The following is a 56,291-nucleotide window of genomic DNA, read 5'->3' on the forward strand; positions in this document are numbered from 1 at the left end:
GAAGCGGATCACCTGCACGCGAACCGGCTGGCCGATCTGCAACGCCTCGGACGGGTGGTTGATGCGCTTCCAGGCGATGTCGGTGACATGCAGCAGGCCGTCCACGCCGCCCAGGTCGACGAACGCACCGTAGTCGGTGATGTTCTTGACCACGCCGTCCAGGATCATGCCTTCCTTCAGGCCCTGGATCAGCTCGCTGCGCTGCTCGGCACGCGTCTCTTCCAGCACCGCGCGGCGCGAGACGACGATGTTGCCACGCGCCCGGTCCATCTTCAGGATCTGGAACGGCTGCGGCACGCCCATCAGCGGGGTGACGTCGCGCACGGGGCGGATATCGACCTGGCTGCCCGGCAGGAAAGCCATGGCGCCGCCGAGGTCGACCGTGAAGCCGCCCTTGACGCGGCCATAGATCGTGCCGTTGACGCGCTGGTTGTTCTCGAACGCCTTTTCCAGGTTCGTCCAGGCTTCCTCGCGCCGCGCCTTCTCGCGCGACAGGACGATCGAGCCGTCGCGGTCTTCGTACCGTTCGACGAACAGTTCGATGACGTCACCCGGCTTCACGTCCGGCGACACGCCCGGCGGGCCGAATTCCTTGAGCGCCACGCGCCCTTCGCTCTTGAGGCCGACATCGACGATGGCGAATTCGTCGGTCAGGCGCACGACGCGGCCGGTGACGACCGAACCGTCGAACGCGGTATCGCGGCCGAGGGTCTCGTCCAGCAGGGTCGCGAAATCTTCACCGCCGAAATGGTCGGTGGCAGACTGTAAGGTGGCTGAAGCCATGAGGTACCGTAAATCCTGTCTCCGGCACGGCGGGCGGACCGGATGTCTTGCGCGCCACCGGTCAACGGCGGAACGACTTGCCCGGCTTGGTCCACGACCCTTGTCGCGACACGCCTGACGGCCGATGCATCAGCGCGCCCCAGGGAGGAGCCGCGCGTGGAATGCACAGACACCCTCGCACCCCGGCCTGTCAACACAAACCGGCACAGATCAGCCCCCGCCGCGCGAAATCGGCCTACACGGTGCCGAGAGCCCCGGCCCGCACCACCCGCAGCGCCTCGACCAGCACCTGTTCGGCCGTCAGATGGTCGGTATCGATCACCACCGCGTCGGCGGCGGCCTTCAGCGGCGCCACCGCGCGGCCGGCATCGGCGGCGTCGCGCGCCACCAGCTCCGCCTCGACCCGTGCGATCTGGGCCTCGCGGTCGGGGGCATGGAGATCGGTCGCCAGCTGCTCCCACCGCCGGCGGGCCCGCGCGGCGGGCGAGGCGGTGATGAACAGCTTGACCTGCGCATCGGGGAAAATGACGGTGCCGATATCCCGCCCATCCAGCACGCCGCCCGCCGCGCGGGCGAAATCGCGCTGCACATCGACCAGGATCGCCCGCACCGCCTGCTGGGCGGCGACCAGGCTGGCCGCACGATCCACTTCCGGCACCCGCAGGTCGCCGCGCTTCAGGTCCTCCGGCGTGACCCGCCGCGCCTGTTCGTCGGCCGGGTGGGCCGCCGGGTCCAGCCCGGCATCCAGCATCCGCCGCCCGACCGCGCGATAGAGCAGCCCGGTATCCAGGTACGGCAGGCCCAGCGCGTCGGCCAGCCGGCGGGCCAGCGTGCCCTTGCCGGCCGCCGCCGGGCCGTCGACGGCAATGACCAGCGCGCGGCTCATGCCGCCAGCCCCGCGCCGATGCCGTTCATCAGCGCGATGAAGCCGGGGAAGCTCGTATCGATAAAGGCCGTGTCGTCCACCTGCACCGGTTGGGCCGCGACCAGGCCCAGCACCGTGGCGCTCATGGCCAGGCGGTGATCCATGCGGGTCTCGACCAGCCCGCCGCCAGGTACCGCACCGCCCGTGCCGGCGACCAGCATGTCGTCCCCCACCACGTCCACGCTCACGCCGTTCCGCTGCAACAGCGCCACGGTGGCCGACAGGCGGTCGCTTTCCTTCACGCGCAGCTCCTCCAGCCCCCGGAACCGCGACGGGCCGGTGGCGTGGGCGGCGACAACGGCCAGGATCGGATATTCGTCGATCATCGAGGGCGCGCGCTCGGCCGGCACGTCCACGCCATGCAGCGGGCCCGCCACCGCCGTCAGGTCGCCGACCGGCTCGCCGCCCTCCACCCGCTCGTTCGACAGGCGCAGGTCGGCGCCCATCTCGCGCAGGGTGGTGAACAGGCCGGTGCGCAACGGGTTCAGCCCCACGCCGCGCACCGTCACCGACGATCCGGGCACCAGCAGCGCCGCCACCAGCACGAACGCGGCCGATGACGGGTCGCCCGGCACCGCCACGTCCCGCGCCACCAGTTCCGGCCGGCCCGCCAGGGTGATCACGCGTCCGCCGGCATCCAGCGGAGCGACCGAAACCTCGGCGCCGAAATGGCGCAGCATGTTTTCCGTATGGTCGCGCGTCGCCACCGGCTCCTCGACGCGCGTGGTTCCGGCGGCATTCAGCCCGGCCAGCAGCACGGCCGACTTCACCTGCGCCGAGGCCACCGGCAGGCGGTAGGACAGCGGCGCCGGGTCGGCCACGCCCTCGATCGCCAGCGGCAGCCGCCCGCCCGAACGGGCGGTGAAGCGCGCGCCCGTGGCCGAGAGCGGGTCGATCACCCGCTTCATCGGCCGGCCGCGCAGGCTGCCGTCACCGGTCATGACCGAGAAGATGCCGTGGCTGGCCAGGATGCCGGACAGCAGCCGCGCCGCCGTGCCGGAATTGCCCATGTCCAGCACGTCGTCCGGCTCCCGCAACGCGCCCAGCCCCTGGCCCGTCACCTGCCATGTGCCCGGCGCCACGCGCGTGACGGTGGCGCCGAGCGCCCGCATGGCGGCGGCGGTGCGCAGTACGTCCTCGCCTTCCAGCAGGCCGGTGATCCCGGTCTCGCCGCGCGCCAGCGCCGCGAACATCAGCGCGCGGTGGCTGATCGACTTGTCGCCCGGCACCGCGACGGAGCCGGAAAGAGGAGTCGTCGCCGAACGGACGGTCAGCGGGCGCGCGGCGGGGGCATTCATGCTTTCCATGGGACCAATCCCTTCCGGATTGTTCGCGGCGAAGTCAATGAGCGGCGTGCATCCCGACATCAAAAAACGCCGGAATGTCGCAGAGGCCACGATCGCGGTTTGACATGCGGCGCGCAAGCTGGCATGGGGCTCCGCCCTGAGCAGCCTTCGCCGCGGCTTTTGTCCAACCCACTCCAGGATCGACAGGTTTCAAGCATGGCCCAGCCTAATCTCGGCACCAAGCGCGTCTGTGTCTCCTGCGGCGCCCGTTTCTACGATCTGAGCAAGAGCCCGGTCGTCTGCCCGAAATGCGGCACCGAGCAGCCGGCGGACGTGCCCCGCCCGCGCCGTACCCCCGCCGATGCCGTCCCCGAGAGCCCCAACAAGGCCCAGGACGGTGACATCGATACCGCCGTCGACCTGGATACCGACGACGAGGCCGATGACGACGTGATGGAAGATACGTCGGACCTGGACGACGATGACGACGAGATCAGCGCCGACATCGACGTCAGCACCGACTCCGACGAGCACGATAACTGACGCTCGCCCCCGCCTTCGGGCGGGGGACCTTCCAAAGGCCGTTCGACAACGGCCTCGTCAGTCGGGCTGCCAGCGTTCGATCTCGACGCCCACGGCATCGAGGTCGTCGAAGATGTCCAGCTTCTCGACCCGCACCCGCACCACATGCACCCGCTCGTCGGCCAGCACGCCGACGGCGACTCGCTCGGCCAGCGTCTCGACCAGCCGCACATGGCCCTCGGCGACGATCCGCCGCACCATCAGCACGATCCGCTCATACGACACGGTCCGGCTCAGATCGTCGCGGCCGACCGTCAGCCCCGGCTCGTCCTCCACCCCGAACGAGATATTGACCCGGACACGCTGGGTCACGCCCTGCTCGTGGGGATAGATCCCGATATTGGCCTGAAGCACCATGTCCTTCAGGAACACGCGGCGCAGCGGCGGCCGGACCGGCCAGGCGGCGAAAATGGACATCGAGCGGCTTCCTGTTCTGGTTACTCTTCTTCTGGTTACTCTTCCGGGGTCAGGCCGGACGGGGGCGCCGGCGACCATTGCAGATGCTGCCCGCCATCCAGCGCCAGCATCTGCCCCGTGACCGACGGCAGGCACAGCAGCGACAGCGCGGCCCGCGCGATCTCGTCAGGATCGGTCCCCCGCCCCATCGGCACCGAGGCGCATTGCCGCGCGAACTGTTCCACGCTCTGGCGCGGGCTGGGCAGCGCGGGACCGGGCCCGATGGCATTGACCCGGATGCGCCTTGGCGCCAGCGCCAGTGCCAGGGTGCGCGTCAGCGTCCACAGCGCGGATTTCGAAACCGTATAGCTGACGAAATGCGGCGTCAGCGACCAGACGCGCTCGTCGAGCATGTTCAGCACCATGCCCTCCGCCCCTTCGGACACCTGCCCCGCAAAGGCCTGCGTCAGCACGAAGGGGGCGCGCAGGTTGGGCTCCAGATGCGCATCCCAGCCGGCACGGGTGGCATCGAACCATTCGTCACGCTCGAAGGTGCTGGCATTGTTCACCAGCACGCCGACCGGCCCCAGTTCCGCCCGCACCCGCGCGATCAGCGGCGTCACCTCGGCCTCATGGGCCAGGTCGGCCCGCAGCATGCAGGCACGCCGCCCGCGCGCCACGATATCCCCCACCGTCCGCCGGGCCTCATCGTCCCCCGAACGATAATGAATGGCAACGTCAAAGCCCGCATCCGCCAGCGCCAGCGCAATCGCCCGCCCCAGCCGCACAGCCCCACCCGTCACAAAAGCAACCCGGGGAATCGCCTCGGAAACCGGCCACATCGTCATCCCCCTCTTCACATAGTCTCCAAAAATCTGTTCGAAAACGCAGGCTGGCGAGCGAGAGTGCCGCAAAGCGGCACGCCCGGCGTGTGTTTCCGAGCACCGGAGCGGAGCGGCCTTGTGGGCCGTGAGCACCGGAACACAGGAAACGCGCGTCGGATCGCCGCCAGCCTGCGTTTACGAATAGATTTTTCGGGCCGTCAAAGCGGCGGCGAGCGTCCCATCATCCAGCACGTCCAGCGCGCCCCCCATCGGCACGCCCTGCCCGACGCGGCTGACCGGCACATCATAGGCCGCCAGACGGTCCTGCAACCAGTGCGCCGTCGCGGCCCCCTCGACCGTCGCCCCCAGCGCCAGGATCACCTCGCGCACGCCGCCCGCTTCCAGCCGTGCCAGCAGCGGCGCCACGTTCAGATCGTCCGGTCCGGTGCCCGACAGCGCCGACAGCGTGCCGCCCAGCACCTGATAGACACCGCGATGCACGCAGGCACGTTCCAGCGCCCACAGATCGCCCACCGTCTCGACCACGCAGACCACTGCCCGGTCGCGCACCGGATCGGCGCAGATGCCGCAGGGGTCATGCGTATCCAGATTGCCGCAACTGGAGCAGGTCCGCACCGAGCGCGCCGCCTGCTCCATCGCCTGGGCCAGCGGGAGCATGCGCGTCTGCGGCTGGCGCAGCAGCGCCAGCGCCGCGCGCCGGGCCGAACGCGGCCCCAGTCCCGGCAGACGCGCCAGCAGCGCGATCAGCCGTTCGATGTCCGCTCCACCCATGCGCCCGCCTGACCCGACCCGGTTCTTAGAACGGCAGCTTCAGGCCCGCCGGCAGGTTCAGCCCGCCCGTGACCTTCTTCATTTCCTCGGACGCGCGCTCGTCCAGCAGCTTGCGCGCATCGGCGCAGGCGGCGACGATCAGGTCCTGCAACATTTCCATCTCGTTCGGATCGGCCAGCTTGGGGTCGACCTTGATGGCCTTCATGTCGCCTTTGCCGTTCAGCGTCACCTGCACCATGCCGGCCCCGGCACTGCCCTCGATCGTCATGCCTTCCAGCTTGGACTGCATCTCTTCCATGCGCGCCTGCATCTGGGTGGCCTGCTTCATCAGCCCGGCAAGATTCTTCATCGATTGTCTCTCCTTACCTCTCGTCGCCCGCGTCCAGATCGTCCTCGTCCACCAGCTCGGCATCGAGCGGTGCGAATTCCAGATCCGGCGCCAGCATGACGGATGCCGCCTCTTCGGGCGGCAGCCCGTAATCGTCAAGGGAATGATCGGTCACCGCCCCGAGTACGGCATCGGGAAAGCGTGCGAAGATCGCTCGCACCAGCGGGTGGCTCTCGGCCGCCGCACGATGGAACTGGATGATCTGGGCGCCCTGTTCCGCCAGCGTCGCCTGCCCTTCCTCGGTCGAGGACCGGACCTCCCATTCCTGCCCGGTCTCCCGCCGCAGCAGGGCTTCCAGCCGACGGGCCAGTCCCGGCAGGCCGGCGCGCTGCACCCGGATATCGATGCGCAGCGGCGCAAAGGCGACCAGATGGGTGGAATGCAGCATATGCCCGTGCAGCATGGCATCGCGCCCGGACACGAAGGCCATGACCGCGCGCCACGTCGTCAGCGCGGGCGGGCTATCGGCTTCCGGCACCGGCGCGTCCGGACGTTCGCCTGGAGCTTCCGGCACCACCGGGGCGGCAACCGGGTCGCCCGCCGGGTCGGCAATCCGCACGCCGCCATTGGCCACCATCCGCAGCCCGCCATGGGCCATCACCTGCCCGCCACCCGGCCGCCCGGGGGCCGCCATGCCGGAAGCCGACACCGCCATCCCGCCGCCGCTCGCATCCGGCCCGCCATCGGGTGCCCCGCTCCGTACCGCCGGGCCGGCCGCCGCGGAAGCGCCGCCCTCGGTCAGCCGCCGCACCAGGTCGCCGGGCGGCGGCAGGTCGGCCACATAGCATAGGCGGATCAGCACCATTTCGGCCGCCTGGCGCCGGTCGGCCGCCATCTCGACCTCCGACAGGCCCTTCAGCAGCATCTGCCAGCTCCGCCCGAGCACCGGCACCGAAAGCCGGTCGGCCAGCGCCCCGCCCCGCTCGCGTTCAGCCTCCGGCAGATCGGCGGCCCGGCGCAGCGCCGGCACGGCCTTGAGGCGCGAGACGGTGTGGATCAGCTCCAGCAGGTCGCCCAGCATCACGCCCAGATCGGCGCCACGGGCATGGGCTTCGTCGGTAATGGTCAGCGCCCGGTCCGGCTGGCCCGACAGCACGGCTTCCAGCAGGTCGAACACCCGGCCGCGATCGGCCAGCCCCAGCATGTCCGCGACGCGCTCGGCGCCGATCGGCCCACCATCGGCCTCGCCCCCCCCCTGGGCGATCGCCTGGTCCAGCAGTGACAGACCGTCACGCACCGACCCGTCGGCGGCACGGGCGATCAGCGCCAGCGCGTCTTGCGTGCACGCCGCGCCCTCGGCCCGGGCAATCCGGCCGAAATGGGCCGCCAGTTCGGCCTGCGGCACGCGGCGCAGGTCGAATCGCTGGCAGCGCGACAGCACCGTCACCGGTACCTTGCGCAACTCGGTGGTGGCGAAGACGAACGTGACCTGCGCCGGCGGTTCCTCCAGCGTCTTGAGCAACGCGTTGAACGCGTTGCGCGACAGCATGTGGACCTCGTCGATGATGAAGACCTTCATCCGTCCCTGCATGGGGCGGAAGCGCGTGGCTTCGATGATCTCGCGCACATCGTCCACGCCGGTGCGCGAGGCCGCGTCCATCTCCAGCACGTCGGGGTGGCGATCGGCCAGAATCGCCACGCAATTGGCGCACACCCCGCACGGATCGGCGGTGGGCCCGCCATGACCGTCCGGCCCGACGCAGTTCAGCGCCCGGGCGATGATGCGCGCGGTGGTCGTCTTGCCCACCCCGCGCACGCCCGTCAGCATGAAGGCATGGGCCACGCGCCCCAGCGCAAAGGCATTGCGCAGGATACGGACAGTGGAATCCTGGCCGATCAGGTCATCAAGGGTCGTCGGGCGATATTTGCGCGCCAGCACGCGATAAGGGCCCTGCGTGGGCGCGACCGCCTTGGGAGCGGCGGGTGCGGGAGCATCCCCGAACAGGCCCATGCCCGAATCGGGCGGAAGCGGCAGGTCCGGGTCCCCGGAAACATCCTGGTCCGAAGACACGGTCATCACGATTTCCGGAGAGAGCGCGGCACCGCATCCGGGGCGGCGGCATCATCGAAAACTGAAATCTCAGGGACTACTGAAATCCCGAGGTGGGAGACCGGACAGACGACCCGGGCGAAACTCACTGCGGCTGCTTCCTTCCGGACCTGACCGGGTTGGCAAGGCGCCCGTCCGTTGCCGGTCTCCCATCCCCTTCTTAACACGCAAACGGGTGGCGGGCACAAGGGGGCCAACGGGCCGCCAGGCCGGTTTCAACATGCCACCGGCGCATCCCGGAGATCGGAAATCCACCAACAATTTGATTTTACTACAATAAACTCCAAAGCCCGAATCCCTCGGGCCGATCGCACGACGCAGGCTCGCCCCTATGCGGGCCGAATCGCACGACCAGAAGAAGAAACGCTTCCCGTGCCGGCGGAGCCGCCACGGGACCAGCCTTTACTCCCCGACAGCCGCCCCGCCGGGATGCCGCCGGTCGAAACCGCCGAAATAGCGCGCCGTCCCGACAGGCCGCGCGCCCAGGCGCGGCGCACCGACCAGGATGCCCTCGGCCACGCCCCACGGCGCATGCGGCGCCAGCTTGTATCCTTCCTGCTGCAGCGTCGCCGCCACCGCGTCGGACAGGGCCCCCTGCTCGATCTCGACCGGCTCGGGCTGCCATTGCTCGTGGATGCGCGGCAGGTCCACCGCCTGCTGGATATCCAGCCCATAATCCACCACGCCCAGGATCGCGGACAGCACGATGGTCGGAATGCGCGATCCGCCCGGGCTGCCGATCACCATGACCGGCTTGCCGTTGCGCGACAGGATGGTGGGCGACATCGACGAGAGCGGCGTCTTGCCAGGCGCGATGGCATTGGCGGCGCTGCCGACGATGCCGAACATGTTGGGCACGCCCGGACGGGACGAGAAATCGTCCATCTCGTCATTCAGGAAGATGCCGGTATGCCCGCCGATCACCTTCGCGCCGAACCAGCCGTTCAGCGTATAGGTCACCGAAATCGCCATGCCCTTGTCGTCGGCGACCGAAAACTGGGTCGTCTCGTGCTTCTCGGGCTCGATCTGGCCGGGCGTCAGCGCGGCCGAGGGCACCGCGCGATCGGCGGGAATCGCCGCCCGCACCTGCCGCGCATAGCTCGGGTCGATCAGATGCGTCACCGGATTGTGCACGAAGGCCGGGTCGCCCAGGTCCTGCCGGTCGGCATAGGCACGGCGCATCGCCTCCACCTCGCGCTGCACCGCGGGCGCGCTGTGCAGGCCGAGCTTGTGCATGTCATAGCCCGAGAGAATGTTCAGCATCTCGCACAGCGCCACGCCGCCACCGCTGGGCGGCGGGGCCGTATCGACCTTGTAGCCCCGATAGGAGCAGGTCAGCGTCGGCAGCACGCGCGGCGCGTAGCGGCGGAAATCCTCGGCCTGGAGAATGCCGCCCCCGACCTTGCTGGCCTGGACGATCGCATCGGCGATCGGCCCGCGATAGAAGGCCGCCGCCCCGCTCCGCGCGATCAGCGACAGGCTGTCGGCCAGGTCGGCCTGCACCAGGCGGTCGCCGACCTGCAACGGCGTACCATCCGGCCGCAGGAAGATCCGCCGCGCCTCCGGATCGCGGGCGAAATCGGCGGTCGACGTGTTCAGCAACTGCACATCGCCCTCGGCCAGGACAAAACCGTCCCGCGCCAGCGCGATCGCGGGCGCCATCACCTGCTGGCGCGTCATATGCCCCCAGCGATGCAGGATCATGTCCATGCCCGCCACCGTTCCCGGCACCGCGACGGCCTTCCAGCCCACGATCGACAGGTTGGGCACGACCGTCCCTTTGGCGTCCTGATACATGGTTGCGGTGGCGGCCAGCGGCGCATGCTCGCGGAAATCGATGAAGACGGTATGCCCGTCCGGCGCGCGCAGCGTCATGAACCCGCCGCCGCCGATATTGCCCGCCGCCGGATAGACCACCGCCAGCGCATAGGCCACCGCCACCGCCGCATCCGCCGCGTTGCCGCCCTGCGCCAGGATATGCGCCCCGACCTCCGAGGCCAGATGCTGGGCCGACACGACCATGCCATGCGCCCCCTGCGCCGGCGCCAGCGGCGGCAGGGCGGCCTGCGCCGGGCCGAAGGTCAGCACATCCCCCTGCGGCGCCGGCGCAGCCCCGGCGGGCAGCGCCGCCAGCATCGACCCCGCCAGCATGAGGGACGCACAGCGGACTCGAAACAGGGAAAAGCGCATTACAAACCTTTCAAGGATATGGGATTTCCGTCACGAACGCCCGGCCGCGATCGGATCAGGCCGAGACCGTATAAGGCGGGTGGTCCAGACCGGCGGGCGAAAGCGTAAAGATTTCGCACCCCTCCTCGGTCACGCCCAGCATATGCTCGAACTGGGCCGACAGCGAACGGTCGCGCGTCACCGCCGTCCAGCCGTCATCCAGTACCTTCACGTCCGGCCGGCCGCCATTGAGCATCGGTTCGATGGTGAAGAACATGCCCGGACGCAGCACCAGCCCCTGGCCGGGGCGGCCGTAATGCAGCACATTCGGCGCAGCATGGAAGGTGCGGCCGATGCCATGGCCGCAGAAATCGCGCACCACCGAAAAACGATGCGATTCGGCGAATTCCTGGATCGCGTGCCCGATATCCCCCAGCGTATTGCCCGGACGCACCTGGGCGATGCCCAGCATCAACGCCTCATAGGTCGCCTCGATCAGCTTCTCGGCTTTCCGCGGCACCGCGCCGACCGTGTACATGCGGCTGGTGTCGCCGAACCAGCCGTCCAGAATCACGGTCACGTCGATGTTCAGGATATCGCCATCCTGCAACTGCCGGTCGCCCGGAATCCCATGGCAGACGACGTGATTGAGCGAGATGCAGCTCGATTTCGGATAGCCGCGATAACCCAGCGTCGCCGGCGTGGCCCCGTGCGCGATCATGAAATCATGAATCAGCCGGTCCAGTTCCCCGGTCGTCACGCCCGCGCGAACATGCGGCACGATCATGTCCAGCGTACGCGCCGCCAGTTGGCCCGCCGCCCGCATGCCGACGAAATCCTCCTGCGCATGCAGGATCACGCGCCGCGCGTCTGTATCACCATCCATAACGATGCCCCTCGCTTGTTCATCCGCCGCAGAACGGCACCATCAACTCTCGGGGGATAAATGCGCGGGACAGGGCCGCTAGGCAAGGGCAACGCGCCGCTCGCCCCCTCGCCTCAGCCGTGGCTGCGTCCATGCCGGCGCGTTGCGTGGCCTGCATGGCCCGCCGCGACCATATGCACGGGGACATGGGCGCGCCCATGGTGCGTCCCGGCACGATGATGGAGCGTGCTCGGCAGTTCGGCCACCTGCTCCGGCCCGCCGCTGCCACGCGTCGCGGCGGCCAGCATGATCGCGGCCCGGCGATGGGTCCCACGCGCCAGCACCAGAGGCCGGTGCACATCGGCCACGCCTTCCTGACGGAAACCGTCATCGAGGATACCGGCCATCAGGGCACTGCGCTGCGGATTGCTCCGCGCCCCCAGCACCACGCCGATCAGCCGCACATTCTCGCGCACTGCCGAAGTGACCAGATTGCGCCCGGCCAGCACCGTATAGCCCGTCTTCAGCCCGTCGGCGCCCGGATAGATCCGCAGCATCGGATCATGGTTGGGCACCTGCCGACCATGGAAATAGAAGGAAGGAACCGAGAAATAATGGTAATATTCCGGGAATTCGGTGATGATCTGCCTGGTCAGCACCGCCAGGTCGCGCGCCGAGGTCATCTGCTCGTCGTTCGGCAGGCCCGAGGCATTGCGGAAGGTCGTATTGACCATGCCCAGCGCCCGCGCCTGACGGGTCATGAGATCGGCGAACCGGGCCTCGTCCCCCCCACCCAGCAATTCACCCAGCGCACAGGCGGCATCATTGGCCGATTTGGTCACCAGACCCAGCACGGCCTGCTCCACCGTCAGGTAGCTGCCGGGCACCAGCCCCAGCTTCGACGGTTCCATGGAGGCGGAATGGGCCGACACAGGCACCGACTGGTCGAGCGTGATCTGCCCGCCCCGCATGGCCTTGAAAGCCATATAGAGCGTCATCAACTTCGTCAGGCTGGCGGGAAAGCGCTGGAGGTCGGGATTGCTCTGCGACAGCACGGCGCCCGTGCGGGCGTCCATGACGATGGAGCTGATCTGGCCGACATACTGGGCATGGGCACGGGGCGTGGCGACCACGGTCGTGGCCAGATATCCGGCCGCCAGACCAACGGACAGGCGCAGGGTACGCCCGCGACCCGCCTGACGGCGCGCGCCGTCAGGAATGAGAGATGCCACAGTGCGACGCAGGTGGGCGAGCCATCCCCGCTTCTCGTCCATCCATGCTCCGTCGGCCACCGCCTGTCCCCTCGTCACAGGATCCGCATCATCCGTCAACTTTATGGTCATTTTTCGGAACGCGTCCAGAGAAAACCACGATAAGGGAAAGAAAATACAGTCTTTTCAGCGATACCCGCACCCGGCCACAGGCGGCAGCACGCGGCGATGCGCCGCTTCCGGCGGATTTGGCCGTCGAAAGACGGGCCCAGCCATGCTTAAAATTCCCCCGCTTCGCTCTTCCAACCGACGATGCCGATCCAATATGGTATGACCATGACAGCAGCATTTTTCCCTGTCCGGCCCATGATCGGCCCGCGCGTCGCAGCCGCGCCGGGTTCGGTATGGGCGCATGGCGGCAACAACCCGACCCGACGCGATGGCAACGGACAGGATTCCGACCCGGACAATCCCGATTCCCCCACGATCGGCGTCGTCGTCCGCACCCGGCCGCAAACGCGCAAGCCGGCGATGTACAAGGTCCTGATGCTGAACGACGATTACACGCCGATGGAATTCGTCGTTCATGTCCTCGAACGGTTCTTCCAGAAATCGCGCGAGGAAGCGACGGACATCATGCTGCACGTCCACAAGCGCGGCGTCGGCGTCTGCGGCGTCTTTACCTACGAGGTCGCCGAGACCAAGGTGACGCAGGTCATGGACCTGGCGCGGCAGAACCAGCACCCGCTGCAATGCACGATCGAGAAAGACTAGGCTGAACCCCGCCTCGCGGATTGAGCGCACGATTTTCGCCAGATCGTTGTTTTTGCAACTTATCTCGGGCCGTTCGGCCCGAACCCGATAACCGGCATGCCATCGGCAGCGCACCTCCCCTCCGGCCCACGCATGTGGGCACATGCGGCGTGCGCAAAGCCTATCCTGCCGCAGCCATGCGGCAACTGCGCGCCCCGGTCAGAACTTTATCGTTCTTTCCACTGGCTTTCCGTCCAAAACACACCAAATATGGTCCTGTTCGACCGGCCCGACCCGTCGGGTTCGGGTCCGACCCAGGAAAAGGAGCGTCACGGATGTTGTCACGCACTCTCGAACAGACGCTTCACCGTGCCCTGACCCTAGCCGGGGATCGGCGTCACGAATATGCGACCCTGGAACATTTGCTGCTGGCCCTCGTCGACGACAGCGACGCGGTGACGGTTTTCCGCGCCTGCGGCGTCGATCTCGACAAGCTGCGGTCGGACCTGACCGAATTCCTCGACAAGGACCTGGCGGGGCTGGCATCCGACCGGACGGTCGACCCCAAGCCCACCGCCGCCTTCCAGCGCGTGATCCAGCGCGCCGCCATCCATGTCCAGTCCACCGGCCGCGACGAGGTCACGGGGTCGAACGTGCTGGTCGCCTTGTTCGCCGAACGCGAAAGCCACGCGGTCTACTTCCTGCAACTGCAGGACATGACGCGGCTCGACGCGGTCAATTTCATCTCCCACGGCATCGCCAAGGCGCCGGACCGCTCCACACGCCGCCCGATCACCGGCAGCGCGCAGGAAAATCCGGAGGGCGAGCGCGAGGAACGCGGCAAGGGCGCCCAGAAGAATCAGGACGCGCTCAGCGCCTACTGCACCAACCTCAACCGCAAGGCCGAGGACGGAAAGGTCGACCCGCTGATCGGCCGCGATTCGGAAATCGAGCGCACGATCCAGATCCTGTGCCGCCGCACCAAGAACAACCCGCTCTATGTGGGCGATCCGGGCGTGGGCAAGACGGCCATTGCCGAGGGGCTGGCCAAGCGCATCGTCGAAGGCGACGTGCCCGAAGTGCTGCTCAAATCCACGATCTATTCGCTGGATATGGGCGCGCTGCTGGCCGGCACCCGCTATCGCGGCGATTTCGAGGAACGGCTGAAGGCGGTCGTCACCGAACTGGACAATAATCCGGGCAGCATCCTCTTCATCGACGAGATCCATACCGTGATCGGCGCGGGCGCGACCTCGGGCGGGGCCATGGACGCCTCCAACCTGCTGAAGCCCGCGCTCGCGGCCGGCACGCTGCGCTGCATCGGCTCCACGACCTACAAGGAGTACCGCCAGCATTTCGAGAAGGACCGCGCGCTGGTCCGCCGCTTCCAGAAGATCGACGTCGCCGAACCGTCGGTCGAGGACGCGGTCAAGATCCTGCGCGGCCTGAAGGGGAATTACGAACGCCACCACAAGGTCCGCTACACCGAGGAAGCGATTCGCGGCGCGGTGGAACTGGCGGCGAAATACATCCATGACCGTAAGCTGCCGGACAAGGCGATCGACGTGATCGACGAGGTCGGGGCCTCGCGCATGCTGGTGCCCGAGAACCGGCGCCGCAAGACCGTGACCCTGAAGGATGTCGAGGACATCGTGGCGAAGATCGCCCGCATCCCGCCCAAGAGCGTGTCGTCGGACGACAAGGAGACGCTGCGCACCCTCGAACGCGACCTCAAGGGCATGGTCTACGGCCAGGACCGCGCGATCGAGGCCCTGACGGCCGCAATCAAGCTGTCACGCGCCGGCCTGCGCGATCCGGAAAAGCCGATCGGCAACTACCTGTTCTCCGGCCCGACCGGCGTGGGCAAGACCGAGGTGGCGAAGCAATTGGCCAAGACGCTGGGCATCGAACTGGTCCGCTTCGACATGTCCGAATATATGGAGCGCCATTCGATCTCGCGCCTGATCGGCGCCCCGCCGGGCTATGTCGGCTTCGACCAGGGCGGCCTGCTGACCGACGCGATCGACCAGCATCCGCATGCCGTGCTGCTGCTCGATGAAATCGAGAAGGCGCATCAGGACCTGTACAATGTCCTGCTGCAGGTCATGGACCATGGCCGCCTGACCGACCATAACGGCAAGACCGTCGATTTCCGCAATGTCGTCCTGATCATGACGACCAATGCGGGGGCCGCAGACCTGAGCAAGGAGGCGATCGGCTTCGGCCGCGACACACGGCAGGGCGAGGATGAGGAAGCGATCAAGCGCATCTTCACCCCGGAATTCCGCAACCGCCTGGATGCGATCATCCCCTTCGCCAACCTCACGCCCGAGATCGTGGGCCGGGTGGTCGAGAAGTTCGTCTTCCAGCTCGAAGCCCAGCTTGCCGACCGCAACGTCACGATCGAAATCTCGTCGGCGGCCAAGGAATGGCTGGCCGAACGCGGCTACGACCGCCTCTACGGCGCCCGTCCGCTCGGCCGGGTGATCCAGGAGAACATCAAGAAGCCGCTGGCCGAGGAATTGCTGTTCGGCCGGCTGGTCAAAGGTGGCGCGGTCAAGATCACGCTGAAGGACGGCGCGCTGGATTTCGAATATATCGAAGCCAATGGCGAGACCGCCACCGAAGGCGACGAAGGCAGCGAGCGGGAATCTGAAACCGCGAACTAACCCCCGTCCCAGCGGGGACCTATAAAGAGGGCCGCACGGCACAAGCCGCGCAGCCCTTCTTTTATCTGGCAACCAGGGCTCCGCCCCGCCCCCCAATCATCTGATAACGAATGGGTTTCCAAAGGGCGCCTGCCCTTTGGCGGGGCGTGGGGCAGAGCCCCACAAAGCCCACCCGCCCCTCTTCACTGATACCGCGCGCCATTAACGGCGACATATCCCGGCATGCCCCATGTCCGGCCCGTGCCATGATGGGTCCAGTCGATGCCCTGACTACGCGGATTGTCGTAATAGTACCGGCCCACGACATCGACCGCATCCTCCTTGGCAACCCAAGGCCAGGCCGGCGCTGCCATCCGGTCCAGGTCCGACACGATGCGGATCGACACACCCTGCCCGACATCGACATAGAAATAACCATGCCATCCGCTGCGCGTCCGGCGCTGACGCGAGACCGCGATCACCCGGCCGCAGACATGCACCGGCTGGTCCCCGCGCAGCGACCCGTCCTCGAACGCCTGCTGCACCGCCAGGAAATGCCGGTTATCGCAGGCGGGCCCGATGGCCTCCTGCGCCTGCGCGCCGTGCAGGCTCATCGCGAAGACAGCACCCGCGATAGCCACCCCCACCCGCCAGCCCTTATGATCCATGCGCGAAGATCCACTCCGTTCCATCATCATGCGTGCTTCGCCTTCGGCGCCTGCGCTTCCAGTTCGCGGCGCACTGCCGCCATGTCGCGGACGATGTCGGGCGCCGGGTCCGGAATGCTCAGCTTCAGCCCCTCCAGCGCCGCGATGATCGTTTCCATCACCAGCAGCCGCGCCATCCATTTCCGATCGGCCGGAATCACGAACCACGGGGCGCTGGGCTGGGCGGTATTGCCGATCGCCTCGCGATAGGCATTGCGGTAGGCATCCCAATGCTCCCGCTCCCGCGCGTCCGAGACCGAGAATTTCCAGTGCTTCTCATCCTGGTCGATCCGCCGCAGGAAGCGTTTCCGCTGTTCTTCCTTCGACAGATTCAGGAAGAATTTCAGCACCACCGTTCCCTGCCGCGACAGGTAATGTTCGAAATGCCGTATGTCGCGATACCGTTCCTCCCAGATCGCACCATCGCGCAACGGGGCCGGGATTTTCTGCTGAACCAGCAGTTCGGGATGCACCCGCGTGACGAGAACTTCCTCGTAATGGCTGCGGTTGAAGATCCCGATCCGCCCGCTGGAGGGCGCCGCCAGATGCACCCGCCACAGATAATCATGCGCCAGTTCGACCGGCCCCGGCTGCTTGAAGGACGTCACCGTCACGCCCTGGGGATTCACTCCGGACATCACATGCTTGATCATTCCATCCTTGCCACCGGCATCCATCGCCTGGAAGACCAGCAGCAACGACCAGGTGCCGTTGGCGTACAGCAGCTCCTGCAAGGCCGACAGGCGCTTCACGCCATGACGCAGCATGTGCTTGCCCGCTGCCTTGTCGATACCCGCAATCTCCGCGATGCGGGTCGGATGGTCCGCCAGGTCGAAACGCACCCCCTCCTCGACCCGGCAGCGATGCAGCACTGTCTTTAGGTCGAGCGCGTTCTCATCCTCCATCAGACCTCCAGCCCCCTCGCCACGGCCAGCCCACCGGCCGCCTGGCAGGTCGGCATCATCTCGATACGGTTGATGTTGACATGCGCCGGCAACCCCAGCACCCAGGCCACGGTCTCGGCGATATCCTCGGGCTGGATCGGATGCGTGTCCTGATACACGGCGGCCGCCTTGGCATCGTCACGCAGGCGCACATTGCTGAATTCGCTGCCCCCGCACAGGCCCGGCTCCAGATTCGTCGCCCGCACCTTCGTGCCCAGCAGGTCGCAGCGCAGATTGCGCATGAACTGCGCGACGAACGCTTTGGTGCCGCCATAGACATTGCCGCCCAGATACGGATAGATGCCGGCGGTGCTGCCGATCGAGATGATATGGCCCCGATCGCGCGCCACCATGCCGGGCAGCAGGGCGTGTGTAATTTCGACCAGCCCGGCGATATTGGTCTCGATCATCTGCCGCCAGTCCGCGACCGCGCTGTCCTGCGCCTTGCCCATGCCCAGCGCCAGGCCGGCATTGTTGATCAGGATATCCACCTCCTGCCATCCATCCGGCAGGCTGGCGGGCAGCGCGCGCAGGGCCGCGCTGTCATCCATGTCCAGCACCAGCGGCAGCAGCGCCGGCCCGAGCGCCCCGGCCAGCGCCTCCAGCCGGTCGCGGCGGCGCCCGGTGGCAATCACCCGATATCCGTCCTGCACCAGCCGTTCCGCAATCGCCTTGCCGAAACCTGCCGTTGCCCCCGTCACCAAAACAATCTGCGTCATCGCCGGATGCTCCCATGGCCATTCTGTCGCGAATATTTAAGCGCCAATCCCCCCGCCGCCGCAAATCGGCATGCCGCGGTTGCAATGGCCGGCGGTTCTTGTTCTATGTACAAGGTGATGTTTCCCCTTTCCCAGACCTCGGCTGATTCCCTCACCGGTTCCCTGCTTGTCGCTTCCCCGGCCCTGGCGGACAGCCCCTTCGCCCGCACCGTGATCTATCTGTGCGCCCACGTGCCCGGAGAAGGCGCGATGGGGCTGATCGTCAATCGCCGATTGTCGCAACCAGGCCTGGATGACGTGCTGGAACGGCTCGGCATCGATCCGGTGCCGCCGCGCCGCCGGATCGCGCTGTGCGCCGGTGGCCCGGTGGATGGCGGAAGAGGCTTCGTGCTGCATTCCTCGGACTGGATCGGCGATAGCAGCCTGTCGGTCGATAACAGTACCACGCTGACCGCCAGCCTGGACGTGCTGCGCGATATCGCCGACGGCGCCGGCCCCCGCAACGCCCTGCTGGCCCTGGGCCATGCAAGCTGGTGCGACGATCAGTTGGAGAACGAAATCATCCGCCACAATGCCTGGTTACCAGCCCCGCCCAGCGACGAAATCCTCTTCGGGCTGGACCACGGCGCCAAATGGCGCCAGGCCCTGGCGACCATCAATATAGACCCGATGCACCTAACCCACCAAACCGGCCGCGCCTGATCGGAAATGCGCGCTGCCGGCAATCCGACGCGCGTTTTCTGCGCTTCGGTGCTCACGACCATCGAGGCCGCTCCGCTCCGATGCTCAAAAACACACGCCGGCCGTGCCGCTATGCGGCACTCTCGCTCACCAGCCCACATTTCCGATCAGGCTCTTCGTTATCATTTCGTATCAACGAGTAAGAGTGTTAAGAGTGTAACGCCTACTGGGTTCGGACAACGCCGGAACACTGGCATCCGAGCGTCGCTCAGAGCCCCCAGCGGAAGGCCGGCACGCAGGCCACCGGGGCCAGTCCCGCCGAGGAAGCTTCCGCTTCGGCCAATGCCGTGTCGTCGCCAATCATTTCCTGATGAATGCCGCCCAGCACCCAGCAGCCATCAACCCCTATGGCCCTTGCCCCGCGCATGTCGGTGGCCAGCGCGTCACCGACCGCCAGCACGCGCTCGCGCGGCACGTCGAGCATGCGCAGGACAGGGCCATAGACCTCCGGATGCGGCTTGCCGATCCAGCGGACGGCGCAACCCTTCTGCTCATACAGGCTGGCCAGCAAGCCGGCGCAGATCAGCCGCTGGCCGGCACGGATCACTTCCATATCCGGATTGGCACACACCATCTTCAGTCCGCGTGCGGCACAGGCGTCCAACAGCGGCAGATAGGGGGTGGGGTCGCCCTCGCCCTGCTCCGGGTTCGGTCCGGTATTCAGAATGAAATCCGCATCGGCCGGGTCTTCGACCCGCTCCAGATCCAGCCCTTCGAACAGATTATAGTCTTTCGGCGCCCCCAGATGCAGCATCCGGCGCCCCAGACCGGCAAACCAGGGATCGGTACGTTCGGCCAGCAGGCCGCGCGTATATTCGCCGCTGGTCATCACCCCGTCGTACAGATCGTCCGCCACCCCCATGGCGCGCAGTCCCTCGCGCACCACCGATACCCGCCGTGGCGCGTTGGATAACAGCACGACGCGCCGCCCCGCCGCGCGCAGCGCCGCCAGACAGTCCCGCGCCCCCGGATAGGGGCTGACACCGTCATGGATGACCCCCCAGAGATCGACGATAAAACCGTCATACTGCGCGGCCAGCGGCACGATCCCGTCGAGAAAGCGCATCACGCGGTCCCCTTCGCGTCGGCCAGCGTCTCGAACCCTTCGGCATTCAGTGCCCGAACCGTCTCACGCTTCAGGCGCCGCACGATCCCCGGCCCCTCATAGGCAAAGGCACTATAAAGCTGCACCAGATCGGCCCCGGCACGCACCCGGTCCACGATATCGGCCCCGGTCTCGATCCCGCCGCAGGCCACCAGCGTCAGTCGTCCGGCGGCAATCTGCGCCACGTCGCGCAGCACCGCCTCGGCCAGGGGACGCAGCGGGCGGCCCGACAGGCCGCCGGCTTCGCCGGCATGGGGGCTGCGCAACCCGTCGGGCCGCGAGATCGTGGTGTTGGTCACGGTCACACCCTGCGCGCCACCGGCAATCACGGCCTCGATCACCGGTCCGATATCGTCGCGGGCCAGATCGGGCGCCAGCTTGACCAGCAGCGGCGGCCGGTCGGGATGGGCCTCGCCGATCGCGTGCAGGATCGCCTGCAGCCGGTCGGCCTGCTGCAGGTCGCGCAGGCCGGGCGTGTTGGGCGATGACAGGTTCAGTACAATATAGTCCGCATAATGCTTCACGCGCCCGACCAGACGGGGATAGTCGCGCTCGGGGTCGGCACCATTCTTGTTGATGCCCAGATTGACCCCCACCGGCACCCGCGCGCCGGCGCCATTGCCCTTGGCGGGAAGCTTGTGCAGCCGCGCCATGCGGACAGCGAACCGGTCGATGCCCTGGTTGTTGAAACCCATGCGGTTGATGATCGCCCGATCTTCCGTCAACCGGAACAGGCGCGGACGCGGGTTGCCTTCCTGCGGCAGCGGCGTCACCGTTCCGGCCTCGACAAAGCCGAACCCGATCCGCGCCAGAGGCCGGATCACCTGGGCGTTCTTGTCGAAACCGGCGGCAATGCCGATCGGATTGGGAAAGCGCAGCCCCATCGCCCGTACCGACAACGCCGGATCGTCCTGGCCCGAGCCATTGCCGCCCCCCAGACCGAGCATGAGGGCATCCAGGGCCAGGCGATGCGCGTCCTCAGGGTCCAGCCGCCGCACCAGCTTCATCAGCATATTCGACATGATATCCATCATGACCCGATTTTCTGCCGTACATCCCCGGACGTTAAAAGGGCCTCGCGGGAAAAACCCCGCCCGACAGCCCTCGGATCATGACGATGACATCGAAGCATCAAAGGATGTCTCTCAAAAGCCTGACTGGAACTGGGGGCTGGTGAGCGAGAGTGTCGCGCAGCGGCACGCCCGTCGTGTGTTTCCGAGCACCGAAGCGGAGCGACCTTCAGGTCGTGGGCATCGGAGCACAGGGAACGCGCGTCGGATCGCCACCAGCGCGCATTTACAGTCAGGCTTTCAGGCGCCGGCTGTTCCGTGGCCTACCATATCGATCGGCCGCACCAGGCGATCGAACGTTTCCGCATTCACCAGCCCCGATCGCAAGGCCGCGTCGCGCAGCGACAGATCATGCTCCATCGCGTCATGCGCGATCGCCGAGGCCCGGTCATAACCGATGACGGGCGTCAGCGCCGTCACCAGCATCACCGATCCTTCGACATAGCGGCGAATCCGCTCGAGATTCAGTTGCGTCCCCTCCACCGAGAAGGTGCGGAACGACCGACAGCCATCGGCCAGTATGCGCAGGGAATGCAGCACGTTCGCGATCACGACCGGACGCATCACGTTCAGTTCGAATTGCCCCTGACTGCCCGCAAAGGCAACAGCGGCATCGTTGCCCAGAATCTGGGTACAGATCATGACCATGGCCTCGCACTGGGTCGGATTGACCTTGCCCGGCATGATCGACGATCCCGGCTCGTTCGCCGGCAGGGACAGTTCCGCCAATCCGCATCGCGGGCCGGAGCCCAGCCAGCGCATGTCGTTGGCGATCTTCATCAGCACCACGGCACATCCGCGAATGGCGGACGACACCCGCACCATCGCATCCAGCCCGGCGAGGGCCGCGAATTTATTGGGCGCAGTCACGAACGCAGCACCGGTCAGTTCCGCCAGCCGGGCCGCGATCGCCTTCCCGAAACCCGTCGGCGCGTTCAGCCCGGTTCCCACCGCCGTGCCGCCAGCCGCCAGTTCCAGCGCGCTTCCACGCGCGGCCTGCACGGCACGCATGGCATCGCGAATCTGATGCGCCCAGCCCGACCATTCCTGACCGACCGTCAGCGGCACCGCATCCTGCAAATGGGTGCGGCCGATTTTCACGACATCCTGCCATTCGCGCGACCGGGCCTCGATCAGCCCGGCCAGCGCGTCCAGTTCCGGCAGCAGGCCCCCGTCGATCCCGCGCACCGTCGCCACATGCATGGCGGTGGGAAAAGTATCGTTGCTGGACTGCCCCATATTGACGTCGTCATTGGGGTGAATCGGCTTCTGGCTGCCCGGCTCGCCACCCAGCAATTGGATCGCACGATTGGCGATCACCTCGTTGACGTTCATGTTTGTCTGCGTACCCGACCCGGTCTGCCAGACAAACAATGGAAAATGCGCGTCCAGCCGCCCGTCCGCGACCTCGTCCGCTGCCTGCATGATGGCGGCGGCCTTCCAGTCGGGCAGGCGCCCGGCTTCCTGATTCACCAGCGCCGCCGCCTTCTTCACCAGACCATAGGCCCGGCAGAGTTCCAGCGGCATACGGTCGGTGCCGATCGAAAAATGAATCAGGCTGCGCTGCGTCTGCGCGCCCCAATAGCGGTCGGCCGGCACCGGCAGCGCGCCCAGCGCGTCATGCTCCTGCCGCTCGCCCTGCGCATTCAGGCCAATCGGCAGATCGGAATGCAGTCGGTATTCGGACATGTCGTCATCCTCCATCGCGTCAGATCACGTCGCCACGACCGGCATATCCGGCCAGCCGTCCGCGGCACGGTGCCACCCCGACCGGTTCACCGTCCACCGAATCCCCATCACCAATTCGGCATGAATCTCAAGCTTCCCGCCTGTCGGAGACTGTTTTGGAACCCATGGGTCAGTACGCGTCGTTTGCACTGGGCAATGCCCGCCAATCCATCTTCTCCGAACGCTCCCCCGAAATCGCCAGAAAGAAAAAGGGGCGGCACGTCCATGACGTGCCGCCCCTTTTCGATCAACGCTCGTTCGCCTGCGGCGCGATGCGCCGGACGTTACTGGCCGCGTGCGGCTGCCAGCCGGGCCAGACGCACCTGCTTGCGCGCTTCGCGCGCTTCACGCCATGCATCGACCGCCGTACGATCCCCTTTTGCCATGCGGCGGCCAGTTCCACGCTGCGGCGTCGGCACGGCCTTGGCGGCAACCGCCTTCTTGGCCGGAGCCGGCGCCTTGGCACCCTTGGCCGGAACCTTCCCGGCCTTGGCAACGGTCTTCGCGGCGGGCTTCGACGCGGCCTTCTTCACGGCAGCCTTCGCCGGAGCCTTGGCCACCGGCTTGGCGACGTCCTTCGGCGCGGCCTTCCGGCCAGCGGACGCCTTGGCCTTCGTGGCGGTCGCCTTCACTTCGGGCTTCGGCGCCTCCTTGACCGACTTCGTTGCGGTCTTGCGCGCTTTTTCCGAAGCCGGCTTCGCTTCCACGGCCACGGCGGCACGCGCCTTCGCACCCCGCTTCGGGGCCGCGACCGGCGCAACGGCAACCGCCGCTTCCTTCCGACGGGCCGGAGCCTTGGCAGGCACCACCGGCGCCACCACGACAGCGGCCTTGCGCGTCGTGCGGGCCTTGGCAGCCGGCTTCTTGGCCGTCGCGGCAACCGATTTGGCGGGCTTGCGGGGCGACGTCACCGCTTCTTCCGCAACGGGGCCGACCTTCAGCGCCGTGCGCGGCGTTCCACGACGCCGCGCGGGCGCGGGGGGGACCGGTGCCGCAACGGGCTCGACCGCCACCTTGGCCACCTTGGCAACGCGCGTGCGACGCGCCGGCTTTTCCTCGGCCTTGGCCACGACGGGGGCCGGCGCGACGGGAGCCGTTTCAATCTTGGGTGCGGCGGCCTTGGCCTTCCCGCGGCTGCGCTTCGCAGGCGCTGCCTCGGGCGCCGGCGGCGCGGTCACCACGGTCTCGGCATCCTTGCGGGGCGTCCGGCGCCGGGTGGGTTTCGTCTCATCACTCATTATAGGTGCAACCTTTCGTTGTCTCGATGACCGACAGTCCCTCCGGAGCCGGTGCGCCATGGCGGCGTGATCGGAAACCGGAATTCTGAAAGACCGTTTTCATTCCCCGCCATCGTCGATGGCCTGCCTGGGTGTCGGGTAAAAATATCTTTCTTCTTCGGCATCATCTCGGCGTTGTGGCCGCCTCTGTCAAGTCAAAGCATTAACCGAGCCTCGTTTTTTCTTGCGGGACGCCGAAACGCGCCACGCCGAAGCAGAACATGCAACCGGTTGAAATAAATTTTTCCTTTATTATTTAAACGATTTTTCAAAAGTAAAAAAATTTCGCAATGCTTCCGTCATATTCGTCGCAACAGTCGATATGCCGGCCTCCGAGGCCGCGAAGGGCGACCGGATTCCCGCGTCGCACCGACCAGGGACGGGTGAGACGGGAAATCGTCCATGTCGTCTGGCGATTTCCCGCGCCCTCCGACCGGCCACCCGATCCCCGAAGAACCCGCAAGCCGCGAGATTTCGAAATTCGTCGAACGAACGGGCATAAGTACCATCGCGGGACTCATGGGGCCGGCTATCGCGCGATGTCCCTCTCCGCGAAGCGACAGCGATCATATCGCCCCCAGATTCCGGGAGAATCGCACCATGGCTGCCAGATAAAAACGATCGGCAGGAAGGCATGTCTCGGGACATGCCCGCCATGCGGCTGTCGAATGCACGATCGTGACCCGTTCGAAGACGGCATGTCGTGCTCCATCTTTCCCGTTCATCCGGCTTTCACGATCATCGGCAGTCCGGCCACCATGAAGACGACCCGCCGCGCCGCGCATGCCACGGCCTGGTTCAGCCATCCCGCTTCATCCCGAAAGCGCCTGCCCAGCGGCGTCTCCGGCACAATACCCAGCCCCACCTCATTGCTTACCAGAACGGTCGGAGCCGACCGCCGTGCCAACACCCGCAACACCGCGCCCGTCTCGGACGCGATATCGCGTTCCGCCAGCAGCAGATTGGTCAACCACAGGGTCAGGCAATCCACCAGCACCGGCGCCTGGCCGGCTTCCTCGAGCGCACCCGCAAGGCCCAGAGGCTCTTCGACCGTCTGCCAGCCGACGGCACGATCCTCCCGATGCCGCTCGATCCGCGCTTGCATTTCCTCGTCCCATACCCGGGCGGTGGCGATATAGATCCAGGGTGCCGGCGCGGCCATGACCAGTTGCTCGGCATGGCGGCTCTTTCCCGAGCGAACACCACCCAGCACCAGCGTACACTCCGTGCGCGCCTCCGTTTCCACCGATGCCATCCTGTTCATCTCCTTATGTCTTGCGCCCGGGCGCATAACGCCACACAAGAACCGCCATGCAAGTCCATCCGCAAGCCACCACGATTTTTTCAAGCATGGCCGGCCTGCACGCCGCATGCGTCGATCTGCCGTCGCCCGACCACGCGGCTTCGCAGGCCATCGCGGCGCGCGAGGCCGTATTGACGAAGCCGGCCGGCAGCCTGGGCCGCCTGGAAGAGCTCGTTGCGTGGCTGGGTGCGTGGCAGGGGCGTGCGACGCCGAGCCTGGAACGCGTGCGGATCGTGATCTTCGCCGGGAATCACGGGGTCGTTCGACAGGGTGTCTCCCCCTGGCCGGCCAGCGTCACCGCCCAGATGATCGGCAATTTTTTCGCCGGCGGGGCCGCGATCAACCAGCTTGCCCGCATCGCGGACGCCACCCTGACCGTCATACCGATGGCGGATCTGGCACCGACCGAGGATTTCACCACCGCCCCCGCCATGACCATTCCGGCCTTTCTGGATGCCGTCACGGCCGGTTACGCGGCGGTCGATGCCGATACCGACCTGCTGTGCCTGGGCGAAATGGGAATCGGCAACACGACGGCCGCCGCCGCGCTGGCGGCGGCGCTGTTCGGCGGCACCGGCCGCGACTGGGCAGGCCGTGGCACCGGACTGGATGCGGACGGGGTGGCGCACAAGGCCGCAATCATCGACATCGCCCTGGCACATCATGCCGCATGCCGCGACGACCCGCTGGTGGCGGCGCAAACCCTGGGTGGCTATGAGATGGCGGGCATCATGGGCGCGGTGCTGGCGGCGCGGCATCGGCGCATTCCGGTCCTGCTCGATGGCTTCGTCTGCAGCGCCGCCGCGGCACCGCTCCGGCGGCTGAACCCGACGGGATTGACCCATACCAGCCTGTCGCACCGCTCGGCCGAGGCCGCCCATCACGCGCTGGCAGGTTTTATGGGCCTGAACCCGCTGCTGGATCTCGGCCTGCGGCTGGGCGAAGCCTCGGGTGCCGCGCTTGCCGTGCCGCTGCTGCGGGCGGCGCTGGCCTGCCACACCGGCATGGCCAGCTTCGCCGACGCGGGCGTCAGCGAACGGACATGATCTGGCTGGCCCGGCGCCGTGCCGACCTGGCGGCCGGTATCGGCCTGCTGACGCGGCTGCCCGCAGGCTGGCTGTCCACGGACGCTGCCGGGATGGATCTGGGCCGTTCGGTATGGACATGGCCGCTGGTGGGCCTGGCCCTGGGGGCCATGGGCGGCCTGGTGCTGGGCGGTCTGGCGTCGGTGGGGCTGGACCGCCATCTGGCGGCCGCATGGGCGGTGGCACTGCAGATCCTGCTGACCGGCGGCCTGCATGAGGACGGGCTGGCCGACACGGCCGACGGTTTCGGCGGCGGCCGGGACCGGGAACGGAAGCTGGCGATCATGCGCGACAGCCGGATCGGCAGTTACGGCGCCCTGGCCTTGGGCATGGGCCTGCTGATCCGGGTGACCGCGGCGGCGGCAGCCCCCCACCCTGCCATCGCGATGACCCTCGCCGGCGGGCTGGGCCGGGCCGCGATGGCCGGCCTGTCCGCGACCATGAAGCCGGCCCGGCAGGACGGGCTGGCCGCCACGCTGCCCGGCATCCCGCGTCCGGCACTGGCGGCCTGCCTGCTGATCCCCCTGGCGGCCGCGCTGCTGGTGCTGCCGGTCGGCAGGGCACTTCAATCCTGCGGTGCCGCGGCACTGGCGGCCATCCTGCTCGGGCGCCTGGCGCGACAGCAGATCGGCGGCCTGACGGGCGACGTCCTGGGTGCCACCGCCATCGGCGTCGAATGCTGCATCCTGACCCTGCTGAGCATCGCCGCCGCACCGGCCTGACCGGCAACCAGACGGGCCCATCACATACGCATGATCGCCCTTTCCCCTGCTTGTGCCGGTATCCGGCCGCACCAGATCCTTCTCAGAGCCTGATTGCCAGATACGCGCCGGTAATGATCCGGCTGGTGTTTCCAGACAGGCTGCATGGCGCACGCAATCCGCGCGCCAGGATTCTGTTGGAAGGAAAACAGGTCATGGACAATAAACGCCTGGCCGGAATCCCCGGCGAAGATGCCGCGAGCAAGACCCGGCAGGTCATCGGCGGCGTTATCGTGGTGGCCGTGCTGGTCGCCGCGATCATCGTCAGCATCCTGGTCTCGCCGACGATTATCCCTCCCCACTGAAACGGCGGTAAAGGGCCTGGACGGATAACGGCCCCGGCATAGCTTCCCAAACGGGTTCCGGTTCAGGCATGATCCACCGCACCGGAACCCGACCGAGGACCCGTGTGACACGTGACGGCCTATCTGTATCTCGCCACGGCCATCGTCGCCGAGGTCTTTGCGACATCGTTCCTGAAATATACGGCCCAGTTCACCCGGCCCTTGCCCACGCTGCTGACCTTCGGCGGGTACGGGGTAGCGTTCTTCTTCCTGTCGCTGACCCTCCGGGTAATGCCGACAGGCGTTGCCTACGCCATCTGGTCGGGCGCAGGCATCGTGCTGATCTCCGCCATCAACTGGATCTGGCTGAAACAGCGCCTCGACGCGCCGGCATTGGCCGGCATGGCGCTGATCGTACTGGGCGTCGCCGTCATCAACCTGTTCTCCCGCACCACCGGGCACTGACGCGTCCGGCGAGGCCGGCAGGTGCGCGTCAATGAACCTGCAACTGGGCCCGCGCCTCGCCATCCGGGCGGGCGGCGGTATGCAGGTTGACATAGACACGGCCCGCCCGCAGCTCCTTGACCTGCTCCGGCGTCAGGACCACCGCGCCACTGAGCGGGCTGGTATAAGGTCCCTGGATCGGCGCCAGCACGCCCGCATCCTGGCCCGGATCGGCCGGACCATGGAAATGGGCCGCAACGACGGCACCGCTCAGTCCGCGCCACGTGATGCGATAGGTCACCATATTCCGTTTTTCGTTCAACGTGCCCGTCACGCTTCCCGTCGGGTGATCGTTCGCGCCGGCCACCGGTACGAACGCGCCCGTCACCTGAAGGGTTCGCCCCTCGGCCACGGCGATGGATGACGCGATCGGCGCGGCCAACAGCAGGCCGCCGAACAGCAGGGAACAACGCATGATCCCGATCTCCATTGAAACAGACAGGTTGAACACGAACCCGCCGGACGCGGCGCTGGCTCGCGCGTCCGGTCCGGGCATCATGCCGACAGTCAGATATCCAGGCCGGCCGACCGGTTCAGGGCCGACAGATCCGGATCGATCCGCGTATCGACAAATCGCGCGAGCTGAATGCCACAGGCAACGAGCAGAACCGACGCCAGGCTCATCATTCCCAGATAGACCATTATGCCCTCCTGATGAAAACCAATCCGATCGTGTCTGCAATGGCCGCCTCCTGTGCTCGAATCATGGCAAGAGGCAGGCATTTTTTCAGCATGGGTCGCCGTCCAGGCGGGACGAACCGGGTCCATCCGCGTTTCTATACGCGCGCGAACAGATATTCCCGTTAACTTAATAAGACGCGCGGGTGATAACGCCCCAACGTCCGATAACGGCATAAGGTTGCGCCGCCATGCTGTCGCCCGTCCATTTGCCGAAGGGCTGGACAGCCACCTGCCGCCACCACACATCACGCAGACGGTAGCACAAGGAAATCCCCGCTATGTCCCGCTTCGCCGATTATGACGACCGCCCGACCGACGCCGGCAAGCACGAACAGGCACGCCGCCTGGCCGAAGCCGCCCTGAAGGCCGAGGACGAAGGCGATCAGGCTCGCGCCGACGCTCTGTTCGCCGAAGCCGACCGCACCGACCCGCAGGCGGTGGAAAATGTCCTGATGGAATGGCCCGACCATCCCCGCGCCAGACGACACGCGCGCCGTTGATGCCGCTCGGCCGCAAGGTCCGGATTACAGGAAACGCGCGTCGGATCGCCGCCAACGCGCCTTCCAGCCTCTTAAGGCGTGTGTGGACCGGCGTCCTCGGCATTGCGGCGCAGCAGCGCCGCCCCTTCCGCCACCGCGTTCCAGGCCGCCTGGGCCAGCGCCTTGCGGCTGGGGAAGGCGTCGGGATCGAGCGGCGGATGCAGGATCACGCTGGCACGCATCGAGCGCCACTGCGCCAGTTGCCAGACATGCGGCGCCAGGTCCATGTCGCCATACCAGGAAAAGACGGGCCGGCGATGACGATTGACGTTCAGCCCGTCCAGCCGGTCATAGACCAGCGACACGGGCTGGATCAGCGGCGCCATGCCGGGCGCGTAGGTCAGCAGCGGCGGGTCGGTCTCGGCTCCCTTGCGCAACGGCGGCATCTTGGCGATCGCGAAGAAGGCCGACATGAAGGGCAGCACACGCATCCCGTCCGACGACGTTCCCTCGGGGAACAGGACCAGATTGTCGCCTCCGATCAGGCGGCTGACCATTTCGTCGCGCTCGCGGCCGGTCGTGCTGCGCTGCCGGCTGACAAAGATCGTCCGTCCAATGCGCGAGACGGTGCCCATGATCGGCCAGGCGCCGATATCGCCCTTGGCCACGAACACCGATGGCAGGACCGTGCCCAGGACCGGCACATCCAGCCACGAGCAATGGTTTGACACATAAATCACCGGACGTTCGCCGCGCGCGCGCGCGCGCGCGCCGCCTACCGTGCCGGCCCGGGTTCCGATCACGCGGATATCCATCGAGAACAGCCGGCACAGCACGCCCCATATCACGCGCGTCCAGCGGATCTTCGCCGTGCCGGGCACCAGCAGCAGCAGGGCTTCGAACGAGACCGATGTCGGGACCCAGACCGCGATCGCCAGCAGGCGTACCGTCGCCCGCAGGCGTGCCGACAGGCGGCTGCCCGTCGGGACCGGGGGGCTCTGGACGTCGGTGCAGGACATGTCGGGCCTGGCAAGACCCCGGGTCGGTGCTGGCCGGCGCGCGGTCATGGACAGGGGCCCCGATCGGAAACAGGGCGATACAGGATACGGCGAGGAACGAACTTCATGAACCGATCATAACCGGGTTGGGAGCCTGCATCAAAAAAGCCCCGCTCGGGGCCGCCTGATAGCGGTCATGCATCACCAATCGGGCGCCATGTCAATGAAGGGCCGCCGGCCCGCCATTCATCACATGGCCGACAGATCGGCAAACAACCCCGGCGATCCCGCGTTGAAGCGACGTGGACGCGCCAACAGGGGCACACGCAAGGCACACGCAATACGGAGGCTCATCATGTCGAACGACACGAAACCGACGCCGCCCAAGCCGGACGAAAAGAAACCGCATCCCCCCACCGAGCAGGAGGAAGCCAATCTGGATGAGGAACTGAAGGACAGTTTCCCGGCCAGCGACCCGCCATCTTCCGGTCACACGAATTCGCACTGAGCGCGACCGGCTGGGGACCAGGGATGCGGGCCCGCGGAAATACCGCTCCCTCCGCCCGACGCATGCCGGACATCCCACGTTCGTGATGCCCTTGCCCCCTGCGCGGGGCTCCCGTCGATCCCCATGTCAGAGACTGGGTCACCGCTCCTCCCGCATTGCCGTTGTTTCGCGAAGCCGGCGGTCGACCCCTCCCGGAGAGGAAGATGGGAAAAAGGGAGATCGTCCATGACGACAGCATATTCAGGCGTAGCCGGCAGCTTCGAGCGAGCGTCCGCTCTCTCCCCGCCAGCAGGGCCACCGGAATGGGCGGCCTATCTTGAGGCCCTCCTGGCCGGCGGCGAACCGCGCAACGGCTACGAGGCCCTGCTGCATCGGGCAGCCGATATAGGGTTATACGATGTGGTCCGCTCCTGGGGCATGACCGACACCCCGATGCCGATCGACAAGATGACGACCCGCCTCCTGCTCCCCGCGGAGATGCTGGCCGCCATCACTCGCGAGACAGCCTGGAGCGAGGATGAAACCCTGACGGTCCTGACCACCGAACTGCCCCTCGCGGTCCGGCGGCACAGTACCCGGCAACGTTTCAACCGTTTCGGCCATACCGGCTGTCATGGCGAAGACCCGGTGCGCCGATAAGAGGCCGTTTTAAACAGCGTCTCAGTAGCCGCGTCGGCGATCGACGAGCCCTACCGGCACTTCGCCCCGCTGCAGTCGCTGCAGGTTCTCGATGACCTGTGCAGCGGCACTGGCCGGGGTCGTATCGCTGGCCACATGCGGTGTGATGGTGACGCGGGGATGGTCCCAGAACGGATGATCCGCGGGCAGCGGCTCCCGCGCCGTAACGTCCAGGATCGCGTGGGACAATTGACCGCTCGCCAGGGCATCGAGCAGATCCCGCTCCACCAGATGGCCGCCACGCCCGCAATTCACCAGCGCCGCCCCGCGCGGCATGGCATTGAAATGGGCGGAGCAGAGAATATCCCTGGTCTCCTCGGTCAACGGCAGCAGGCAGATCAGGATATCGGTCCGCGCCAGGAAGGGCTGAAGCTCCTCGGCGCCGGCAAAGCATTTTACGCCGTCGAGCGCATGTGCTCCCCGGCTCCAGCCGGCGCAATCGAATGCGAACAGTTGCAGGCGTTCCAGCAAAGCGCGCCCCAGCACGCCCAGCCCCAACACCCCGACCCGCCGGTCGCGGGCCAGCGTATGCGGCAGGCGCGTCCATTCATGAGCAGATTGCTGGCGGCGATAGGCCGGGACCTGCCGATGCAGGGCCAGCGTCGCCCAGGTGCCGTATTCCACCATCATCCCGGTCAGCGCCGGATCGACGATCCGCACCAGACTGACAGGCTCAGGCAGGTCCAGCGACAGGAACTGGTCCACCCCGGCACCTTCCGAGAAGACGACCCGCAGATTCGGAAAACGCTGCACCAGATCGGGCGGCGCCTTCCAGGTCAGCAGCGCGGTGATCTCCGCCGGGTCGCCGCATTCGGGCCACAGCCGCACATCCAGATCGGGGGCGGCCTGATGCAGCGCCGTGTGCCAAGCCGCCGCCCGGTCGGGTGAAGTTCTGACAAGCAACGCCATTTCATTCCATCCCGCGATGAGTCCGGCCGGGATATCGGCGCCGGAAACCCATGATATTATGGGCTCCTTTCCCCTTTCCCGGCAAGCATCTCCGCTGTGATCAGGGCGCCTCCAGCTCCAGGGCGAATTGCGTGCCGGGCGCGGCGGCCTCCTGACTGTCGAGGTTGGACAGCGTCATCCCCAGCAGACGCACCCCCTTTTCAGGCGGAAAGAACGGACGCATCAGCCCCATCGCAATCTCCCGCAAATCGGCACGGGAGGATATCGGAGAGGGAAGCGAACGGGCCCGGCCGGTATGACGGAAATCGGCATAGCGGATCTTCACCGTCACCGTGCGCCCGCTCAGCCCGCGCCTGCCGCTGGCTTCCCACACCCGGTCGACCAGTGCGTCCAGCACCGCCTGCGCCTGGTCCCAATGATGGATATCCTGCTCCAGCGTGCGTTCGGCGCCGATGGATTTGCGCTTGCGGTCGGGTTCGACCGGTCGCTCGTCCAGCCCGCGCGCAATGCCGTGGTAGAACGCGGCGGCGCGACCGAAATGGCGCGCCAGACGCTCCATGTCCCATTCCCGCAGATTCAGGCCGGTGCGAATGCCCAGCGCGTGCATGCGCGCCGCCGTGGCGGGACCGATGCCGTGAAAGCGTTCGACCGGCAGGCTCTCGACAAAGCGCGGTCCCATGCGCGGCGTGATGACATACAGCCCGTCGGGCTTGCGATGGTCCGATGCCAGCTTGGCGAGAAACTTGTTGTAGGACACGCCGGCCGATGCCGTCAGCCCGGTCTCCGACCGGATCGCGGCCCGAATTTCCTCGGCGATCGCGGTGGCGGAGGGGTGCGCGATCAGCGATACGGTGACATCCAGATAGGCTTCGTCGAGCGAAAGCGGCTGGATCAGCGTCGTATAGCGGGCAAAAATGGCGTGGATCTGTGCCGAAACCGCCCGATAGACATCAAAGCGCGGCGGCACGAAGAGCAGCTCCGGGCATTTGCGCCGCGCGGTGACCGACGGCATGGCCGAGCGCACACCATATTGCCGCGCCTCGTAACTGGCGGCGGCGACCACCCCGCGCTGCCGGCTGCCGCCAACGGCCACCGGCCGGCCCCGCAAGGCCGGGTCGTCCCGCTGCTCGACCGACGCATAGAAGGCATCCATGTCGACATGGATGATCCGCCGGATGACAGCCTCCCCCATTGCCTGCCGCACCATGCTCGTTCAGCCGTGCCCGCCGGAAGCTGCCGTGGGGGCTGCCCTGGGGGCCGCCCCGGCACGCGGCCGGAGCGGAAGCGTCAGGCTCAGTTCTTGTTGCAAAACACTTTCTTGACCACGAAGGCCAGCGCCGCAACCAGACCCACGGCCAGGATTCCCTTTACGCAGGGGGACTTGATCTTACATTTCGTCGGACATTCAGCCATCGGTCTCACTTCCTTGAATGCGACAGCCGAGGCGCACATGCCCCGGTGCCTGCCGCATTTTATGCGCCTCGCCTTTCCCCTGACTAGTGCCAACAATCCGGAATTTTCCAGATTTCACATTCTTAACATCAGGCAAATCAATATTTTAGCGAACTGCCCCACCCCAAAATTCACCCCTGCAATGCAGAGGCTGGACATTACCCCGCCAGCGGATGGACCCTGTCGCACACTGTCGGATCGCCGTCCGGCGCGTAGGGCAGGCCCAGCACATCATGCAGGTAATCGCGCGTTGCGCGGCAGACGGCATCCGGAGTGCGCGAGCGCAGCGGCGAGGCGATGACATGGCTGTCGGCCTGCGGAAAATCCACCTGCCGCCGCAGGGCGACCGGCGTACCCAATTGCCCGAACATCCGCATCATCGCCGGCACCTCGACCGTCGGGTCGGTATGCGCCGGATCGCGGTCGTAATACCCCAGAAAGACCGGCGCCGTGACCTGGCGAAACACCGGTTCGACCATCCGCCCGCGCGTCAGCTGGGCCAGGGCGACATAACCGTCGACATGCACGTCCCCCGTCCAGACCGGCCCCAGCGCGGCGGCATGCGTCACGTCATGACCGTGATTGTGGAACAGCCACATCAGCTGCAATCCCCACGGCCAGAACAGCGGGTCCAACTGGTTCCCCCGTTCGCGCACCAGCGGCGACCACAGGACCAGGCCGGCCAGCGCATGCGGAAAGCGCGCCGCCAGATCCAGTGCCAGGGCGCCACCGGTGGAGGCGCCGATCACCACCACCCTCTCGCCGATCGCGCCGCCGATCGCCAGCGCCCGCGCCGCCCCCTGCGCCAGGCGCTCCGCCGTCAGGCCACGCATCGCGTCCGGCGCCTGCAACCCGTGGCCCGGCAGCCGCGCCAGATAAAGATTACAGCCGAACAGGCGCGCGAGATCCGTATGGACCGGCGCCCCCTCCCCCTGGCTGGCGGTGAAACCATGCAGATAGACGATGGCGCAGGCGGTGCGCGCGGGGCGCGCCGGATCGGCCCATACGATCCGCGCCCCGGTACCGGGTCGCAGCGGGCCGGCCGCCGCTTCGCCAGCCGCGATCTCGGTCTCGAGCGTGGCGGGATCGGACGGCAGTGACGGCAAACCGACCGCACCGTTCCACGGCCGCACGCGCGGCCCCAGCCCAATCGCCAATCCCAGCATCCCCGCCAGCAGAACGGCCCGCCATCCCATCATCGTTCGCATCCCGCACCGTATCCCGACGTAAGCCCTATACCGAAATTTTCCTGATAAAATAGAGCGTTGTTTTTGTAATTACGAATATTGCCCTGCTCTCCTTTTTTCCTGCATACTCTCCGGCGGCAATACGGAACCGTCATCCCCAGGATCGCAATATTTTGTTTACAATGCATGACCCTCCGGGAAAGGCGCGTCATTCGTTATTTCGCTGCCGAAAAATTCCCGCATGGTTGATATTCCTGCCCTGTATCGCTGCATTTTTCGCGGGGGCGCCCCCATCCGCGCGCGGTCAGACGATCCCCACCACGCTGTACGATGCCGCAAGCGGCCTGACGAATATTTCCGTCATGTCGGCGATGCAGTTGCCGACGGGCCAGATCATTGCGGCGACCCAGCATGGATTTTTCTTTTTCGACGGCAGGCGCTTCGTTCCCTTCGGCCCGGAACAGGGCCTGCCGGCCGCCGGCGTCGGGGTCTCCGCCGCACGGACGGGCGACGGAGACCTGATCCTGACCTATGCCGACATGATCTATGTCGCGCACAATCTGGCCGCCGCAGCATCGCCCGACCGACTGCGCTTCCAGCCCGTCGATAGCGGGCGCCCGCTGGGACATGACAGCCACCGCCGGATCATGCCGTGGCGTGGCGGCCTGGTCGTCACCGACCGTGACCGCCTGCTGTTCATTCACAAGGAGGGCGCCCGCGAACGCATCAGCCTGCTGGCCGGCACGCTGGGCATGCAGGGCGATCCGCTGACCGATGTGACGGCCCTGCATGAAGATGGCGACACGCTGTGGATCGGCACCAGCGACGGGCGCCTGTGCGCCGTATCTGGGCCCGCCCTGCACTGTCCCTCCCTGCCTCCCCTGGCGGAGCCTCGCGGGCTGGGAGCAATCACCCAGGACCGCGACGGCACGCTGCTTGCGCGGACCCTGCATGAACTCGTCATCGTACCACGCGGCCCAGCGGCCCCTCATGTCGAAACGATCCCTCATGCAGGCCGCCAATATGAAAACTACCAGCATCTGCTGACCATGTCCTGGTCCCCCCAGGGCGCGCTGATCACACAGGCCGACAACGACGAACTGGCTATCCGCACCGGCGGAACCTGGAAGACCGTCACCCTGGATGGCGAACTCTCCAATTCACCGCTGACAGCCTTGCTGTTCGACCGGCAGGGGGCCCTGTGGATGGGCAGGATGGGATACGGCCTGGCCCGTGCGGGCGGATTTGGGACCTTCGAGACCTTCAGCCGGCGCGACGGCCTGGCGAGCGACGTCATGTGGCAGATGGCCCGGCAGCCCGGCGGTCCGCTCTGGATCGCTTCCGACACCGGCATCAGCGCACTGGATACCCGTACCAATACGGTCGTCCGCACCATCGGGCAGGCCGGATTCCACATCGCCGCCGACCGTCATGGCGGCATCTGGCAGGCCGGGCCGGAGGGCGTGGTCTACCACGACGCGCAGACGGACTGGCAGCGCGACCATGCGATCAAGCGGGTCAACCAGATCCTGATCGGCCGTGGCGACGACATATGGCTGCTGTCGGATCACGGAGCATGGCGGGCCGACGCCGCCCGGCGCGATCAGGAGCCCGTGCCCGTTCCCGGCCTGGATGGCTCCTATGTCACGGGGCTGATCGACGCGGCGGGCACGGCATGGCTGGTCGAAAGGGGCCGGCTGGTCGCCCGGCACGCCGACGGTACCATGGCAATCATGTTGCCCAAATGGACGCTGGCGACCTTCGCCCCCTACGTGATCGCCATGCAGGATGACCATCACCTGTGGATCGGCGGCCAAGGCGGCCTCTATCGGCTGACGCATGATGGCGACCGGGTCGAGGATCTGACATTCTACGACCCGGCCGTGATCGGCAACAGCATGCTGTACAGCCTCGTGATCGACCGGCGCGGCCGGGTCTGGGCCGGTTCGGATCGGGGCGTGAACGTCTTCGACGGAAGGCATTGGATCACGATCACCGAGACCGACGGCCTGGTCTCCAACGATCTGGACCAGGACAGCCTGCTGGAGGATACGGACGGATCGATCTGGATCGGCACCAGCCGGGGCCTCTCACATCTCCTTCGGCCAGAGGCGCTGCTGACCGATATTTCCCCGCAACCGGTCATCACCGCCATGGCCCTGGGCGAACATCCCTATTATGGCGGACGGGCTGCCTTCAGCCGCGCGCCCCTGCACGTGACGTTCGGCACGCTGGACTATCGGGACGCGCCGCGCCTGCGGTTCCGCTACCGGCTGGAAGGCGCGGACGAAAGCTGGAACGAGACTGCCGAAGGATCGGTACGCTATCCATCGGTGCCGCCCGGCTCCCATCGCTTCATGCTGATGGCCTTCGATCCGGACCGCCATCAGCAATCCGCGATCGTGACCGCCCGCATCACCATGGCCCATCCCTGGTGGGATGGCTGGGCCGTCCGCGGCCTCGCGGCCGTTTGCCTGCTGCTGGCCGGCTACATGGCGTGGCGCATCCGCGTCGGGCTGCTGATCAAGCAGCGCCGGAAGCTGCAATCGATCGTCGACCGCCAGACCCGGGAAATCCGGGCCGCCCACCAGGCGCTGATCGAACAGGCGCGCCTCGACAGCCTGACGGGATTGCTGAACCGGGGGGCGATCCAGTCCCTGCTGCAATCCAGCCTCGCCGAGTTGCCGGCCGCCACGCCGCTGATGGCGGGACTGATCGACGTCGATCATTTCAAGCAGATCAATGACCGATGGGGGCATCTGACCGGCGACGACGTCCTGACCGAAATCGGCAGTCGCCTGCGCCAGGGACTGAGCGAAGGCGATGCCGCTGGCCGCTATGGCGGCGAGGAGTTCCTGGTCGTGCTGACGGGCGAGAGCGCGACACTATCGCACATGCAGGCGCTTTGCCGCACCCTGGGCGAGATGCCCGCCACCGTCGGCACGCCCGACCTGCTGGTCACGGTCAGCGCCGGCATCGCCCTGGCCTGCGCGAACGAGACCTGGCAGAGCCTGATCGAGCGAGCCGACAAGGCGCTCTATCGCGCCAAGGCCGAGGGGCGCAACCGGGTGATCCAGGCCTCCTGACGCGCGTCCGCGCCATCTTTCAGCCCACCCGACCGTCCGCCCGCATCAGGGCCTCGGCCAGCCAGGGCCCCGCCTCTGTCGTGCTGCCGGGGCAGGCCATCTCCAGCAGGGTCACCCCTTCGACGATCGACAGCAGGGCGGCGGGCGGACAGGGACGATCCGGGTCGGGGATCAGCCTGGTGCCGATCCAGGCCGTCCAATCGGCGACCACCTTCTTCGCAACCATGTCGTACGGCGCCTCACCGGCGGCGGCGCGCGCGATCACGTCGGTCCACACCCGCATGAAGGGCATCACCACCGGGTCCCGCCCCAGCATCAGGACCTGGCTCAGGAATGCACCCGGCGAAACCGGCGGCCCCGCGCTGTAGGCCTGAAGCAGCACGGACAGTTTCTCGCCGATGCGCGCCAGCACGCCAGTCACCAGCGTATCCTTGCTGCCGAAATAATAGATCAGCATCCGGTCGCTGGTGCCCAGCCGCCGCGCCAGGCCGCGCAGCCCCATCGTGCCCAGCCCCTCGCGCAGCACCAGTTCGGCCGCCGCCTCCGCCAGGACGTCGCGCCGCCCGGCCCGGTCGGAGGTCGCGGAATCATCACTCATGAAATTCTCTCGGAAAGAATACGATTTCGCATTGAAGCGGCCGCTACACAGCGTGTAGTGTAGCACTCGCTTCATGGAAGGTGAGACAGCAATGCTCCGCTTGAATCAGATCATCATCTGCTCCGTCGTGGCGTTCCTCTTCTGGGCTCTGGCCACCCTGTTCGTCCATACCCTGCCCGGCAGCCTGTATGGCATGCGCGGCAATATCGGCTTCGTGACCAGCATCCCGGTTGCGCTGCTCAGCGTCTGGCTTGTTTGCCGCCTGGCACGGCTGGAAGGCAACCAGATCCTCTCCGGCTGCCTGTTCGTCATGGCCGACGCCATGCTCTACGATGCCATCGCCCTGCGCTGGTTCCCCACGCTTTACGCGACCGACGACCAGACCTGCCGCCTGGCCTCGGCCTGGCTGCTCTGGGGCTACGGCATCAGCGCCTGGGGCGCCCTGCTGCTGGGCCTGTGGCGCGAACGGGCGGCACGAGCCTGAGATCAGGCTCCGTTCAACAACCGGTTTCCAAAGGCAACGACCTCTGGTGGGGTGCGGGGCAAAGCCCCGCGAACTTATCCCCCCACCAACGGATAATGACACGCTACCTCACGCCCATCCGGCAGTCCCCGCAACGCCGGCGGATCGACCCGGCAACGGTCGCGCGCCACCGGGCATCTCGTATGAAACCGGCAGCCGGGCGGCGGGGCAATCGGGCTGGGCACGTCGCCGCGCAACGGCGGCGGCAGCCCTTCGGTACGCACCACCGGCTCCGGCACGGCGGCGATCAGGGCGGCGGTGTAGGGATGGGCCGGGCGATGCAGCACGGCATCGGCCTCGCCCAGTTCGACGATCGCGCCCAGATACATCACCGCCACCCGGGTCGAAATCTGCCGCACCACCGCCAGATCATGCGCGACGAACACATAGGTCAGCCCCATCCGGTCGCGCAGATCCATGAACAGGTTCACGATCTGCGCCTGGATCGACACGTCCAGCGCCGCCACCGGCTCATCGGCCACCACCAGCCGGGGTGACAGCGCCAGCGCGCGGGCAATGTTGATGCGCTGCCGCTGGCCGCCGGAAAATTCGTGCGGATAGCGCGCCAGCGCCGCCTGCGGCAGGCCCACCAGATCCATCAGTTCCGCCAGCCGGGCCGCGATATCTGCCCGGCTGCGCCGCCCGCCGCCAGGGGCGGGATGCACGCGCAGCGGCTCGGCCACCAGGTCGCCGACCCGGCGGCGCGGGTTCAGCGCCGCGTAGGAATCCTGAAACACCATCTGCATGTCCTGCCGCAGCGGGCGCAGGCGCCGTTCCGGCAGGGTGGTGATGTCGGTACCGTCGAAGACGACGCGCCCCGCACTCGGTTGCACCAGTCGCAGCAGGCAGCGGCCGAGCGTCGATTTGCCGCAGCCGGACTCGCCCACCAGCCCCAGCACCTCGCCGGGCCGCACCGAAAGCGACACGCCGTCCAGCGCGCGCAGCACCTGCCCGCGCCCGACCCGATAGGTCATGCGTAAATCCTGCGCCGCAATCAGCGGAGAGGGAGAATCGACCGGCAGACGGGTCATGCGCTCATCTCCGCAACGAAACGCGGCGGCAGCGGGCGCCCCTCCGCCGGCAGCACACAGGCAACATCCTGCACCCCACTGGCGACCAACGCCGGCCGCACGGCGCAGGCCTCATGGGCATAGGCACAGCGCGGCGCGAAGGGGCACCCGGCCGGGCGCTCGGCGGGGGCCGGCGGGCTGCCGGGAATGGACGGCAGACGCGCCGGGCGCGGCCCATGCAGCGGCGGAATCGAATCCAGCAGCGCCGCCGTGTACGGGTGTCCCGGCTGCGCGAACAGCGCCCCGGTCGGCCCGCGCTCGGCAACCAGCCCGCTATACAGCACCAGCGTCCGGTCACAGGTTTCGGCCACCACGCCCATATCGTGGGTGATCAGCAGCACCGAGGACCCGTATTCCCGGCGCAACCCGCGCAATAGATCCAGGATCTGGGCCTGCACCGTCACATCCAGCGCGGTCGTCGGCTCGTCGGCAATCAGCAGGGCCGGATTGCAGGACAGCGCCATCGCGATCATCGCCCGCTGACGCAGGCCGCCGGAAAGTTGGTGCGGATAGCGCCCCGCCACCCGTTCCGGGTCCGGCACGCCCATGTCACCCAGCAGGCGCACGGTGCGCGACCGGGCATCGGCCCGCGAGATCTTCTGATGCACGCGGATCTGCTCGTCGATCTGCCGTCCGACCGTATAGACCGGGGTAAAGGCGGTCATCGGGTCCTGGAAGATCATCGCGATCTCACGCCCGCGCAGCGCGCGATAGGCCCGTGGCGCCAGTCCCACCAGTTCACGCCCGCGAAAACGCACCGACCCGCTGACGCGCGCCCCCGGCACGTCGATCAGCCCCATGATCGCCAGCGAGGTCACGCTCTTGCCCGACCCGGACTCGCCCACAATGCCCAGGATTTCCCGTGCCCCCAGCGTAAAGGATACGGATTCGACGATCGGCACCAGCCGCCCGCCGATCGGCAGCGCCACCGTCAGGTCGCGCACCACCAGCAGCATGTCAGCGTCCATCACGCACTCTCGGATCCAGCAGAAGATACAGCATGTCCACGACGGCATTGGCGATCACGACGAACACCGCCGAATACATCACCGTGGCCATGATCAGCGGCAGGTCCAGGTTCGACAGCGCCTGATAGGTCAACCGCCCCACCCCCTGCAAACCGAACACCACCTCTGTCAGCAGCGCACCGCCCCCGACCAGTTGCGCGAAATCCAGCCCGAACAATGAGACAAAGGTGATCATCGACGTGCGCAGCCCATGCACCAGCAGCACCCGCGCCGGCGACAGGCCCTTGGCACGCGCGGTGCGCATGAAATCCTCGCTCTGCACCGCCACCAGGTCGGCGCGCAGCACGCGGCTGTAGATGCCCACGAACAGCACCGCCAGCGTCAGCCACGGCAACGCCAGCGCGCGGAACCAGCCCAGCGGGTCCTCGGTCAGCGGCACGTAGCCCAGCCCCGGAACCCAGGAAAACAGCCAGCTCTCGTGATAGCGGCTCTGCGTCACCAGATTCACCACCTGCCCCAGCCAGAAGACCGGGATCGAAATCCCCACCAGCCCCAGCATCATCAGGCCGCGATCCACCCAACTGCCGCGCAGCGCCGCCGCGATCACGCCCATGACCACCGACAGCACAACCCAGATCACGGCTGCGCCCGAGACCAGCGACACCGTGACAGGCGCGGCCTCCAGGATCTCCGGCACCACTTTCTGTCCGCGATTGACGTAGGATGTCAGATCCCGCGTGACGAACAGCTTTTCCATCATCCGCGCATATTGCACCGGCAAGGGCCGGTCGAACCCGTATTCCACACGCACCCGCGCCATCGTCTCGGGCGAGGCATTGCGCCCGGCAATGCGCGCCGTCGGGTCTGCGCCCGGTGTGGCGAAGAAGACCAGGAACACCAGGACCGAAATCCCGACCAGCACGAACAGCGTCTGGCCCAGACGCCGCAGAACGGTCATCACCATCACGCGCGCTCCCGTCCGCTGTCGCGCACATCCAGCGCGTCGCGCATGCCGTCTCCCAGCACGTTCAGTGCCAGCACCACGATGACGATGGCAAGCCCCGGCGCGATGGCCACCATCGGGCGGGTATAGATCAGTCCCTCGCCATCCTCGATGATCGTGCCCCACGACGCCCCGGGCGCCTGCACACCGATCGAGAGGAACGACAGGGCGGATTCCGCCATCATCGCCAGCGCCATCATCAGCGGCGCCAGCACCACCAGCGTCCCGGTGACGTTGGGCAGGATATCGCGCAGCACGATGCGATAGCCCGGCACCCCCAGCGCCCGCGCGGCGGTGACAAATTCCGCCCGCCGCAGCGACATCACCCGCCCGCGCACCGGCCGCGCCGCATAGGGCACATAGACCAGCGCGATGATGCAGATGGGGATCAGCAGATTGTCGCTGGCGATGGTGACCGGACCCAGCTTCAATCCCTGGCTGACGGTGACGATGGAAAGCGAGATCGCGAACAGATAGACCGGCACCGCCCACATGATGTCCATGATGCGCGACAGCACCGCATCGACGATTCCCCCGGCATAACCCGCGACGATGCCCACGATGGCCGCCAGGACGATGCACAGCGCGGCGGCACAGAAGGAAATCAGCAGCGACGTCCGCCCACCGTACAGCAGCCGCGCCGCCAGGTCGCGCCCCTGGCTGTCCGCCCCCAGCAGGTCGGCCGAGGCACGCCAGGTCGGCCCGATGGGCGACAGGCCCAGATGCAGCGGATTGTCGTTGGGCTGCATGATGTCGACGCTGCGCCCGTCGATCGTCACCGACCCCGCGACGTTGGAAGTGAACGGATCGGTATGCGCCACATCGCGCGCATAGACCGGCGCCAGCAGACATGCCGCCGTCACCGCCAGCAGCACCGCCAGCGCGACCATCGCCGCACGGTCGCGCGCCAGCCGCCGTCCGGCGCGGCGCCACGGCCCGGCGGGCCGGGCTGCGGAGAGGGACGAGGATACGGTCGGCGCTGTCATGGGGAAAACCTTCTCACAGCCTGTTTGGAAATGCGCGCTGGTGAGCGAGAATGGCCGTGATCACCGGAGCACAGAAAACGCGCGTCGGACCGCCACCAGCGCCCATTCCCGAAAAACTCTGAAAGCCTGTCCGGGAATGGGGGCTGGTGAGCGGGAGTAGCCCGACAGGGCTACGCCCGGCGGGTGTTTTCGAGCACCGAAGCGGAGCGGCCTTGATGGCCGTGAGCACCGGAGCGCAGGAAACGCCCGTCGGACCGCCACCAGCGCCCATTCCCGGACAGGCGCTCAATGGACCCAGAGCTGCGCGAGCAGTACCATGTAATAGGCGCTGGACAGCACATGCCCCACCCGCGCCGAGACCAGATCCAGCCGGCGGGTCTGCACCAGCGGCACCACCGGCGCCTGCGCCATGATGGCGGCATCCGCCTGCTGCCACATGGCGTCGGCCCGCGTCGGGTCGCCCTGCTGCGCCGCCGCGGCATCGTCCATCAGCCGATCGATCGCCGGATCGCAGAAGCCCGACATGTTCAGCGAATTATCGGACGAAGGATGAAAACTGTCGCAGGCGAACAGCGTGTGCAGAAACGCCCCTGGCGCCGGGTAATCGGCCTGCCACCCGGTAAAGCCGATCTGCACCGCGTTCGACGTATTCTGCAAATAGGAAAACTCGACCACCGGCGTGATCGGCCGCACGATGGCGTGGTAGCCCAGCTCCGCCAGCGTCTCGCGCACCGCCTGGCCCAGTACCCGCCCCATGGACGTGTTCATGGTCACGACCGTCACATCCTGCCCCGCCGTCCCGCTGGCGGCTACCAGCGCGCGGGCCCGCGCCATGTCCACACCCTGCCAGGACGGCGCCGGATGCGCCACCGACGCCCCACGCCCATAGGCACATTCCGGATCATGGCTCGGGATACCGCGCGGAATCATGTCGCACGCCGGATAGGCCAGCGCCGGGCCGCCTTCATGCAGGACCATGGCATGACGATCCACGGCATCATTCAGCGCCCGCCGCACCTCGGGCACATTGAACGGCGCCAGGCGCACATTCATCTCCATGTACCAGACCACGAGCATGTCCGACAGATGGACGCGCGGCACATACCGGTCGCCCAACTCGCCCAGCCGGTCGCGCGGCGGCATGTCGAGCATCCAGTCATACTGGCCGTTTTCCACCGCCGTCACTTCGGCTTCCTCGTCCAGACCGAAACTGTAGACGATCCGGTCGGGGAAGCCGTCGGGCTGCGCCAGCCCATCCCACACACGGAAATACGGATTGCGTTCCAGCCGCATCACCCGGTCCGGGTCGTAAAAGGTAATGCGATAAGGGCCGGTCCCCGGCGGGGCGACATTGCCCGTATCATGGCCGGGCGTCCCCGCCGGCACGATCGCGGCCTGCGGAAAGGCGAGCTTGTACAGGAAATCCGTATCCGGCCGCGCCAGATGAAAAGTCACCGTCCCCGCCGCCGCATCGGCCACCACGCCATTCGACAGGTCGCACCGCCCCTGCCCGGCAAGACACGGAGCCGCCCCGAGCAGATTGCTGAAATACGGTCCCGCCGCGGGACTGTTGACGCGAAAGATCCGGCGCATGGTCGCCGCGACATCCTCGACGTCCAGTACGTGCCCGTCGGAAAAGCGGATGCCCTGCCGCAGGCGAAAGACATAGGTGCGGCCGCCATCGCGGATCTCGGGCATGCCGTCGGCCAGATCGGGCACCGGCCGCACCGCATCGCCGCACCCGCTCTTGGGAAACGCCATCAGCCCGTCATAGACCGGGGCCTCGATCTGCAGATTCTGCTGCTCGTACGCAATCTGCGGATCGACCGACCCGCCGGAGGACGCCGCCGTCAGCCGCAGCGTGCCACCGCGATGCGCCACCATCAGCGCTCCGTCATCCATGCCATGCGCCGCGCCGCCGGCCACGCCCAGCAAGAGAACAGGCAGAACACCCAGCAGGCGCGCCGCACTTCCCCTCACTGAATCCAAACCTGCGAGAAGATCATGTGATACAGGTCCGTATAGAAATAATTCCCCAGCCGTGACGATACCAGATCGATATAATTGATGCGAATGGCCGGTGCTGCCGGAGAGTCGCGGGAGATGATCCGCCCCGCCTGCGCCCAGAGTTCCGCTGCCCGCGCCGGATCGGTCTCCTGCTTGGCCGCATCCATCGCCGCCTGGGCTTCCTTGTTGCAATAGCCGGCGATGTTGATCGAATTGTCGGTGCCGGGATGGAAATTCTCGCACCCGAACAGGTCGTCCAGAAAGTTCGAGGCCGACGGGTAATCCGCAAACCAGTCACTCAGGCTGATCTGCACATGGTTCGACGTGTTCTGGATATATCCAAGCTGCACCGAATGGGCCAAAGGCTTGACGCTGGCATCATAACCGATTGCCTGCAGCATGTTGCGCAGCCAGACCCCCATGCTCATCTCGACGGCGGTATTCTGTACCACCACCGTCACCTTCTGCCCGGCGGTGCCGCTGGCGGCCACCAGCCGGCGCGCACCTTCCAGATCCGCCCCGCGCCATGACGGCGCCGGGTGGTCCAGGTCCGCCCCGACCGTATGGGCACATTCGTCCAACGCGCCGGGAATGCCCGGCGGCACCATGGTGCAGAGCGGCCCCGCCACGGCACCCCCACCATACAGAATGGTCATCGCGCGCCGATCCAGCGCCCGGTTCACCGCCAGCCGCGCCATGCGGTTGCTGAAGGGCGGAATATTCACGTTCATCGGCACATAATAGAAGCCGTAGAGCGACCGGAGATGGACTTGCCCCGTATGGCGCGCGCCCAGCTCGCCCAGCCGGTCCAGCGGCTTCATGTCGAACATCCAGTCATACTGACCGTTTTCCACCGCCGTCACCGCCGCCTCGTCCGGCAGGCCGAAATCGTAGCGGATACGATCGGCATAGCCGTCGGGCTGCGCGTCGGCGCTCCAGACATGGAAGAATGGATTGCGCTCCAGCACTGCCCCCCGGTCCGGATCGTAGCTCATGAACCGGTACGGCCCCGTGGTCGGCGCGGGCATATTGCCCAGATCATGATCCGGCATGTTCGCCGGCAGGATCGAAGCATGCGGAAAGGCCAGTTTCTGCGGGAATTCGGCATCCGGCTGGCTCAGATGGAAGACCACTTCCCGCGTCGCCGGATCGACCTCCAGCCCGCCCGCCAGCGTGCAGTGCGCCGGATCGCGCAGGCAGGCATCCGCGCCGACAATGGCACCGTAGAACGACCCCGCCGTGGGACTGCCGACCCGGAACAGCCGCCGGATCGAGGCCGCAACATCCGCCACCGTGACCTCCTGCCCGGTCGAGAACCGCACCCCCCGCCGCAGGGTGAAACGCCAGGTCCGCCCGCCATCCTCGGGCTGCGGCACGGTTTCGGCCAGGTCGGGCACCACCTCGTCGCTGGTGCGGTCGTCCGCCTTGCGGAAATTCAGCAGCCCATCATACAGGACCGTGAAAAGCTGGGCATATTCCGAAGTATAATTGATCTGCGGGTCCAGCGTCCCGCCCGAGGACGATGCCGTCAGCCGCAGCGTGCCCCCGCGATGCGGGCTGCCCAAAGTCTGGCCGTCCCCCACCGGCCGGGCGCTGCCCGGCGGCGCGGAATCCTGTGCGTGGGCAGCGTAGCCGGGCACAGCCGCCAGCACCGCCAATACTCCGGCAAGCAGAAGAGGCCGGCTCAGAGCCAGTCTGGAAAGCTGCGCTGGGGAGCGAGAGCGGCTCCCCACCTATTGCGCCGCCATGAGACCGTTCAGACGATCGGCCATCTCCTGGGCCGAAGCATCGGACTGGATCGTCCCGGCATAGCGCCCTTCGGGCGACATGATGACGATGCGCGGCGACGGCTCCATGCTGTAATCGCCATCCTTGCCCTCATGGCGCACATAGGGCGCATGATATTCGGCGGTGACGGCCTTGAGCATGGTCGGCGCACCGGTCATGGCGAAGATGCGCGGCCCGAACCGCAGCGTATAGGCCCGCATCGCCTCGGCGGTGTCACGCATCGGGTCCAGCGAGATGAACAGCGGCGCCACAAACCGGTGGCGCGGCCCCAGCAGGTCCATCGCGCCCGCCATCGCCCGCAGCGTCGCGCCGCATTGCTCGTCGGGGCAGTGGGTGTAGCCGAAATAGACCAGCATCCAGCGGCCCCGGAAATTGCTGTCCGACACCTCGCCCTCGGCCGCGCTGACCAGCCGGAACGACCCGCCGATCTCGTTGCCATGGGTGGACAGCAGCGGCCCTGCGCGATCCATCGCCCAATAGCCCGCATAGCCCCCCGCGGCCGAAAGCACGGCGATGACCGCCCCGATCGCCAGCCGGCGCTTGTCCCGTTCCTGCATCAATGTGCGTCCGCCCAGTTCGTTCCGGTCCCGGTCTCCACCACCAGCTTCACCGACAGATCGGCGGCGGATTCCATCACCTGTTTCACGAGTGCCGACAGGTCGCCCTCCTGGCCCTGCCGTACCTCGAACACAAGTTCGTCATGGACCTGAAGCAGCAGCCGTCCGTCAAGCCCGGCATCGGCCAGCGCACGCGGCAGGCGTACCATCGCGCGCTTGATGATGTCGGCCGCCCCGCCCTGCAACGGCGCGTTGATCGCCTGCCGCTCGGCATAGGACCGGCGGGCCGCATTGCGGTCGCCGATGCCCGGCACCCAGCAGCGCCGGCCGAACGGGGTGGTGACGTAACCGTTCGCCTTCGCCTCTTCCTTCATCCGGTCCATATAGTCGCGGATCTCCGGATAGCGGGCGAAATAGGCGTCGATATACGACCGCGCCTCGCCCGGCGGGATGCCAAGCTGCCGTCCCAGCCCGAAGGCGCTGATACCGTAGATGATGCCGAAATTGATCGCCTTGGCCCGCCTACGCGTCAACGGGTCCATGCCCTCGATCGGCAGGCCGAACACTTCGGACGCCGTACGGGCATGAATATCCTGCCCCAGCGCAAAGGCCTCGCGCAGGGCGGGAATGTTCGCCACATGGGCGAGCAGCCGCAATTCGATCTGCGAATAATCCGCCGACAGCAGCACATGGCCCGGCGCCGCGACAAAGGCGCGGCGGATGCGCCCCCCTTCCTCGGTGCGGATGGGAATATTCTGCAGATTCGGCTCGTTGGACGACAGGCGGCCGGTCGAGGTGATGGCCATCTGGAACGAGGTATGCACCCGCTCCGTCCCCGGATCGGCCTGGCCCACCAGCGCGTCGGCATAAGTCGATTTCAGCTTGGCCAGTTGCCGCCAGGCGAGAATGCGCCCCGGCAGCTCATGCCCCTGGTCCGCCAGATCCTGCAATACGGAGGAATCGGTGCCCCAGGCACCCGATTTCATCCGCTTGCCGCCGGCCAGCCCCATTTCGTCGAACAGGATCTCGCCCAATTGCTTGGGCGAGCCGACATTGAACGACCGGCCGGCCAGACGATGGATCTCCACCTCCATCTCGCCCATGCGCGCCGCAAAATCGGCCGACAGGCGCCGCAGTTCGGTCACGTCGACCGCGATCCCGGCCCGCTCCATGTCGGCCAGCACGGCCACCAGCGGCCGCTCCAGCTCCTCATAGAGCGCCAGCGCCCGGTTGGACCGCAGGGTCGGATGCAGCACCAGCCACAGCCGCAGCGTCACGTCCGTATCCTCGGCCGCATAGGCCGTGGCCCGCGCCACATCGACCCGCGCGAACGGAATGCGGTTGCGCCCGGTGCCCGTCACCTCGTCATAGGAAATCGGCGTATGGCCCAGATACAGCCGCGACAATTCGTCCATGCCCTGCCCATGCCGCCCGGCATACTGGGCGTAGGAAATCAACATGGTGTCGTCGATCGGCGTCGCCTGCGGCGCCCCGGCGCGGGTCAGCACCAGCAGGTCGAACTTGGCATTCTGGAAGATCTTCAGCACCGACGGGTCGATGAACAGCGGCCCCAGGATCTCCAGCGCGGTGGCCACCGGCATCTGGAGGCCAACGGGGTCCTCTTCCACCCCCTCCTCGGGCAGAAGCTGCGCCTGTGCCGGCGCGCCCTCATGCGCCAGCGGAATATAGCAGGACCGCCCCGGCGCCACCGCCAGCGAAATCCCGATCAGCCCGGCATGCAGCGGGTCCAGTCCATCGGTCTCGGTATCGACGGCGCAGAAGCCTACCCGGCGCGCCTCCGCAACCCAGGCTTCCAGCGCCTCGGCCGTGCGCACGGTCTCATAGGGGCCGAAAGCCGCGCGATCAGGCGCCACCGGCGCCTCGGCCGGCGCCGCGTCCGCACCGGCAACGGCCACAGACGGAGCATGGCTGGCCACACCGACCGCCGCCGCCGTTTCCTTCAGCCCCATCCGATGCACCAGCGAGCGGAAACCCATCCGCGTCAGCCAGGCACCCAGTTGCGCCTCATCCGGCGCGCGGCAGACCAGTTCCTCCAGCGGCAGCGGGCACGGCGCATCCTCGCGCAGCGTCACCAGTTCGCGCGACAGGCGCGCGCGTTCCGCATGCTCGATCAGATTGTCGCGCCGCTTCGAGGCTTTCATCGTGGGCGCGGCCTCCAGGATCGCATCCAGCGACCCGTATTCCGCAATCAGCGCCGAGGCCGTCTTGGGCCCGATCCCCGGCACGCCCGGCACGTTATCGACCGAATCGCCGATCAGCGCCTGCACGTCGATCACCTTGTCGGGTGTCACGCCGAATTTCGCCTCGACCTCCGCCGGCCCGATGGGCTTCTGGCGGATCGGGTCCTGCATCTCCACACCCGGACGGATCAGTTGCATCAGGTCCTTGTCGGACGAGACGATGGTGCAGCGCCCGCCGGCATCGGTCACGCGGCGGGCATAGGCCGCGATCAGATCGTCGGCCTCCCATCCCGCTTCCTCGATCCCCGGCACGCCGAAAGCCAAGGTAGCGTCGCGCACCAGGGCGAATTGCGGGCGCAGATCCTCGGGCGGTTCGGGCCGGTGGGCCTTGTACTGGTCATAGAGTTCGTTGCGGAAGGTCAGGCGCCCCGCATCGAAAATGACCGCCAGATGCGTGCCCACATGGTCGCGCAGCAGGCGCGCCAGCATGTTGGTAAAGCCGAAGACGGCGTTGACCGGCGTCCCGTCGGGCGCGGTCATCGGCGGCAGGGCATGGAAGGCACGGAAGATGAACCCCGATCCGTCAACGAGGATCAGGTGAATCGGGGCGTCGCTGGACATGGGAGGTCTGGTCAGTGCGCGGTGTCTTCCCCGGCATCGGGGCTCAGCACGAACAGGCGCGAGCAATAGGGGCAGAAGGTCTGGTGTCCGGCGATGCGCAGCCACACGCGCGGATGGCCCAGCGCCCCCAGCCCACCATCGCAGGACAGGACCCGCGACTGCACGATCACCGTTTCGACATGGCCGAGGCGCGGATGGGGGACCGGATCGCCGGATTGGGCCGGAAGGGTCTGGACCTGCATATGTTCGCTCCGCCTCGTGATGATGGCCCTGTCGGCCGGTGGTCAGGATGGATGGGGGATGATACGCAGGATCACCGTGCTTTCAAACCTCCGCCTGTCACGCCTGCGCTATCTGGCCCCACTCCTGCTGCTGGCCGGATGCACGATGCAGGACCCACCGCCCCCACACCCGCCCGCCGCCTGGGCGGCGGATGGCCGTCTGGTGCCACCCGACACGATCCTGCACCTGCCCGATGGCACCGGGGCCCCCATCCGAATCTGGCCCGCACGCGGGCAGGTCCGGGCCGTCATGCTGGCACTGCATGGATTCGACGACAGCCGCGACGCGTGGGAATTCGCCGCCCCCACGCTCGCCGCCCAGGGCATCACCCTCTACGCCCCCGACCTGCGCGGCTTCGGCGGCATGAAAGATCGCGGCCAGTGGGCCGGTGCCGACCGCATGGTGGCCGATGCACGCGACGAGGCCCTGATCATCGCCCGCCGCCACCCCGGCGTGCCGCTCTATCTGCTGGGCGAAAGCATGGGCGGCGCGGTCCTCACCTGCCTGATGGCCCGCCCGGACGCACCTCCCGTGACCGGCACCATCCTGCTGGCCCCGGCGGTCTGGAAACTGGGGGTCGGCCCCGAAACCGTGCTGCGCCTGCTGGCCGCCACGGCGCCCGACTGGCGCCTGACGGGCCACGAACTGCCGGTCCATGTCGTGGCTGGCGACGACATGACGGCAATGCGCCGCCTCTATTTCGACCCGCTGACCCTGCACGCCACCCGCATGCAGGCCGTCGCCGGCCTGGCCGCCCTGATGCGCCAGGCCGCCGACGCCGCCCCGCATCTGCGCGGCCCGGCCCTGGTGATCTATGGCGGCCACGACCAGCTCGTGCCCCCGCCCGCCATGGCCACCCTGTGGCGCCACCTGCCCGCCGACATGCGCCGCGACTATATCCCGCAGGGCTATCACCTGCTGCTGCGCGGCCGCAGCCGCCAGGCCACGATCGCCGACATCGCGCAATGGATCACCGATCCCAACCGCCCCCTGCCCTCGGGCGGCGACATCGCTGCCGCCGTATGGCAGGCTTTGCCCCACGACGGCAGCGACACCCCACCCCCCATCCTCGCGCCGCTGGACCACCTCGCCGGCAAATAATTGCCCGACAGGGCTGGCGCCCCGAAACGGTTCGAGGTATGGAGGCGTCACTGGACTCGTAGCTCAGCTGGATAGAGCGTCGCCCTCCGAAGGCGAAGGTCGAAGGTTCGAATCCTTTCGAGTCCGCCATTCTCCTCAAAATTGATGAATAGAATCAATCTCTCAGATTGAGCGCATCAAGGTCCTGCGCGGCCTCTACGAGCTGGATCTGACCGCCGCGGATACGCACCAACTGGACGAGGCGCGCAGCGCACGAAAATAGGGTTTGAGAAATGCAGCGGCAGCAGCGGCCGACGCCGCCGCCCGATGGTCAAGCCTCTCAGAACCCGCAGGACACCCTCCCACCGATAAAGCGCGGCGAACCGGGAATATAGAGATAGGTCGTCGTCGCCTGCCCGCCGGAGGTGAAATACTGCCGGTTCAGGATGTTCGACGCATAGACCGTGACCAGCCAGCGGTCCGACGCGGGCCGGAACGTGACATGCGCGCCGAGCAGGAAATAAGGCGGCAGGCGATAGAACCCCGTCCCGCCCGGCGTCATGGCCTGCGCACCGCGATAGACCCAGTTGGGCCCGAACTCGACCGCATAATGGGGGCTGACCGCCTGCCGCCAGTCGAGCTGCCCGTTCAGCGTCAGCTTCGGCTGCCCGTTATCCACACCCGAGAAATTGTCGGTGATCGCCTTCCACACGCCATTCCGCGCGTAATAGGCATTCGTCTTCGCGCGGTTGACGGTCGGGAAATTCTGGAAAATGCCCCGCTGCCAGCCGAAATTCTGGGTGAGGAACAGATGGCGGAACGGGTGCAGGTCGATTGTGCCCTCGAACCCCCAGCTTTCGGATTTCGGCACATTGGTCAACTGGCTCAGCGGTCCGTAATTCGGAATCAGGATCGTGCCGAGAATCTGCTGGTTGTGAAAATCGTTGTAGAACGCGGCGGCATTGATCCGCAGCACGTTGGGGATCGGGTCGCTCTTCAGCCCCAGCTCATAGGTCAGTACGGTTTCGGGCCTGAAGGGATCGAGCTGCGCCTGGACCTGCGTATTGTTGGCGGTAAACCCGCCGGGTTTGAAGCCCTTGCTCATCTTGTAATAGAGCAGGACATTGCGCGTCGCCTGCCACGACACGCCCACCTGCCCCGCGAACTGCGCCGCCGCCGTGCTCTCGCCGTGGAAATCCAGCGTGCGCCCGCCATAGATCCGCGAGGTCAGCCCGGTGATCGCCCGGTCGTCGATCTCATGCAGCAGGCCCACGAACAGCGTCACATTCCGCGGCAGGCGGTAGCTGACATGGCCGAACTGCGACGTGGCCTCCTGATTCAGGCCGAAGGTGGAGACCTGCATATAGCCACGGGCCGGCAGGTAATCCGTATAGTCGAACGGAAAGGCCTGATTCATGCGCGAGCGCTGGTAATACGCGCCGACCACCCATTGCAGCCTGTCTTCGGCGTGCGTGCTCGCCAGCCGCACTTCCTGCGTAAAACTGTTGGCCGCAACGGTGCGATAGGCATCCGCCTGCGCCGCCGCCGTCGCGTCCTGATCGGTGAACTCGGCCTCCCGCTCAGTCTCGAAGGCGCTGATCGCGGTCAGGGCGACGGGGCCGAAATCATGGGCAACATGCAGGTCCGCGCCCCAGAACCAGTTATTCTCGCTGGGCTTCAACCCGTTCTGGCGCCCGATCACGTTGGTAAACGCGTCCTTCGCCGACCATTCCGTCTGCGTCCAGCCCAGATGCGGGATCGGCGCCGAGCCGATCAGGCGCGCAATGGGCATGCCCCCCACCACCTCGCTCTGGTCGCGCACCACATGGCCCGACAGCATCACCGTCGTCCGCTCATCCGGCGTCCATTTCAATTTCGCCCGCAGCGCCCAGCTATCGGCATCGCCCAGATGGGCGCCATTCAGCGGATTGGTCTGCCAGCCGCCCCCCTGCCGCACCTGCCCGGCAAGGCGGAAGCTCAGCCCGTGAGCGATCGGCCCCGAGACATAGGCATCGCTGCGGCTGCGCGCGTAGGAGGCAATATCCTCGCTGGCACCATAATGGAACGTATCGGTCGGGTCGTTCGTCCGCAGCATCACCTCGCCACCGGTGGCCGACTGGCCATGCTGGGTGCCAACCGGGCCTGGAGTCACGGTCACGTCCGCCATGTCGAACATCAGCCCGGAGGCCATGGTCGAATAGGGATAGGCCACGTCGTCCACATAGGTCACGACCGGCCCCATATTGTTCTGGGTAAAATCGTTGAAGCCCAGGCCGCGCAGATAGAAATTGGTCGAGGCAGTACCGTTGATCGTCTGCACCGTCAGGTTCGGCGCCACATATTCCAGCCCGCGCAGATCCACCACGCCCCGTTCGGTCAACCGCTCCGCCGTCACGCGCGTATCGGCATCGGGCAGATGCTGTGCGGCTTCATGGGTAAAGGCGCGACGGATACCGCTGACCTCGACCGCCTCGGATGCCGGGCTGGCCGGATGCGGCACCGACTTCACAGCCGCCGGCCGGCGCGGCGCGGCCTGCGCCGCCTGACCCGTCGGTTCAGCCCGCACAGGGCCGGCCGCCAACAACAGGGCCACACTCATGCAAACCCCGGCGGAACCGGCCGCCATCAGCCGCGTGCCCGTGTTCCGCTGTGTCTTACGGTCCATGGTCATGCGGCCTTCCATCGGGCGTCGTTCACGGTTGTTCATAGCGGCAGGGCTATGACGCATCACGCACGCGAGAGCAACACGCTTCGATCGCCTTCCGTATCTTCCATGCAATGGGGCTTTTCGGCTCTGAACCGTTCCGACAGGTCTCAGTGCAACTCGCGCCGGAAGAAGACGACTCGTTCGGTTTCACAAAATCCAAGCGCCTCGTGCACCGCGTGGCTGTCCATATTACCGGCATCAGCGTCCGACGCGATTTCCGAACATCCGCATGCCCGCGCCCACGCGACGACCTGGTCAATCAGCCGACGCGCCACGCCGTTTCGGCGCATGTCCGGGCACACATAGAGGCCTTCGACAAAAGCAACGGGCGACGTCGTGCACCCATTCACATAATCATGCCTCAGCGCAGCCTCCACGAAACCAACGCACGCATCTCCTCCGGCAACCGCCAGAAAGGCCACATGGTCGACACTTGAAGATGCCAGGGCCTCTTCAATGTCCCCTCGATGCCGGGCAATCGTCTCGGACGGCCACAATGCCGTCCGCATGGTCGCGTAAGCCTCGATATACCTTTCGGCCACAGGCAGGATTTCCATCGCCCATCCTTCCCACACCTTTTCCGACAGCATGATCTGCCTCAACACGGCACGCAACGCCTGCGCCCCGCACCGTCAGGGGTCACAAGCCGCCGTTTCGCCCTGAGTCCATTCGCGATAAGGAACGGAAAGACCTGATCCTCGGAGGCACCATGCGGATGATTGGCCTGATTGGCGGCATGAGCTGGGAAAGCTCGGCGGAATATTATCGTATCCTGAACCAGGGCGTGCGGGACCGCCTGGGCCCGACAGCATCTGCCCGCTGCCTGCTATGGTCGTTCGATTTCTCCGAGATCGAAGCCTTGCAGCATCGGAACGACTGGGAGGGCCTGACCGCCCGCATGGTCGATGCCGCCCGGCGCCTCGAAGCCACCGGTGCGGACATGCTGCTGATCTGCACCAACACCATGCACCGGATGGCACCCGACATTCAGGCGGCGGTCCGCATCCCCCTGCTGCACATCGCCGATCCGACAGCCGCACATATCAAGGCGGCCGGGTTCCGGAAGGTGGGCCTGCTGGGCACCGCCTTCACGATGGAGCAGGCATTCTATAAGGACCGCCTGTCCGGACGTCACGGCCTGGATGTCATTGTGCCCGGCGCGCAGGACCGCGCCGAGGTGCACAGGATCATTTATGAAGAGCTGGTGGCCGGAACGATCAGCCCGGCCTCCCGTGCCATATACCGCGAGATCATTGCCCGACTCGTCGAAGACGGCGCCGAAGCGATCATCCTCGGCTGCACCGAAATCATGCTGCTGGTGCGCCCTGAAGACAGCCCCGTTCCCCTCTTCGATACCACCGCGCTGCACGCGCAGGCAGCGGTCGCCGAGGCGCTGGCCTGACCGGACAAGGCGATCGCGATCGCGATCGGCATAATTATTCTCAATAACCCCAAGTGAGGCCCATCAACGCTGATGGTGGACCATGCCCCCTTCCCTTTCCCATGCCAGACAGGCCCTTTTTCTTGCCTCCGCCCTGCTGCTGTTCGTGGGCACCACCGCCTCCGCATCCTCCGTCCCCGACCAACCGCTCCCTCACGACAAGCTGCGCCATCACCCTCATGACGCAAAGCCCTATGCCCACGGCAAGCATAAGGCGACAACCGAGGAAATCGAGGTCTCCGGCACACGCCGCGCGCTGCTGGCCCGGAACGGCACCGCCGCCACCAAGACCACAACGCCCATCGGGCAGCCCCCCAGAACATCATTGGCCTCGCTGTTCCTGAAGCGCGATTTCCACCTCACCACCAATCTCCGGCATCGGCGGCGGCGTGCGCTATACCGGCAACACGGCCGGCGCCCTGCCCGAGACCTTCGCGGTGCCAAGCCAGGTGGTCTGGTACCTCGTCGCCCATGTCGATTACCGGCGCACGTCCATCCAGTTCAACGGCACCAACATCGCCGATCGCCATTATGTCGCGATCTGCACCCGCTCCGTCGCCTGCTCCTGGCCCCCCGGCCGC

Annotated in this window: 53 protein-coding genes, 1 tRNA gene and 1 other RNA gene (2 of these 55 cut by a window edge); 17 read left to right on the forward strand and 38 right to left on the reverse strand. The window is 66.8% G+C overall.

All coding sequences use genetic code 11. The features are described from left to right. From rpsA to aroA, 3 genes are all read right to left on the reverse strand, one after another. Nucleotides 1–783, reverse strand: the 5' end (the start) of a protein-coding gene (gene rpsA, locus HLH36_RS03230) for a 30S ribosomal protein S1 (RefSeq protein WP_182985045.1). Its footprint begins 933 nt before the window's first position; only the first 783 of its 1,716 coding nucleotides appear in the window; its start codon is at nucleotides 781–783; its stop codon lies beyond the left edge, outside the window. Nucleotides 784–1,018: 235 nt separating this feature from the next. Then, nucleotides 1,019–1,669: a (d)CMP kinase gene (gene cmk / locus HLH36_RS03235; protein WP_182985046.1), complete on the reverse strand. Its 651-nt coding sequence runs from the start codon at nucleotides 1,667–1,669 to the stop codon at nucleotides 1,019–1,021. After that, nucleotides 1,666–3,015 carry a 3-phosphoshikimate 1-carboxyvinyltransferase gene (gene aroA / locus HLH36_RS03240; protein ID WP_182985047.1) on the reverse strand — a complete coding sequence of 450 codons (1,350 nt, stop codon included), beginning with the start codon at nucleotides 3,013–3,015 and terminating at the stop codon, nucleotides 1,666–1,668. The genes cmk and aroA overlap by 4 nt, the downstream gene beginning before the upstream one ends. Before the next feature lie 195 nt (nucleotides 3,016–3,210). On the opposite strand from aroA, the gene HLH36_RS03245 reads away from it, so the two are divergent. Further along, nucleotides 3,211–3,537 (forward strand): TIGR02300 family protein, encoded by a 327-nt coding sequence (locus HLH36_RS03245; RefSeq protein WP_182985048.1) that lies wholly within the window; start codon nucleotides 3,211–3,213, stop codon nucleotides 3,535–3,537. 57 nt (nucleotides 3,538–3,594) lie between these two features. Here the strand turns inward: HLH36_RS03245 and folB are convergent, their stop codons facing one another. From folB to HLH36_RS03290, 9 genes are all read right to left on the reverse strand, one after another. After that, nucleotides 3,595–3,993, reverse strand: coding sequence for a dihydroneopterin aldolase (gene folB, locus HLH36_RS03250; RefSeq protein ID WP_182985049.1), 399 nt, complete (start codon nucleotides 3,991–3,993; stop codon nucleotides 3,595–3,597). Between the two features lie 35 nt (nucleotides 3,994–4,028). Then, entirely contained in the window at nucleotides 4,029–4,820 is a 792-nt protein-coding gene (locus HLH36_RS03255; RefSeq protein WP_182985050.1) for an SDR family oxidoreductase, read from the reverse strand. 171 nt (nucleotides 4,821–4,991) lie between these two features. Next, a complete protein-coding gene (gene recR, locus HLH36_RS03260) occupies nucleotides 4,992–5,588 on the reverse strand; it encodes a recombination mediator RecR (protein WP_182985051.1) in 597 nt (198 codons plus the stop codon). Nucleotides 5,589–5,613: 25 nt separating this feature from the next. Then, nucleotides 5,614–5,937 (reverse strand): YbaB/EbfC family nucleoid-associated protein, encoded by a 324-nt coding sequence (locus tag HLH36_RS03265; protein WP_182949653.1) that lies wholly within the window; start codon nucleotides 5,935–5,937, stop codon nucleotides 5,614–5,616. 13 nt (nucleotides 5,938–5,950) lie between these two features. Further along, on the reverse strand, nucleotides 5,951–7,993 hold the full coding sequence (locus tag HLH36_RS03270; RefSeq protein ID WP_182985052.1) for a DNA polymerase III subunit gamma/tau: 2,043 nt from the start codon (nucleotides 7,991–7,993) through the stop codon (nucleotides 5,951–5,953). Nucleotides 7,994–8,079: 86 nt separating this feature from the next. Next, nucleotides 8,080–8,176: signal recognition particle sRNA small type (ffs, locus tag HLH36_RS03275), an RNA gene on the reverse strand. Nucleotides 8,177–8,428: 252 nt separating this feature from the next. Continuing rightward, nucleotides 8,429–10,216, reverse strand: a complete 1,788-nt coding sequence (gene ggt / locus HLH36_RS03280; RefSeq protein ID WP_246376386.1) for a gamma-glutamyltransferase — start codon at nucleotides 10,214–10,216, stop codon at nucleotides 8,429–8,431. Nucleotides 10,217–10,271: 55 nt separating this feature from the next. After that, complete coding sequence (gene map, locus HLH36_RS03285; protein WP_182985053.1) at nucleotides 10,272–11,081, reverse strand: type I methionyl aminopeptidase; 810 nt, start codon at nucleotides 11,079–11,081, stop codon at nucleotides 10,272–10,274. Nucleotides 11,082–11,194: 113 nt separating this feature from the next. Next, a complete protein-coding gene (locus HLH36_RS03290) occupies nucleotides 11,195–12,334 on the reverse strand; it encodes a D-alanyl-D-alanine carboxypeptidase family protein (protein WP_182985054.1) in 1,140 nt (379 codons plus the stop codon). Nucleotides 12,335–12,637: 303 nt separating this feature from the next. Here HLH36_RS03290 and clpS point away from each other — a divergent pair, with 303 nt between their 5' ends. Together clpS and clpA are read left to right on the forward strand one after the other, a co-directional pair. Further along, nucleotides 12,638–13,045, forward strand: a complete 408-nt coding sequence (gene clpS, locus HLH36_RS03295; RefSeq protein WP_182985354.1) for an ATP-dependent Clp protease adapter ClpS — start codon at nucleotides 12,638–12,640, stop codon at nucleotides 13,043–13,045. Nucleotides 13,046–13,359: 314 nt separating this feature from the next. Beyond that, entirely contained in the window at nucleotides 13,360–15,693 is a 2,334-nt protein-coding gene (clpA, locus tag HLH36_RS03300) for an ATP-dependent Clp protease ATP-binding subunit ClpA (RefSeq protein ID WP_182985055.1), read from the forward strand. Nucleotides 15,694–15,875: 182 nt separating this feature from the next. Here clpA and HLH36_RS03305 read toward each other — a convergent pair whose 3' ends face one another. The 3 genes from HLH36_RS03305 to HLH36_RS03315 form a co-directional block, all read right to left on the reverse strand. Continuing rightward, a complete protein-coding gene (locus HLH36_RS03305; RefSeq protein ID WP_220792698.1) occupies nucleotides 15,876–16,286 on the reverse strand; it encodes a DUF3465 domain-containing protein in 411 nt (136 codons plus the stop codon). Nucleotides 16,287–16,366: 80 nt separating this feature from the next. Further along, complete coding sequence (locus HLH36_RS03310; RefSeq protein WP_182985057.1) at nucleotides 16,367–17,284, reverse strand: polyphosphate kinase 2 family protein; 918 nt, start codon at nucleotides 17,282–17,284, stop codon at nucleotides 16,367–16,369. Continuing rightward, on the reverse strand, nucleotides 17,284–18,042 hold the full coding sequence (locus HLH36_RS03315) for an SDR family NAD(P)-dependent oxidoreductase (protein WP_182985058.1): 759 nt from the start codon (nucleotides 18,040–18,042) through the stop codon (nucleotides 17,284–17,286). The genes HLH36_RS03310 and HLH36_RS03315 overlap by 1 nt, the downstream gene beginning before the upstream one ends. Before the next feature lie 117 nt (nucleotides 18,043–18,159). Here HLH36_RS03315 and HLH36_RS03320 point away from each other — a divergent pair, with 117 nt between their 5' ends. Continuing rightward, nucleotides 18,160–18,744 (forward strand): YqgE/AlgH family protein, encoded by a 585-nt coding sequence (locus tag HLH36_RS03320; RefSeq protein ID WP_182985059.1) that lies wholly within the window; start codon nucleotides 18,160–18,162, stop codon nucleotides 18,742–18,744. 247 nt (nucleotides 18,745–18,991) lie between these two features. On the opposite strand, the gene HLH36_RS03325 is transcribed toward HLH36_RS03320, so the two are convergent. The 5 genes from HLH36_RS03325 to cobU all read right to left on the reverse strand — a co-directional run bounded on the left by HLH36_RS03325 (nucleotide 18,992) and on the right by cobU (nucleotide 25,218). Then, a complete protein-coding gene (locus HLH36_RS03325) occupies nucleotides 18,992–19,849 on the reverse strand; it encodes a TIGR01459 family HAD-type hydrolase (RefSeq protein ID WP_182985060.1) in 858 nt (285 codons plus the stop codon). After that, nucleotides 19,849–20,919, reverse strand: a complete 1,071-nt coding sequence (locus HLH36_RS03330) for a quinone-dependent dihydroorotate dehydrogenase (protein ID WP_182985355.1) — start codon at nucleotides 20,917–20,919, stop codon at nucleotides 19,849–19,851. The genes HLH36_RS03325 and HLH36_RS03330 overlap by 1 nt, the downstream gene beginning before the upstream one ends. A gap of 279 nt (nucleotides 20,920–21,198) precedes the next feature. Beyond that, nucleotides 21,199–22,647, reverse strand: coding sequence for a class II fumarate hydratase (gene fumC, locus HLH36_RS03335; RefSeq protein WP_182985061.1), 1,449 nt, complete (start codon nucleotides 22,645–22,647; stop codon nucleotides 21,199–21,201). A 323-nt stretch (nucleotides 22,648–22,970) separates the two neighbouring features. Beyond that, on the reverse strand, nucleotides 22,971–23,924 hold the full coding sequence (locus tag HLH36_RS03340) for a hypothetical protein (RefSeq protein ID WP_182985062.1): 954 nt from the start codon (nucleotides 23,922–23,924) through the stop codon (nucleotides 22,971–22,973). Nucleotides 23,925–24,684: 760 nt separating this feature from the next. After that, a complete protein-coding gene (gene cobU / locus HLH36_RS03345; RefSeq protein WP_246376387.1) occupies nucleotides 24,685–25,218 on the reverse strand; it encodes a bifunctional adenosylcobinamide kinase/adenosylcobinamide-phosphate guanylyltransferase in 534 nt (177 codons plus the stop codon). A 95-nt stretch (nucleotides 25,219–25,313) separates the two neighbouring features. Between cobU and cobT the strand changes: the two genes are divergently transcribed. From cobT to HLH36_RS03365, 4 genes are all read left to right on the forward strand, one after another. Next, nucleotides 25,314–26,312 carry a nicotinate-nucleotide--dimethylbenzimidazole phosphoribosyltransferase gene (gene cobT, locus HLH36_RS03350; RefSeq protein ID WP_182985064.1) on the forward strand — a complete coding sequence of 333 codons (999 nt, stop codon included), beginning with the start codon at nucleotides 25,314–25,316 and terminating at the stop codon, nucleotides 26,310–26,312. Beyond that, nucleotides 26,309–27,073 carry an adenosylcobinamide-GDP ribazoletransferase gene (gene cobS, locus HLH36_RS03355; RefSeq protein ID WP_182985065.1) on the forward strand — a complete coding sequence of 255 codons (765 nt, stop codon included), beginning with the start codon at nucleotides 26,309–26,311 and terminating at the stop codon, nucleotides 27,071–27,073. The genes cobT and cobS overlap by 4 nt, the downstream gene beginning before the upstream one ends. A 113-nt stretch (nucleotides 27,074–27,186) precedes the next feature. Continuing rightward, entirely contained in the window at nucleotides 27,187–27,417 is a 231-nt protein-coding gene (locus HLH36_RS03360; RefSeq protein ID WP_182985066.1) for a hypothetical protein, read from the forward strand. A gap of 111 nt (nucleotides 27,418–27,528) precedes the next feature. After that, a complete protein-coding gene (locus tag HLH36_RS03365) occupies nucleotides 27,529–27,861 on the forward strand; it encodes an SMR family transporter (protein ID WP_182985067.1) in 333 nt (110 codons plus the stop codon). A 28-nt stretch (nucleotides 27,862–27,889) separates the two neighbouring features. Here HLH36_RS03365 and HLH36_RS03370 read toward each other — a convergent pair whose 3' ends face one another. Both HLH36_RS03370 and HLH36_RS20010 read right to left on the reverse strand, forming a co-directional pair. Beyond that, nucleotides 27,890–28,315 carry a CHRD domain-containing protein gene (locus HLH36_RS03370; RefSeq protein WP_182985068.1) on the reverse strand — a complete coding sequence of 142 codons (426 nt, stop codon included), beginning with the start codon at nucleotides 28,313–28,315 and terminating at the stop codon, nucleotides 27,890–27,892. Between the two features lie 92 nt (nucleotides 28,316–28,407). Beyond that, nucleotides 28,408–28,542 (reverse strand): hypothetical protein, encoded by a 135-nt coding sequence (locus HLH36_RS20010; protein ID WP_275943759.1) that lies wholly within the window; start codon nucleotides 28,540–28,542, stop codon nucleotides 28,408–28,410. Between the two features lie 317 nt (nucleotides 28,543–28,859). Between HLH36_RS20010 and HLH36_RS03375 the strand changes: the two genes are divergently transcribed. Beyond that, complete coding sequence (locus tag HLH36_RS03375) at nucleotides 28,860–29,081, forward strand: hypothetical protein (RefSeq protein WP_182985069.1); 222 nt, start codon at nucleotides 28,860–28,862, stop codon at nucleotides 29,079–29,081. Between the two features lie 71 nt (nucleotides 29,082–29,152). On the opposite strand, the gene HLH36_RS03380 is transcribed toward HLH36_RS03375, so the two are convergent. Next, entirely contained in the window at nucleotides 29,153–30,079 is a 927-nt protein-coding gene (locus tag HLH36_RS03380) for a lysophospholipid acyltransferase family protein (RefSeq protein ID WP_246376388.1), read from the reverse strand. A 334-nt stretch (nucleotides 30,080–30,413) separates the two neighbouring features. On the opposite strand from HLH36_RS03380, the gene HLH36_RS03385 reads away from it, so the two are divergent. Both HLH36_RS03385 and HLH36_RS03390 read left to right on the forward strand, forming a co-directional pair. Then, complete coding sequence (locus HLH36_RS03385; protein WP_182985071.1) at nucleotides 30,414–30,566, forward strand: hypothetical protein; 153 nt, start codon at nucleotides 30,414–30,416, stop codon at nucleotides 30,564–30,566. Nucleotides 30,567–30,791: 225 nt separating this feature from the next. After that, complete coding sequence (locus HLH36_RS03390) at nucleotides 30,792–31,205, forward strand: hypothetical protein (protein ID WP_182985072.1); 414 nt, start codon at nucleotides 30,792–30,794, stop codon at nucleotides 31,203–31,205. Nucleotides 31,206–31,226: 21 nt separating this feature from the next. Here the strand turns inward: HLH36_RS03390 and HLH36_RS03395 are convergent, their stop codons facing one another. The 3 genes from HLH36_RS03395 to HLH36_RS03405 all read right to left on the reverse strand — a co-directional run bounded on the left by HLH36_RS03395 (nucleotide 31,227) and on the right by HLH36_RS03405 (nucleotide 34,804). Then, entirely contained in the window at nucleotides 31,227–32,153 is a 927-nt protein-coding gene (locus HLH36_RS03395) for a 2-hydroxyacid dehydrogenase (protein WP_182985073.1), read from the reverse strand. A gap of 100 nt (nucleotides 32,154–32,253) precedes the next feature. After that, a complete protein-coding gene (dinB, locus tag HLH36_RS03400) occupies nucleotides 32,254–33,345 on the reverse strand; it encodes a DNA polymerase IV (protein WP_182985074.1) in 1,092 nt (363 codons plus the stop codon). Between the two features lie 418 nt (nucleotides 33,346–33,763). Then, the gene (locus tag HLH36_RS03405; RefSeq protein ID WP_182985075.1) at nucleotides 33,764–34,804 is read right to left on the reverse strand and encodes an alpha/beta hydrolase; all 1,041 of its coding nucleotides are present in this window, start codon (nucleotides 34,802–34,804) and stop codon (nucleotides 33,764–33,766) included. Nucleotides 34,805–35,154: 350 nt separating this feature from the next. Between HLH36_RS03405 and HLH36_RS03410 the strand changes: the two genes are divergently transcribed. Continuing rightward, complete coding sequence (locus HLH36_RS03410; protein WP_182985076.1) at nucleotides 35,155–37,878, forward strand: ligand-binding sensor domain-containing diguanylate cyclase; 2,724 nt, start codon at nucleotides 35,155–35,157, stop codon at nucleotides 37,876–37,878. A 19-nt stretch (nucleotides 37,879–37,897) separates the two neighbouring features. Here HLH36_RS03410 and HLH36_RS03415 read toward each other — a convergent pair whose 3' ends face one another. Further along, the gene (locus HLH36_RS03415) at nucleotides 37,898–38,476 is read right to left on the reverse strand and encodes a TetR/AcrR family transcriptional regulator (protein WP_182985077.1); all 579 of its coding nucleotides are present in this window, start codon (nucleotides 38,474–38,476) and stop codon (nucleotides 37,898–37,900) included. Between the two features lie 91 nt (nucleotides 38,477–38,567). Here HLH36_RS03415 and HLH36_RS03420 point away from each other — a divergent pair, with 91 nt between their 5' ends. Next, entirely contained in the window at nucleotides 38,568–38,960 is a 393-nt protein-coding gene (locus HLH36_RS03420; protein WP_246376390.1) for a DUF5367 family protein, read from the forward strand. Nucleotides 38,961–39,034: 74 nt separating this feature from the next. On the opposite strand, the gene HLH36_RS03425 is transcribed toward HLH36_RS03420, so the two are convergent. From HLH36_RS03425 to HLH36_RS03465, 9 genes are all read right to left on the reverse strand, one after another. Continuing rightward, nucleotides 39,035–40,030, reverse strand: coding sequence for an ABC transporter ATP-binding protein (locus HLH36_RS03425; RefSeq protein ID WP_182985079.1), 996 nt, complete (start codon nucleotides 40,028–40,030; stop codon nucleotides 39,035–39,037). Further along, on the reverse strand, nucleotides 40,027–41,037 hold the full coding sequence (locus HLH36_RS03430) for an ABC transporter ATP-binding protein (RefSeq protein ID WP_182977606.1): 1,011 nt from the start codon (nucleotides 41,035–41,037) through the stop codon (nucleotides 40,027–40,029). The genes HLH36_RS03425 and HLH36_RS03430 overlap by 4 nt, the downstream gene beginning before the upstream one ends. Beyond that, complete coding sequence (locus HLH36_RS03435) at nucleotides 41,027–42,001, reverse strand: ABC transporter permease (protein WP_182985080.1); 975 nt, start codon at nucleotides 41,999–42,001, stop codon at nucleotides 41,027–41,029. Before HLH36_RS03435 ends, HLH36_RS03430 begins: the two co-directional genes overlap by 11 nt. Then, complete coding sequence (locus HLH36_RS03440; RefSeq protein ID WP_182985081.1) at nucleotides 42,001–43,026, reverse strand: ABC transporter permease; 1,026 nt, start codon at nucleotides 43,024–43,026, stop codon at nucleotides 42,001–42,003. Before HLH36_RS03440 ends, HLH36_RS03435 begins: the two co-directional genes overlap by 1 nt. A 285-nt stretch (nucleotides 43,027–43,311) precedes the next feature. Further along, nucleotides 43,312–45,006 carry an ABC transporter substrate-binding protein gene (locus HLH36_RS03445; protein ID WP_338030380.1) on the reverse strand — a complete coding sequence of 565 codons (1,695 nt, stop codon included), beginning with the start codon at nucleotides 45,004–45,006 and terminating at the stop codon, nucleotides 43,312–43,314. Further along, a complete protein-coding gene (locus tag HLH36_RS03450) occupies nucleotides 45,003–46,673 on the reverse strand; it encodes an ABC transporter substrate-binding protein (protein WP_408871845.1) in 1,671 nt (556 codons plus the stop codon). Before HLH36_RS03450 ends, HLH36_RS03445 begins: the two co-directional genes overlap by 4 nt. A gap of 93 nt (nucleotides 46,674–46,766) precedes the next feature. Further along, nucleotides 46,767–47,378: an SCO family protein gene (locus HLH36_RS03455; protein WP_182977443.1), complete on the reverse strand. Its 612-nt coding sequence runs from the start codon at nucleotides 47,376–47,378 to the stop codon at nucleotides 46,767–46,769. Continuing rightward, complete coding sequence (polA, locus tag HLH36_RS03460; protein WP_182985082.1) at nucleotides 47,378–50,200, reverse strand: DNA polymerase I; 2,823 nt, start codon at nucleotides 50,198–50,200, stop codon at nucleotides 47,378–47,380. The genes HLH36_RS03455 and polA overlap by 1 nt, the downstream gene beginning before the upstream one ends. A gap of 11 nt (nucleotides 50,201–50,211) precedes the next feature. Continuing rightward, nucleotides 50,212–50,442, reverse strand: coding sequence for a zinc-finger domain-containing protein (locus tag HLH36_RS03465; RefSeq protein ID WP_182968366.1), 231 nt, complete (start codon nucleotides 50,440–50,442; stop codon nucleotides 50,212–50,214). Between the two features lie 58 nt (nucleotides 50,443–50,500). Here HLH36_RS03465 and HLH36_RS03470 point away from each other — a divergent pair, with 58 nt between their 5' ends. Beyond that, nucleotides 50,501–51,583, forward strand: coding sequence for an alpha/beta fold hydrolase (locus tag HLH36_RS03470; protein ID WP_182985083.1), 1,083 nt, complete (start codon nucleotides 50,501–50,503; stop codon nucleotides 51,581–51,583). A 52-nt stretch (nucleotides 51,584–51,635) separates the two neighbouring features. Beyond that, nucleotides 51,636–51,712: transfer RNA gene (locus tag HLH36_RS03475), tRNA-Arg, on the forward strand. Between the two features lie 190 nt (nucleotides 51,713–51,902). Here the strand turns inward: HLH36_RS03475 and HLH36_RS03480 are convergent. After that, the gene (locus HLH36_RS03480) at nucleotides 51,903–54,188 is read right to left on the reverse strand and encodes a TonB-dependent receptor (RefSeq protein WP_408871846.1); all 2,286 of its coding nucleotides are present in this window, start codon (nucleotides 54,186–54,188) and stop codon (nucleotides 51,903–51,905) included. A gap of 188 nt (nucleotides 54,189–54,376) precedes the next feature. Continuing rightward, on the reverse strand, nucleotides 54,377–54,826 hold the full coding sequence (aac(6'), locus tag HLH36_RS03485; RefSeq protein WP_182985359.1) for an aminoglycoside 6'-N-acetyltransferase: 450 nt from the start codon (nucleotides 54,824–54,826) through the stop codon (nucleotides 54,377–54,379). 158 nt (nucleotides 54,827–54,984) lie between these two features. Here aac(6') and HLH36_RS03490 point away from each other — a divergent pair, with 158 nt between their 5' ends. Then, nucleotides 54,985–55,671, forward strand: a complete 687-nt coding sequence (locus tag HLH36_RS03490; RefSeq protein ID WP_246376394.1) for an aspartate/glutamate racemase family protein — start codon at nucleotides 54,985–54,987, stop codon at nucleotides 55,669–55,671. Between the two features lie 428 nt (nucleotides 55,672–56,099). Next, nucleotides 56,100–56,291: the 5' portion of a hypothetical protein gene (locus HLH36_RS03495; protein WP_246376396.1), read on the forward strand. Its footprint extends 84 nt past the window's final position; only the first 192 of its 276 coding nucleotides appear in the window; the start codon lies at nucleotides 56,100–56,102; its stop codon lies off the right edge, out of view.

This window comes from Gluconacetobacter aggeris (genome assembly GCF_014174395.1).
GTDB classification, from domain to species: domain Bacteria; phylum Pseudomonadota; class Alphaproteobacteria; order Acetobacterales; family Acetobacteraceae; genus Gluconacetobacter; species Gluconacetobacter aggeris.

Excerpts from the sequence above, each read along its gene's own strand:
- cmk (WP_182985046.1), bottom strand. The coding sequence starts at position 1,669 with ATGAGCCGCGCGCTGGTCATTGCCGTCGACGGCCCGGCGGCGGCCGGC.
- aroA (WP_182985047.1), bottom strand. The coding sequence starts at position 3,015 with ATGGAAAGCATGAATGCCCCCGCCGCGCGCCCGCTGACCGTCCGTTCG.
- HLH36_RS03245 (WP_182985048.1), top strand. The coding sequence starts at position 3,211 with ATGGCCCAGCCTAATCTCGGCACCAAGCGCGTCTGTGTCTCCTGCGGC.
- folB (WP_182985049.1), bottom strand. The coding sequence starts at position 3,993 with ATGTCCATTTTCGCCGCCTGGCCGGTCCGGCCGCCGCTGCGCCGCGTG.
- HLH36_RS03255 (WP_182985050.1), bottom strand. The coding sequence starts at position 4,820 with ATGACGATGTGGCCGGTTTCCGAGGCGATTCCCCGGGTTGCTTTTGTG.
- recR (WP_182985051.1), bottom strand. The coding sequence starts at position 5,588 with ATGGGTGGAGCGGACATCGAACGGCTGATCGCGCTGCTGGCGCGTCTG.
- HLH36_RS03265 (WP_182949653.1), bottom strand. The coding sequence starts at position 5,937 with ATGAAGAATCTTGCCGGGCTGATGAAGCAGGCCACCCAGATGCAGGCG.
- HLH36_RS03270 (WP_182985052.1), bottom strand. The coding sequence starts at position 7,993 with ATGACCGTGTCTTCGGACCAGGATGTTTCCGGGGACCCGGACCTGCCG.
- ggt (WP_246376386.1), bottom strand. The coding sequence starts at position 10,216 with ATGCGCTTTTCCCTGTTTCGAGTCCGCTGTGCGTCCCTCATGCTGGCG.
- map (WP_182985053.1), bottom strand. The coding sequence starts at position 11,081 with ATGGATGGTGATACAGACGCGCGGCGCGTGATCCTGCATGCGCAGGAG.
- HLH36_RS03290 (WP_182985054.1), bottom strand. The coding sequence starts at position 12,334 with ATGGACGAGAAGCGGGGATGGCTCGCCCACCTGCGTCGCACTGTGGCA.
- clpS (WP_182985354.1), top strand. The coding sequence starts at position 12,638 with ATGATCGGCCCGCGCGTCGCAGCCGCGCCGGGTTCGGTATGGGCGCAT.
- clpA (WP_182985055.1), top strand. The coding sequence starts at position 13,360 with ATGTTGTCACGCACTCTCGAACAGACGCTTCACCGTGCCCTGACCCTA.
- HLH36_RS03305 (WP_220792698.1), bottom strand. The coding sequence starts at position 16,286 with ATGAGCCTGCACGGCGCGCAGGCGCAGGAGGCCATCGGGCCCGCCTGC.
- HLH36_RS03310 (WP_182985057.1), bottom strand. The coding sequence starts at position 17,284 with ATGGAGGATGAGAACGCGCTCGACCTAAAGACAGTGCTGCATCGCTGC.
- HLH36_RS03315 (WP_182985058.1), bottom strand. The coding sequence starts at position 18,042 with ATGACGCAGATTGTTTTGGTGACGGGGGCAACGGCAGGTTTCGGCAAG.
- HLH36_RS03320 (WP_182985059.1), top strand. The coding sequence starts at position 18,160 with ATGTTTCCCCTTTCCCAGACCTCGGCTGATTCCCTCACCGGTTCCCTG.
- HLH36_RS03325 (WP_182985060.1), bottom strand. The coding sequence starts at position 19,849 with ATGCGCTTTCTCGACGGGATCGTGCCGCTGGCCGCGCAGTATGACGGT.
- HLH36_RS03330 (WP_182985355.1), bottom strand. The coding sequence starts at position 20,919 with ATGGATATCATGTCGAATATGCTGATGAAGCTGGTGCGGCGGCTGGAC.
- fumC (WP_182985061.1), bottom strand. The coding sequence starts at position 22,647 with ATGTCCGAATACCGACTGCATTCCGATCTGCCGATTGGCCTGAATGCG.
- HLH36_RS03340 (WP_182985062.1), bottom strand. The coding sequence starts at position 23,924 with ATGAGTGATGAGACGAAACCCACCCGGCGCCGGACGCCCCGCAAGGAT.
- cobU (WP_246376387.1), bottom strand. The coding sequence starts at position 25,218 with ATGGCATCGGTGGAAACGGAGGCGCGCACGGAGTGTACGCTGGTGCTG.
- cobT (WP_182985064.1), top strand. The coding sequence starts at position 25,314 with ATGGCCGGCCTGCACGCCGCATGCGTCGATCTGCCGTCGCCCGACCAC.
- cobS (WP_182985065.1), top strand. The coding sequence starts at position 26,309 with ATGATCTGGCTGGCCCGGCGCCGTGCCGACCTGGCGGCCGGTATCGGC.
- HLH36_RS03360 (WP_182985066.1), top strand. The coding sequence starts at position 27,187 with ATGATCCGGCTGGTGTTTCCAGACAGGCTGCATGGCGCACGCAATCCG.
- HLH36_RS03370 (WP_182985068.1), bottom strand. The coding sequence starts at position 28,315 with ATGCGTTGTTCCCTGCTGTTCGGCGGCCTGCTGTTGGCCGCGCCGATC.
- HLH36_RS20010 (WP_275943759.1), bottom strand. The coding sequence starts at position 28,542 with ATGGTCTATCTGGGAATGATGAGCCTGGCGTCGGTTCTGCTCGTTGCC.
- HLH36_RS03375 (WP_182985069.1), top strand. The coding sequence starts at position 28,860 with ATGTCCCGCTTCGCCGATTATGACGACCGCCCGACCGACGCCGGCAAG.
- HLH36_RS03380 (WP_246376388.1), bottom strand. The coding sequence starts at position 30,079 with ATGTCCTGCACCGACGTCCAGAGCCCCCCGGTCCCGACGGGCAGCCGC.
- HLH36_RS03385 (WP_182985071.1), top strand. The coding sequence starts at position 30,414 with ATGTCGAACGACACGAAACCGACGCCGCCCAAGCCGGACGAAAAGAAA.
- HLH36_RS03390 (WP_182985072.1), top strand. The coding sequence starts at position 30,792 with ATGACGACAGCATATTCAGGCGTAGCCGGCAGCTTCGAGCGAGCGTCC.
- HLH36_RS03395 (WP_182985073.1), bottom strand. The coding sequence starts at position 32,153 with ATGGCGTTGCTTGTCAGAACTTCACCCGACCGGGCGGCGGCTTGGCAC.
- dinB (WP_182985074.1), bottom strand. The coding sequence starts at position 33,345 with ATGGGGGAGGCTGTCATCCGGCGGATCATCCATGTCGACATGGATGCC.
- HLH36_RS03405 (WP_182985075.1), bottom strand. The coding sequence starts at position 34,804 with ATGATGGGATGGCGGGCCGTTCTGCTGGCGGGGATGCTGGGATTGGCG.
- HLH36_RS03410 (WP_182985076.1), top strand. The coding sequence starts at position 35,155 with ATGTCGGCGATGCAGTTGCCGACGGGCCAGATCATTGCGGCGACCCAG.
- HLH36_RS03415 (WP_182985077.1), bottom strand. The coding sequence starts at position 38,476 with ATGAGTGATGATTCCGCGACCTCCGACCGGGCCGGGCGGCGCGACGTC.
- HLH36_RS03420 (WP_246376390.1), top strand. The coding sequence starts at position 38,568 with ATGCTCCGCTTGAATCAGATCATCATCTGCTCCGTCGTGGCGTTCCTC.
- HLH36_RS03425 (WP_182985079.1), bottom strand. The coding sequence starts at position 40,030 with ATGACCCGTCTGCCGGTCGATTCTCCCTCTCCGCTGATTGCGGCGCAG.
- HLH36_RS03430 (WP_182977606.1), bottom strand. The coding sequence starts at position 41,037 with ATGGACGCTGACATGCTGCTGGTGGTGCGCGACCTGACGGTGGCGCTG.
- HLH36_RS03435 (WP_182985080.1), bottom strand. The coding sequence starts at position 42,001 with ATGGTGATGACCGTTCTGCGGCGTCTGGGCCAGACGCTGTTCGTGCTG.
- HLH36_RS03440 (WP_182985081.1), bottom strand. The coding sequence starts at position 43,026 with ATGACAGCGCCGACCGTATCCTCGTCCCTCTCCGCAGCCCGGCCCGCC.
- HLH36_RS03455 (WP_182977443.1), bottom strand. The coding sequence starts at position 47,378 with ATGCAGGAACGGGACAAGCGCCGGCTGGCGATCGGGGCGGTCATCGCC.
- polA (WP_182985082.1), bottom strand. The coding sequence starts at position 50,200 with ATGTCCAGCGACGCCCCGATTCACCTGATCCTCGTTGACGGATCGGGG.
- HLH36_RS03465 (WP_182968366.1), bottom strand. The coding sequence starts at position 50,442 with ATGCAGGTCCAGACCCTTCCGGCCCAATCCGGCGATCCGGTCCCCCAT.
- HLH36_RS03470 (WP_182985083.1), top strand. The coding sequence starts at position 50,501 with ATGATACGCAGGATCACCGTGCTTTCAAACCTCCGCCTGTCACGCCTG.
- HLH36_RS03480 (WP_408871846.1), bottom strand. The coding sequence starts at position 54,188 with ATGGCGGCCGGTTCCGCCGGGGTTTGCATGAGTGTGGCCCTGTTGTTG.
- HLH36_RS03490 (WP_246376394.1), top strand. The coding sequence starts at position 54,985 with ATGATTGGCCTGATTGGCGGCATGAGCTGGGAAAGCTCGGCGGAATAT.